Origin of the sequence: Salmonella sp. NW645, assembly GCF_051703725.1 — a bacterium.
Lineage (GTDB): Bacteria > Pseudomonadota > Gammaproteobacteria > Enterobacterales > Enterobacteriaceae > Salmonella > Salmonella enterica.
The window spans coordinates 402738-460408 of record NZ_JAMMKR010000002.1 but is presented as its reverse complement, the minus strand read 5'-3'; the positions used below and the strand labels follow the sequence as shown (position 1 = coordinate 460408).

General features: G+C 51.8%; 53 protein-coding genes and 1 other annotated feature (1 of these 54 only partly in view). Of the genes, 21 read left to right on the top strand and 32 right to left on the bottom strand.

Features of this window, described 5'->3' with window-relative positions; genetic code table 11:
- From bcfG to NA389_RS06000, 10 genes are all read right to left on the bottom strand, one after another.
- Nucleotides 1-706 carry the 5' portion of a fimbrial chaperone BcfG gene (bcfG, locus tag NA389_RS06045; RefSeq protein ID WP_001135025.1) on the bottom strand. 26 nt of this gene lie to the left of the window's left edge, so 706 of the gene's 732 nt are visible here — the first part of the coding sequence; the start codon lies at nt 704-706; the stop codon falls past the left edge of the window.
- Complete coding sequence (locus tag NA389_RS06040) at nt 672-1190, bottom strand: fimbrial protein BcfF (protein WP_001243228.1); 519 nt, start codon at nt 1188-1190, stop codon at nt 672-674. The genes bcfG and NA389_RS06040 overlap by 35 nt, the downstream gene beginning before the upstream one ends.
- Nucleotides 1191-1205: 15 nt before the next feature.
- A complete protein-coding gene (locus NA389_RS06035) occupies nt 1206-1751 on the bottom strand; it encodes a fimbrial protein BcfE (RefSeq protein WP_001082038.1) in 546 nt (181 codons plus the stop codon).
- Nucleotides 1752-2759, bottom strand: a complete 1008-nt coding sequence (locus tag NA389_RS06030) for a fimbrial protein BcfD (protein ID WP_000701256.1) — start codon at nt 2757-2759, stop codon at nt 1752-1754.
- Nucleotides 2760-5381: a fimbrial usher BcfC gene (gene bcfC / locus NA389_RS06025; RefSeq protein WP_001245845.1), complete on the bottom strand. Its 2622-nt coding sequence runs from the start codon at nt 5379-5381 to the stop codon at nt 2760-2762.
- 4 nt (nt 5382-5385) lie between these two features.
- The gene (gene bcfB / locus NA389_RS06020) at nt 5386-6072 is read right to left on the bottom strand and encodes a fimbrial biogenesis chaperone BcfB (protein WP_000742553.1); all 687 of its coding nucleotides are present in this window, start codon (nt 6070-6072) and stop codon (nt 5386-5388) included.
- A gap of 100 nt (nt 6073-6172) precedes the next feature.
- A complete protein-coding gene (locus NA389_RS06015) occupies nt 6173-6715 on the bottom strand; it encodes a fimbrial protein BcfA (RefSeq protein WP_000743356.1) in 543 nt (180 codons plus the stop codon).
- A 429-nt stretch (nt 6716-7144) separates the two neighbouring features.
- Complete coding sequence (locus NA389_RS06010) at nt 7145-7849, bottom strand: winged helix-turn-helix transcriptional regulator (protein ID WP_000738619.1); 705 nt, start codon at nt 7847-7849, stop codon at nt 7145-7147.
- A 280-nt stretch (nt 7850-8129) separates the two neighbouring features.
- Nucleotides 8130-11126, bottom strand: coding sequence for a hypothetical protein (locus tag NA389_RS06005; protein ID WP_000155807.1), 2997 nt, complete (start codon nt 11124-11126; stop codon nt 8130-8132).
- Nucleotides 11127-11218: 92 nt separating this feature from the next.
- Entirely contained in the window at nt 11219-13318 is a 2100-nt protein-coding gene (locus NA389_RS06000) for a glycosyl hydrolase family 18 protein (protein WP_000235807.1), read from the bottom strand.
- A 380-nt stretch (nt 13319-13698) separates the two neighbouring features.
- Here NA389_RS06000 and NA389_RS05995 point away from each other — a divergent pair, with 380 nt between their 5' ends.
- Complete coding sequence (locus NA389_RS05995) at nt 13699-14142, top strand: winged helix-turn-helix domain-containing protein (protein WP_000860681.1); 444 nt, start codon at nt 13699-13701, stop codon at nt 14140-14142.
- A gap of 16 nt (nt 14143-14158) precedes the next feature.
- Nucleotides 14159-14692, top strand: coding sequence for a glycoside hydrolase family 108 protein (locus NA389_RS05990; RefSeq protein WP_001068135.1), 534 nt, complete (start codon nt 14159-14161; stop codon nt 14690-14692).
- A gap of 60 nt (nt 14693-14752) precedes the next feature.
- Here the strand turns inward: NA389_RS05990 and NA389_RS05985 are convergent, their stop codons facing one another.
- The 4 genes from NA389_RS05985 to dnaK all read right to left on the bottom strand — a co-directional run bounded on the left by NA389_RS05985 (nt 14753) and on the right by dnaK (nt 19593).
- Nucleotides 14753-15097 (bottom strand): phage holin family protein, encoded by a 345-nt coding sequence (locus NA389_RS05985; RefSeq protein ID WP_000026891.1) that lies wholly within the window; start codon nt 15095-15097, stop codon nt 14753-14755.
- Between the two features lie 126 nt (nt 15098-15223).
- The gene (locus tag NA389_RS05980; RefSeq protein WP_000534916.1) at nt 15224-16171 is read right to left on the bottom strand and encodes a LysR family transcriptional regulator; all 948 of its coding nucleotides are present in this window, start codon (nt 16169-16171) and stop codon (nt 15224-15226) included.
- Between the two features lie 280 nt (nt 16172-16451).
- Nucleotides 16452-17591 carry a molecular chaperone DnaJ gene (dnaJ, locus tag NA389_RS05975; protein ID WP_001119013.1) on the bottom strand — a complete coding sequence of 380 codons (1140 nt, stop codon included), beginning with the start codon at nt 17589-17591 and terminating at the stop codon, nt 16452-16454.
- Between the two features lie 85 nt (nt 17592-17676).
- Complete coding sequence (gene dnaK, locus NA389_RS05970; protein WP_000516126.1) at nt 17677-19593, bottom strand: molecular chaperone DnaK; 1917 nt, start codon at nt 19591-19593, stop codon at nt 17677-17679.
- Between the two features lie 348 nt (nt 19594-19941).
- Between dnaK and NA389_RS05965 the strand changes: the two genes are divergently transcribed.
- From NA389_RS05965 to satP, 3 genes are all read left to right on the top strand, one after another.
- Entirely contained in the window at nt 19942-20346 is a 405-nt protein-coding gene (locus NA389_RS05965) for a DUF2541 family protein (RefSeq protein WP_001258082.1), read from the top strand.
- A 35-nt stretch (nt 20347-20381) separates the two neighbouring features.
- Nucleotides 20382-21095: an acidic protein MsyB gene (msyB, locus tag NA389_RS05960; protein ID WP_001103472.1), complete on the top strand. Its 714-nt coding sequence runs from the start codon at nt 20382-20384 to the stop codon at nt 21093-21095.
- Between the two features lie 149 nt (nt 21096-21244).
- Nucleotides 21245-21811, top strand: coding sequence for an acetate uptake transporter (gene satP, locus NA389_RS05955; protein ID WP_000528525.1), 567 nt, complete (start codon nt 21245-21247; stop codon nt 21809-21811).
- A 56-nt stretch (nt 21812-21867) separates the two neighbouring features.
- Here the strand turns inward: satP and mog are convergent, their stop codons facing one another.
- Together mog and tal are read right to left on the bottom strand one after the other, a co-directional pair.
- Nucleotides 21868-22458 carry a molybdopterin adenylyltransferase gene (gene mog / locus NA389_RS05950; RefSeq protein WP_000380373.1) on the bottom strand — a complete coding sequence of 197 codons (591 nt, stop codon included), beginning with the start codon at nt 22456-22458 and terminating at the stop codon, nt 21868-21870.
- A gap of 259 nt (nt 22459-22717) precedes the next feature.
- The gene (gene tal / locus NA389_RS05945; RefSeq protein WP_000130179.1) at nt 22718-23671 is read right to left on the bottom strand and encodes a transaldolase; all 954 of its coding nucleotides are present in this window, start codon (nt 23669-23671) and stop codon (nt 22718-22720) included.
- Between the two features lie 268 nt (nt 23672-23939).
- Between tal and NA389_RS05940 the strand changes: the two genes are divergently transcribed.
- Both NA389_RS05940 and yaaA read left to right on the top strand, forming a co-directional pair.
- Nucleotides 23940-25370: an alanine/glycine:cation symporter family protein gene (locus tag NA389_RS05940; RefSeq protein WP_001113801.1), complete on the top strand. Its 1431-nt coding sequence runs from the start codon at nt 23940-23942 to the stop codon at nt 25368-25370.
- Nucleotides 25371-25448: 78 nt separating this feature from the next.
- Nucleotides 25449-26222 (top strand): peroxide stress protein YaaA, encoded by a 774-nt coding sequence (gene yaaA / locus NA389_RS05935; RefSeq protein WP_000906175.1) that lies wholly within the window; start codon nt 25449-25451, stop codon nt 26220-26222.
- A gap of 93 nt (nt 26223-26315) precedes the next feature.
- Here yaaA and thrC read toward each other — a convergent pair whose 3' ends face one another.
- The 6 genes from thrC to yjjY all read right to left on the bottom strand — a co-directional run bounded on the left by thrC (nt 26316) and on the right by yjjY (nt 32586).
- Nucleotides 26316-27602 carry a threonine synthase gene (gene thrC, locus NA389_RS05930; protein ID WP_000781100.1) on the bottom strand — a complete coding sequence of 429 codons (1287 nt, stop codon included), beginning with the start codon at nt 27600-27602 and terminating at the stop codon, nt 26316-26318.
- A 3-nt stretch (nt 27603-27605) separates the two neighbouring features.
- Nucleotides 27606-28535, bottom strand: a complete 930-nt coding sequence (gene thrB / locus NA389_RS05925) for a homoserine kinase (protein ID WP_000241685.1) — start codon at nt 28533-28535, stop codon at nt 27606-27608.
- Nucleotide 28536: 1 nt separating this feature from the next.
- Complete coding sequence (thrA, locus tag NA389_RS05920; RefSeq protein WP_001264680.1) at nt 28537-30999, bottom strand: bifunctional aspartate kinase/homoserine dehydrogenase I; 2463 nt, start codon at nt 30997-30999, stop codon at nt 28537-28539.
- A gap of 25 nt (nt 31000-31024) precedes the next feature.
- Nucleotides 31025-31145: a sequence feature (Thr leader region), on the bottom strand.
- Nucleotides 31081-31146 carry a thr operon leader peptide gene (thrL, locus tag NA389_RS05915; RefSeq protein WP_001575544.1) on the bottom strand — a complete coding sequence of 22 codons (66 nt, stop codon included), beginning with the start codon at nt 31144-31146 and terminating at the stop codon, nt 31081-31083. It overlaps the preceding feature by 65 nt.
- 213 nt (nt 31147-31359) lie before the next feature.
- Nucleotides 31360-32046, bottom strand: coding sequence for a tRNA/rRNA methyltransferase (locus NA389_RS05910; protein ID WP_001266769.1), 687 nt, complete (start codon nt 32044-32046; stop codon nt 31360-31362).
- A gap of 399 nt (nt 32047-32445) precedes the next feature.
- Complete coding sequence (gene yjjY, locus NA389_RS05905; protein ID WP_001541509.1) at nt 32446-32586, bottom strand: protein YjjY; 141 nt, start codon at nt 32584-32586, stop codon at nt 32446-32448.
- A 95-nt stretch (nt 32587-32681) separates the two neighbouring features.
- Between yjjY and arcA the strand changes: the two genes are divergently transcribed.
- From arcA to sthE, 8 genes are all read left to right on the top strand, one after another.
- Nucleotides 32682-33398, top strand: coding sequence for a two-component system response regulator ArcA (gene arcA / locus NA389_RS05900; RefSeq protein ID WP_001194359.1), 717 nt, complete (start codon nt 32682-32684; stop codon nt 33396-33398).
- 266 nt (nt 33399-33664) lie between these two features.
- On the top strand, nt 33665-33979 hold the full coding sequence (locus NA389_RS05895) for a hypothetical protein (protein ID WP_000749517.1): 315 nt from the start codon (nt 33665-33667) through the stop codon (nt 33977-33979).
- Nucleotides 33980-34363: 384 nt separating this feature from the next.
- Complete coding sequence (locus tag NA389_RS05890; protein ID WP_000811635.1) at nt 34364-35035, top strand: winged helix-turn-helix transcriptional regulator; 672 nt, start codon at nt 34364-34366, stop codon at nt 35033-35035.
- A 338-nt stretch (nt 35036-35373) separates the two neighbouring features.
- Nucleotides 35374-35919: a fimbrial protein gene (locus NA389_RS05885; RefSeq protein WP_000482239.1), complete on the top strand. Its 546-nt coding sequence runs from the start codon at nt 35374-35376 to the stop codon at nt 35917-35919.
- Nucleotides 35920-35989: 70 nt separating this feature from the next.
- Nucleotides 35990-36673 (top strand): fimbrial biogenesis chaperone SthA, encoded by a 684-nt coding sequence (gene sthA, locus NA389_RS05880; RefSeq protein ID WP_000680526.1) that lies wholly within the window; start codon nt 35990-35992, stop codon nt 36671-36673.
- A gap of 45 nt (nt 36674-36718) precedes the next feature.
- Nucleotides 36719-39256 carry a fimbrial outer membrane usher protein gene (locus NA389_RS05875; protein WP_001160701.1) on the top strand — a complete coding sequence of 846 codons (2538 nt, stop codon included), beginning with the start codon at nt 36719-36721 and terminating at the stop codon, nt 39254-39256.
- A gap of 17 nt (nt 39257-39273) precedes the next feature.
- Nucleotides 39274-39831, top strand: a complete 558-nt coding sequence (locus NA389_RS05870; protein ID WP_001056984.1) for a fimbrial protein — start codon at nt 39274-39276, stop codon at nt 39829-39831.
- Nucleotides 39832-39871: 40 nt separating this feature from the next.
- Nucleotides 39872-40957, top strand: a complete 1086-nt coding sequence (sthE, locus tag NA389_RS05865; RefSeq protein ID WP_024155221.1) for a fimbrial major subunit SthE — start codon at nt 39872-39874, stop codon at nt 40955-40957.
- Nucleotides 40958-41014: 57 nt separating this feature from the next.
- Here sthE and creD read toward each other — a convergent pair whose 3' ends face one another.
- The 4 genes from creD to creA are packed head-to-tail and all read right to left on the bottom strand — an operon-like array spanning nt 41015 to nt 45021.
- Complete coding sequence (gene creD, locus NA389_RS05860; protein ID WP_024155220.1) at nt 41015-42364, bottom strand: cell envelope integrity protein CreD; 1350 nt, start codon at nt 42362-42364, stop codon at nt 41015-41017.
- A 57-nt stretch (nt 42365-42421) separates the two neighbouring features.
- Entirely contained in the window at nt 42422-43846 is a 1425-nt protein-coding gene (creC, locus tag NA389_RS05855) for a two-component system sensor histidine kinase CreC (RefSeq protein ID WP_001219543.1), read from the bottom strand.
- Nucleotides 43846-44535: a two-component system response regulator CreB gene (gene creB / locus NA389_RS05850; protein ID WP_001187046.1), complete on the bottom strand. Its 690-nt coding sequence runs from the start codon at nt 44533-44535 to the stop codon at nt 43846-43848. The genes creC and creB overlap by 1 nt, the downstream gene beginning before the upstream one ends.
- 12 nt (nt 44536-44547) lie before the next feature.
- Nucleotides 44548-45021: a protein CreA gene (gene creA / locus NA389_RS05845; RefSeq protein WP_000875813.1), complete on the bottom strand. Its 474-nt coding sequence runs from the start codon at nt 45019-45021 to the stop codon at nt 44548-44550.
- A gap of 211 nt (nt 45022-45232) precedes the next feature.
- Here creA and robA point away from each other — a divergent pair, with 211 nt between their 5' ends.
- Complete coding sequence (robA, locus tag NA389_RS05840; RefSeq protein ID WP_000371685.1) at nt 45233-46102, top strand: MDR efflux pump AcrAB transcriptional activator RobA; 870 nt, start codon at nt 45233-45235, stop codon at nt 46100-46102.
- Here the strand turns inward: robA and gpmB are convergent.
- On the bottom strand, nt 46099-46746 hold the full coding sequence (gpmB, locus tag NA389_RS05835) for a 2,3-diphosphoglycerate-dependent phosphoglycerate mutase GpmB (RefSeq protein WP_000942358.1): 648 nt from the start codon (nt 46744-46746) through the stop codon (nt 46099-46101). The two genes, robA and gpmB, sit on opposite strands and share 4 nt — an antisense overlap.
- Nucleotides 46747-46794: 48 nt before the next feature.
- Between gpmB and yjjX the strand changes: the two genes are divergently transcribed.
- Nucleotides 46795-47310: an inosine/xanthosine triphosphatase gene (yjjX, locus tag NA389_RS05830; RefSeq protein WP_000554307.1), complete on the top strand. Its 516-nt coding sequence runs from the start codon at nt 46795-46797 to the stop codon at nt 47308-47310.
- Between the two features lie 101 nt (nt 47311-47411).
- On the opposite strand, the gene trpR is transcribed toward yjjX, so the two are convergent.
- Nucleotides 47412-47738 (bottom strand): trp operon repressor, encoded by a 327-nt coding sequence (trpR, locus tag NA389_RS05825; RefSeq protein ID WP_000192003.1) that lies wholly within the window; start codon nt 47736-47738, stop codon nt 47412-47414.
- Between the two features lie 57 nt (nt 47739-47795).
- Nucleotides 47796-49766: a murein transglycosylase gene (gene sltY, locus NA389_RS05820; RefSeq protein WP_372883349.1), complete on the bottom strand. Its 1971-nt coding sequence runs from the start codon at nt 49764-49766 to the stop codon at nt 47796-47798.
- 175 nt (nt 49767-49941) lie between these two features.
- On the opposite strand from sltY, the gene ettA reads away from it, so the two are divergent.
- Nucleotides 49942-51609, top strand: a complete 1668-nt coding sequence (ettA, locus tag NA389_RS05815) for an energy-dependent translational throttle protein EttA (protein WP_000046773.1) — start codon at nt 49942-49944, stop codon at nt 51607-51609.
- A 117-nt stretch (nt 51610-51726) separates the two neighbouring features.
- Here ettA and nadR read toward each other — a convergent pair whose 3' ends face one another.
- From nadR to serB, 3 genes are all read right to left on the bottom strand, one after another.
- Nucleotides 51727-52959, bottom strand: coding sequence for a multifunctional transcriptional regulator/nicotinamide-nucleotide adenylyltransferase/ribosylnicotinamide kinase NadR (nadR, locus tag NA389_RS05810; RefSeq protein WP_000093829.1), 1233 nt, complete (start codon nt 52957-52959; stop codon nt 51727-51729).
- 150 nt (nt 52960-53109) lie between these two features.
- The gene (gene radA, locus NA389_RS05805; protein ID WP_001029710.1) at nt 53110-54492 is read right to left on the bottom strand and encodes a DNA repair protein RadA; all 1383 of its coding nucleotides are present in this window, start codon (nt 54490-54492) and stop codon (nt 53110-53112) included.
- Between the two features lie 83 nt (nt 54493-54575).
- Nucleotides 54576-55544 (bottom strand): phosphoserine phosphatase, encoded by a 969-nt coding sequence (serB, locus tag NA389_RS05800; protein WP_001132983.1) that lies wholly within the window; start codon nt 55542-55544, stop codon nt 54576-54578.
- A 116-nt stretch (nt 55545-55660) separates the two neighbouring features.
- Here serB and NA389_RS05795 point away from each other — a divergent pair, with 116 nt between their 5' ends.
- The 3 genes from NA389_RS05795 to NA389_RS05785 are packed head-to-tail and all read left to right on the top strand — an operon-like array spanning nt 55661 to nt 57650.
- On the top strand, nt 55661-56305 hold the full coding sequence (locus NA389_RS05795) for a YtjB family periplasmic protein (RefSeq protein ID WP_000090067.1): 645 nt from the start codon (nt 55661-55663) through the stop codon (nt 56303-56305).
- Between the two features lie 33 nt (nt 56306-56338).
- Nucleotides 56339-57355: a lipoate--protein ligase LplA gene (gene lplA, locus NA389_RS05790; protein ID WP_000209778.1), complete on the top strand. Its 1017-nt coding sequence runs from the start codon at nt 56339-56341 to the stop codon at nt 57353-57355.
- Nucleotides 57356-57386: 31 nt separating this feature from the next.
- A complete protein-coding gene (locus NA389_RS05785; protein WP_000018735.1) occupies nt 57387-57650 on the top strand; it encodes a helix-turn-helix domain-containing protein in 264 nt (87 codons plus the stop codon).
- Nucleotides 57651-57671 lie beyond the last annotated feature (21 nt).

The following is a 57671-nucleotide window of genomic DNA, read 5'->3' as shown; positions in this document are numbered from 1 at the left end:
TTTGCGCTGGCATTACCCGCCCATAGTCATTAATACTTTGCCAGCGCACAGTGCAGCGAACCGTGTGCCGGCACCAGTCCGTTTGACGCGTTGCAAAGGGAGCCACGACCCCGGCGTTGTCCTGGGCGCGCTTGTTAGCGCGTAATAAAAAGAGCGTAACGTAATAGGGTGTCGGATTGCGTACCGTCGCGCCATCAGGGGTAAGCGACCAGCTCAGATGCCGGTAGGCCTGCTGCGGATTGCCGGCGAGTCCCTCAGGGCGATAGAGCAATTTTAAAGCCGAACGAAACGCCATTTGTACACGGTTCGCTTCCGGTTTACCGGAGGGAATAGCGGCGATACTCAAGGTAAACAGACTTTCCCTGTCGGCGGGTAGCGGTTCGCCGGTATAAACCACCCGCAGCGTGTTTTCCTGGCGCGCTGAAAGCATAAATAATGGCGGCGTGACCACGAAGGGCGTGATATTCCCTTCGTTTTTGGTTCCGGGCCAGCGGCCGCCAGGTAAAATATGCGTATCAATTAACCAGGACGCTTCTGAATGGTTACTTACCGGTACGCTTAATGCCGGGGCGTCCGCATGATAGATAAAGCGAGTACCGCCAATCACCACGCCAGCCTGCGCCCATGATATGGGAAGCAAGCACCAATATATTGCGCAGCGTAAAAAGAACTTATTCATAGGCAAGAATGAAGGTTGCGGAGGCATTGGCATCCCCGGGCGTTACCGTGCCGCCATCGGCAAGATAACGCGCGTAAAATTGCAGATGCGCCGACGCCTGGCCCGGACTGAGCGTCACTACATCACTCTCCTGCCCCAGTGGGATTAAGGTTTTATTTTGATCATAAAGCGCAATCCCAATGCCTGAAGCGTCGCTTTCCCCTGCGGTAAGCGCCAATAAATCCGTATTACGGCTGTCCCCCGCACCGCTAAAACTGACCGTTACGCCGCTGGCAGTGCTGCCGCAGTTTTGTAAATCGATAGCAAAAGGTTGCCATGCGGAACCGTCGCCTGCGCGATAAAACTGCCGTTGAGAAACCGCGCCCATCGCCACGTTAATATTTTCCGAGTCTGGAGAGAGCGAACACGTATTGTCCGTGATGGTTCCGGAGACATAGACCCGGCCATCATGCGCCTGGACGCCGGATGCCGCCAGCAGCATCCCGATGCCGTACAGGATATCGTTACGCATAATTACGATGGCTCCTCATTCATACTGCATATCGAAATACATGACCGCCGTCGCGTTCCCGGACGTGACCGTAGGCCGGGTCGATTTATAGCGAATATAAAAAGACAGCGTGTTGCGTCCGGCTTTCAACGGATAGACCACCGAGTCGGCATTATTGATACTGATGGTATCCTGATCATCATTCAGAATTTCCACCCCTACCCCGCTTGCTAACATGTTTCCGCTTCCCATTCCGGTATCGGTTATCGCCAGTAGCGCGGGATTGTCCGGATCGGGTTCGCCGGTAAACCAGATCTTCGCCCCGGCAATTCCTCGGGAACAATTTTTGAGGTTGATATTAAAGGGCTTAAATTTTGTCGTTGTTCCTGTCGAAGGAAAATCGCCGACCGCAAACTGCCCTAAATCAATACTTTGACTGAGGCTGGAAATATCTATGTCGCAGGTTTGCGCCACAATAGTGCCGGTAAATTCGAGGTTATAAGCGAGGTCGTCAGCGCTGGCATTGATTTGTGGACACAGCATCAGTCCCATGGCAAAAAGAGCGCAGTGTGATCTGTTCATTTAGTCAAAGTCCACTCGCAGGCTGGCCAGCGCGGTAAACGCCCCTTCCGCTGGCGTTTCGCCTGTTGTACTCACCGGGTAGGCTTGCAATGTGATGTTAGCGCGTCCGGCGCTATCGGTGATAAAAGGCGCGACGCTCTGTGCATCATTGGGGATAAGCGCGTTTCCTTCATCGGTTTCGACCACTACGCCGACATCCGCATTATCCGAAGCGATAGCCTGGGGAACGTGGCTATCCGGCGTAGCGATAAGGCGCATTGTTAAATTGACCTGCGAATCCAGGCCGCTGCACTTTACCGGTACGCTAAATTTTTTCGCTCGTACCCCCTCCGGCTTTTGGCCTGCATGGTTGAAATTGCCACTGTACAATGCGCCGAAATTCACCAGAATCGTTTGTCCGGCGTTGATTTCGCAGCTTTGCGGTACGGTCACCGTTCCACTATAAAGAATGCTGTACACGACATCTGTCAGCGGATCGCCTGCGGCGGTCATGACATAAACATTGAACATAGTCTTAGGACTAATATTCACCGTGCCGACGAACGGTTTAACAATTTTGAGCTGAAACTCCAGATTTGAGTCACGAACGTAAAACGGTTGACCCGCTTTCACATTTTCATCATATCCCATCAGGACATTGTTCATTGGCGGATAGATATCGCCCGCCGAAGAATCCTCAATTCGCATTCCGCCTTCAAGATAGTCCGGGTCCAGCTTTAAATATTTCCAGTTACCGCTCGTTTCTACGATCGGATATGGCGACACATAGGAGCGATAAGTCTGGCTATTGGTCGCCGCGCCGGCGGGACACACCGCCTGTACATTAACTTCCTGGCTTTTTTCCAGTTGAACCGTCTTTCCCACCTGGTTTTGTTCTGCCGTCAGAGTGGTCGTTAAATCGTAATTAATACTGGAAGGTACACCGTTAACGTTTTTACACACGTCTGCGAATGCGTACTGCGATACGACACTTCCCACCAGCAGAGCAAATAAAAGAGGTATTTTCATTTAATGACACTCCGCATGTTGTCGACTCAGAATCTGACGGGAGGAAGAGAGATGATAGGACGCGACACACTGTTGATCCGGCAGGTTCCCCCAGCGAACGTGCAGAATGCCTTGCGCTGACAACCCGGAAAGATAGACTTCCCCGGCCTCGTCAACAATCGCCTCCGCATGACGATCATTCACCGTCACCGTTGCGCCAAAGGGTACAGGCTTACCGTTATGATTCAGCGTTACCAGGGCACGCGCGCCGACTCGCGCTTTAAAGCGGGCCAGAACCAGCGCGCCTTCGGTCGGCACAACGCGAGTCACCGCGTCATCAATATCGACATCATCAGCCATCGCGTTAACGTCCAGCGCCATACGGTTTTGGCGATATGTTGTCGCATACGGCACCACCGCATAGCCACGCGCGTCCGTATGAATACCCGGCTGGTCGACAACGCCGACGTTGGCTGCGCCCGGCGCGGCAATCAAAATATTGGTGTTGCCCAGCGGCTGGCTTAGCGTCACTCCATGCGCGTGCGCCACCAGGCCGCCGCTCAGGCCATAATTCACCTGCTGGTAATCGCCGTTATCGCTAACGTTATAGCCAATGTTGGCGTTGCCTTTCGCCCCATCGTATTCCAGGCTGGCGGAGCCGCTTTCGCCAATACCGTGATTCTGATAACCTTGCTGTATGTTGTAACTAAGATTATTTTCGTCCAGCAGTGTGCCGCTAAGGCCCGCATTCTGCGTAACGTTATGCTGTTTATCCGTACTGGTGCTAAAGGTAGCGTAAACATTGTGATGGCGCGTAACCTCATCATCGTGTTGCAGCCATTGACTTAGCGGCACCGAGATATTCAGCGCGAAAATTTGATCGCGCTCCGCATCGCCTGCGGATTTGTTATTGTTATAAGAAACACTCCATGCAATACCCGCCAGCGTATCGCTGTATCCCACCTGCAACAAAGAATCCTTTTCATCAGTGTGCCAGTAACTTTGCTGACTGCCGGTAATAAAAAGCGATCCCAACCCGCCTAGCTGTTGATTGATATCGAGTTGTACTTTCCCCCTCCTGGTACAATAGAGATTGTAATAATCCGCCCATTCCGGCCTGCTTTTATCGCTGTCAGTCCGACTGTCATCGTCATAGCCGCTCATCCGTTTCCACGTGGTATCATCCAGCGTATAAAAGCCCGAGGTTGAATAGCGATAGCCCATAAGCTGTAAATTGGTTCCTGACTGTGCAAGCGATTTGGCATACAGGAAACGCAGCGATTGCCCCTGGTAGGTGTTATTATCCGCCAGCGTACTGGTAGCCTGGGTGACATCCAGCGACACCGCGCCCCAGTCGCCCAGATTTGCGCCGCTGCCGATCGCCAGCGCGTGATAATGACTGGAAAGTTGTGTTCCGCCATACAGCGTAAAACCATGCGGTAACCCCCATATCAAGGTCGCCTGACTGAATTTCACCTTCTCTTTTTGACTACTATCGCTGCGATACTCCGCCACCGTCGCCGCATACTTCAGCCGCCCTTCTCGTTGTAGAATCGGCACGGCGGAATAGGGCACGTTATAGCGATTAATAGAACCGTCGGACTCTTTGACTTCCACAGTCAAATCGCCGTTGGCGGCGGTAGGATAGAGATCATTAATAGTAAATGCCCCGGGCGGCACATAGCGCTGATTGATGATGTAGCCGTTTTGCCGAATGGTCACTTGCGCGTTGCTTCTGGCAATGCCGTGAATGGTCGGCGCGAAGCCCTTCATGCTGTCTGGCAACATATTGTCGTCAGACGCCAGTTGTAGCCCGCGAAAAGGAAGGCTGTCGAATAATGCGGAGGGGGTATAACTATCGCCTGCCGTCAGTTCTCCCTGCAAAAAGACCACATCACGTTCCAGATAGGTACTGATGTGCTGCCAGTCGCTGTCGCTATTCTGATCGCCGCTATTCGCGTTCCATGTGGAGTAGTCGCGTAACCGCCAGGCCCCCAGATTAAGGCCGCTATTCAATCCAAGAAAATAGCTGTTCTCCGCACTGCCGCCTGGGCTCCGATCCTGACTATTCGCGCCGGTAAAGGTGTAATTCAATAGCAACGCGTTAATACCTTCATCCCAGTATTGCGGTGGGATATAGCCTCTGGCGCTGGCAACCATCGCCGCCTGCGGGATGCTAATGTCGAGACGTTGCTGCGCAAAATCAAAGCGGGTCCGGGCGGCCGGTATCGCACTGGCGAGATCCGGGCAACTTCCCGCCGCCGCCTTCGCCAACAGTGGAAACGCCCCGGTGTTTACCCCCATATTTTTAAGCATTTCAGGCGTCAGGCAGGCGCGTAATCCGCTGTCATCGGTGGGCGCGCTTTTTCCCGTCGTCTTCACCGCCTGGAAGGCAATGTCTCTGGTCGCGAGAAACGTATTGTTCAGGTAAACGTCAACGCGATACATTCCCGCCGCCTGGGCATTACGGGAAAAGGTCGATAAGTCGGCCACCGCAGACGGGTCGTCAGACAGAAATGCCGGGTTGAAATAGTTTTCCGCCCACCCCGGCGCAGGCGCCAGTGCGATAGCCAACGCCAGCGGGGTTAATACGGGTTTAGCTACGCTGGAGTAATATCGCGTCATGAAAAGCTGATTACGCATAACATCATGAAGCTGGACAAACGCGTGCTGGCGTCGTTGCGCCAAAATCGTTTACCGTGCGCAAAGATACCTGGCCGGGCGTCGCCGGGAGAGTGATCGCGCCTTTCGGCGGTACCATAGTATTCGGCAGTTTTTTCCCCGCGCTGTACAGTTCAACCATCGAAACGTAGTACGGCGAAGGGTTAGTAATCGTTAGCTGGCCGCGCTCGTTACGGCAGCGAAGCGTCGACGGGGCATGAGCTGGCACCTCCGCCAGATTTTTCGGGCGGATAAATAGCTTAATCACGCTTTGCGTCGCAATTTGCAGGGAGTTGCCGGTCAATTTATTTTTATCGACAGAGGGTATCGCTTTACTGTTTAAATAAAATACGCTTTCGCGATCGGTCGGTAATGACGGCCCGACATACATAATACGTAATATATTTTCTTTTTTAGGCTGGATCACAAAGAGAGGCGGCGTGATGATAAAATCCGTCGAGCGTGAACCATCGGCATTGGCGACCCATGACTGAATTAAAAAAACATTGCTGGCAGAAGAATTAATAATCGGCAAGGAGGTTTGCTTACTTCCCTGCGGATAAATCACTCTGGTCGCGCCCAGCGCAATGCCTCCCGCCTGCGCGGCAAACGACAGGCCGGCCGCCGACAGCAGTAGCAATAATCGAAGGAAAATCGGTACGTTTTTTTTCATCTGCGTAATATCCTGATGCCGTCGGTTTGTTACGCGCAGTGACGCGCGTAACGCCCCTTTCTCGCCTCCCAACAGACGAGAAAAAAATCCCGATAAGGAATCAGGAATAAACCATGCTAAATGTCGCCGTCGCACTAACATTACCGGCAGTCGCCGTACCGGTAGCGATATAATCCACGCTAAGCGGAATAACGTTTTCGCCATCGTTCAAGGTAACAGTACTGGACGATTCACCGATATTCAGCGCCTGGCCATCTGGTCCATAAAGTTGTAATGCCACATTCGTCGCCGAACCTGCCCCAGCGGTATTCGCCAGTGAACCCGGCTGGTTTGCGTCCTGCTGGCCATTAAAAATCACCGCCGCATTCTGGCTGGTCTGAGTATCGCAGTCTTCCAGTTTAATGGTGAAATCTTCTTTTTGATTCGCCACCATACCGGCCTCGGTTAATTTACTGGCGCGAACCTGGCCTAATGTCACGGTCTGATCGACAGAGTCAGCGGAAACAGAACAGGCGGCGTCAACGACCTGTCCGACAAAATTTACCGTACCGCCAGTGACGGTTGTAGTATCCGCTTGCGCGGTGGACAACATTCCGCCAAAGGCAATCGCAGAGACCATTAATGCTAGTACAGGCTTTTTCATTCAAGCTCCTTTTAAATATAAAAATGAGGGTAATCAGATTTTTTAACGAAACGGCTGCTGATATTTCTTCACAGCAATATCACGACTTTTTCTTATGCGAAAAAAAGCGTCTTCTTGTTCTGATATAAATGTCAGAAGCAATAAAACAGCCACTCAACGTCGTGAGTTAATCTTTACGTTATAATGAGATAACGATGTTATTAATTATTAGCAAGCCAACGGCAAGTTGCAATCATCGACATTTGGTTTTAAAGGACTAGATGTAACACGTTGTTTTATATTGACTTTACACCAGCCGTTCGGCCCATCTCCTTTAGCCATATTGACTTTTTAAAAATAGCCTTCATAACAACCTTCAGTAAAACATTCTATTAACGATAACAGGCAAATTCAGTCGAGATATGTAAATATATCGTTGCATATAGTACATTAATACGCCACTGGCAGTTTTCCGAGCGCCGTCAGCCGCCCATTATCAATATGGATATACCCGCCTTTTTTTAGTTCAGACAGAATCTTCATGGTCCGACTGCGCGATATCCCGGTACGCCGTTGAATAAAATTCAACACGATAATGCTTTCCCGGTAGGCCTGTGGATAAGCCCAGATTTCAGTCAGCAGCGCCCGAACTTTCAGATAAGAATCGACGCCGACTAATTCACGATCGCGCGCGCTCATCACCATCAGACGGTAAGCCAGACAACGGGCCACGTCGTGCCACAAATCGCATTCATCGGCGATTTTTATAAAATCCGGCAGGCGAACAAATCTACCGGTACAAACCGTTTCTGCGAGCAAAAAGTGTTCCGGTCGCGCGGGGACATTATAGGTAGCGCCATAGCTGTCAACCATACCCACGACCGATGGCGCAAACGATGAAGATATATGGAGTCGTTTGTCATTATGACAGAAAGAAACAACGCCAGACTCCAGTAATACAATGTAGTGTTCATCATTTGCCTGTAAATAAAACTCATCGCCGATACCCAGCGTAAACGGTTGACCAAATGGCAACAATGCCGAAAATAAGGCATCAATCGCCGCGTGAGGTTTAGCCTGCTGAGAAAAAAGAAAAGAGTGTAATGAATTCTCATTATTATCTTTAGCAAAAGCGTCGTTCATCATTTTTTTCATTAACGGTTGTCTACTCAATGTAGCGTCACAGTATAACCTCTCAAAAAACGCTTAAATTAATAATAAATAACATCGCTATGCAGTATTTCTGTATTCACAACGCACTAATACGCAATATTTTTAAGATTAAGACAATTCTTAATACAAAATGATTACAGAAAATTAATAACGAATTACGCATAAAGAATGAGAGGTCAGGGGGCGCAGGAAAAGAGATTCTAAAGAACGCGCCTTCGAATCTCAAACTAATAGTCCAGATTAATGCAAATAAGCAGTGATATTATCTGAAATAGCGTGGAGCAGCATAATACTCTACCATTTTATCCGCCAGCCAGCCGCCGTCTTCACCGTTAGAATGGATTGTCGTAATACTGATAGTAGAACCACCGCCCCATAAGATCGAAAAGACGTTAAAGTCCGGTAGGTTCAGCGCCTGCATCTGGCTCCAGTCATACCCTTTATCTTTACGTAAAAAGTCGCCGACGGTCGGGACGCCGTAAGTCGCGCTATTTAAGGCCGTATTGAGTAGCTGCAAAGAGAGCGTGTCAGGATCGCTGCCAATGCGGGCGTCACCCATAAAAAAGGTTCCGCCGGATGCAAAGTGCGCAGCGCTGATTTTACTGACGCCCTCTTCTACTGTAGGCATATGGCCGCCTGGGATTTGCCACAGCATGGCGGGCGTCAGCAGCGCTTTCGTCACCTGTTTGACCATCGCCAGGTAATTAAGCCAGCATGTCGCATTCCAGCCATAGTGGGCAAGCGCATCAGGACTGAAACAGTCACGCTCAAATTTATCAAACGCAATAAAGTCCGGCGCATATTCTCCGCTATAAACGCCCAGTTCATGAATAAATTCGGCGATCGCCAGCCCTTCAGCTACCGGATCAGCTGTATCGCGCAGCACCCAGTCCGCCGTTCCTGTCGCCCAGACATTCGTCTGCCAGCCAAAAGCCACGTCCGGGGCAAACTGACGAACAAGATAGTTCACCGCCTGAATATAGCCGTAGAGATCGTCGCTAAACGTCGGCAACGAAGGCGCGATAAAGCCAGCCATCGCCGGTAATGCTTGTATCGCCGCCGCCAGTTGGGCATTCACCGGCACACTGTTTTTTTGCCGTACTACGGTATAGCCATACGGTCCTTGCTGTAGCGCCCCCAGAAAATCCGGGTTAAGCACAAAGGTAGCCGGGACAGGATGCGTCTCATCTTTGTATGACTGCGCCGCCAGACACTGGGTAATAAAGTTACCAAAATGGTTACGTAGCTTTTGCGCATCCTGTAAATCCGCCAGGGCGCTACCGCCGCTGGCATTCGCGGTATAAATGACCATTACCGGCATGACGCTACGCCCGGCTTCTTTTTCTATCTGGCGCACCAGCGCAACGGTTTTATGGATCGGTAACGTCGCGTAATCCAGAAAACCATCCCCGTTCACGTCAACCTCCGCGGCCGGAACCGGATCGCCGCCGCCGTCAAAACCATCGTATTTAAACAACGCGCTAAACGGTATATCGCGATAAAGAGAAACCGTCTCTGGCGCGTTAACCGTCACGCCGCCATGAGCAAGGTAATCAGGCCAACCTTTTACCTGTAGCGTCACGCCGGGCAGAAACTCCAGCGCCACATGGTTGACCTTTTGCAACAACCGTAGCGACCCGGCCTGTTCACAACGCCACGGCACGCTGTCGATGAAAATATCGTCCGTCTGAACATCATACAGCCCGGGCGCAAAGCGTAATGCCAACGTCTGCCGATCGCTACCGCTCTCCAGCATTAATGAGTATTGATATTTACCGCTACTGAACAGATAACGCTGCGGCGCGACGCCATCAGGCAGGCCCAGTAGAGTGGCATCCACCGTCACGAAACTCGCCGTGTCGATCGCAGCCTGCTGGTAAGCGACAGCAACCTCGGCAACCTGCGCCGCGGCAGGGATAAAACCCGTAAGCTGTATGGGGGCCGATATAAAGCGGTTATTAATCATCGCAGGCTGTAGATTGACCGTATAATGATGCCCCGCCAGTAGCCGGGTGATTAACTGAGGTTGGTTGGCGATAAGCGTGACGGTACGCTCATCCGCTTGCGTAGCATCGGCGATCTCAACGGTCAATTTCGCATTACCAAGCGCAGGTGCGTCAATCATCAGACGCACGCTGGCATAACGGACAATCGGCAGACAGGATACCTGGACCTGCGCGGCGGCATCGCCGGTTTGCAGCGTAACGGTAAAAGAGGACTCGACTGGCGCGATTTGCATCTCATCATTCGCCAGTACCGGTACGGTAAGCCGATACGTTCCTGCGCTAAGATCGCCTATTGTCAGCACCTCTCCCCACTCACCGACAAAGCGCCGGGTTTCGCCGGCAGGAAACAGCAGCTCAATCGCCGGTTTAAGCGCCACGGTCTGCGTCATGGCAGGAAAATGAACGCAAATTTTACCCTGACGGGCAGGGGCATGGGCCAACGTCGCGCTCAAATCGCTGATGGCAACTGGCATCTGCGTGGCGGCCAGATAGCACTGTAATTCGGCGGTATCCCCCGCCGCCAGCATCAGCGCGCCGTCATGATTAATGGTGATGGTATTCTTCTCGATGGGCCATCCCCCATCGCTGGCCAGCGTCACGGCCTGATTCCCCAGCATTGTTCCCTGAAACGGACTGTAGGGGTCGGGGTGCGCGCTGGCCGTAAAATTCAGTTGAAGCTGATTGAGATCTACCGCCTGGGCGTAGAGGTTGGTCAGCGTAAAGGTGACGCGTTGATACCAACTCGCGGTATTCAACTCGCTAACGTTAAGCGTAAGGCCGCGTTCCTGAAGGTTGTTATCCTTTTCCGGCGCATCGGGTTCGGCGGGGTGTTCATCTGCGGCGGGTATCGCTGGCGTCTCCTCATCGGATAAGGTTTCAGACTCTGTGTCTTCGGATGACGATGACGCCAGCATCAAGGTGATGGTGGACATTTTTACCGGCACCTGTGTCGCCGCGAGGCTGAAAGAGAGCGTCCCGCGTTCGCCCGGCTGAAGAAGTAATGCATCGCTGTTATTAATGATGATGTTGTTAGTTTCCAGCGTGCCATACGAACTCTCATTCAGCGTAAGCGGCAGGTTCCCTTTGAGCGTACCGCCGCTATTTCCCCATGGAACGATGTGCCCGGAGGCCGTGAACGATATTGCGGCATGGTTCATATCGACCGCATTACCGCTCTCATTAATAAAGGTTAAGGTGATTTTTTGATACCAGCTGTTGACGTCAAATGCGCTGGCATGGATGGAAATGGTCATGGTCTACTCTTCCTCTGTCCCTGGTGGAGAAAAGCCCCGGAAAACCGGGGCTTAAATCATGAAGCCCAATACAGCGTGCTTAATGCCGTGTATTAGTAAGCGCCAAGATCGGTCCATGCACCGCCGACACCGCAGTTCAGGTCAGGCTGGTTGCCCATAGACCACCATTTCACCTGATAGTTATGGCCTTTCCAGCTAACGATTTCGAAAGAACCCCAGTTTGCGCCATAAACGGTCAAAGCATCCCACTGTGCGTAAGGTGACGTTTTGTCATCTGCTGGCGTATCATCCTCAGCTGGCGTGGTATCTTCTTCCTCGTCCGGTACAGGAACGATAATCTCTTCTTCCTCTTCCGGTTCCGGTTGAACCTGAGATAGCGCAGGCACAGCCGTCAGAACAAAGCGCTGTTGAGAGGACGGTTCGTTGTAGCAGTCGCGTACAAACAGGGTGAACTGAAAGGCTGTTTTTTCGCTAACTTCCGGTACCACAACCTCAATGATTTCTGCCGTTTTGTCTGCCACAGCGATTTGAGAAGGCACGCCCCAGCTAAAGGACAACTCATCACTATCTTCATCAGAAGAACCTGCGCCAGACAGCTGTACCGTAGATCCGCCTACGACCAGCAGTTCAATCGCCGCTTTCGGCGCGTGGTTGACTTTCTGCGCGTCGTCGCTATCGCCCTGTTCTTCACCATTTTCTACATTGATACCTTCGAAGTAGAACGGTTCCATATCGATAACTTCAGATTCGATTTCATAACCCAGACCTTCACGCACGGCGTTAACCAGCACGCCGTTGTCCTGATCGATAGTCCAGGTAAACACGCCGCCCAGGCCCAGTTTCGCTGCATATTCGCCTTTTGCTTTGACAGTACGCGGCGTATCCAGGGATAAAAACAGTTTGGATTCCGGGCTATACAGGTAGTCAGCGTCAGCGACCTGGTCGGTGTAAACGTTGAAACCGTTACGACCTTTCTGGTTTTCCAGATCCAGGTAGCTATAAATGACGTCATACCATTCGCTGGTGCCGGATTCGAAAGAACCTGTAGTGTCACCTGTTCCCGGGTTATAAGAACCTTTCAGCGGCGACAGGGATTCAATTTCTGCCTGACGAGCGTTACGGGTATAGCCAGCATAACCGATGTTGATACGGTCAGCGGAGAAACCTTCCGCCAGCAGGTGATCAACGATGGTTTCGACAGCCCAGCCGCCCTCTTCCAGCGCTTTGCGGTTGGTATGGTGGCCCAGCGTTTCCGCCCACGGCGTACCGAAGAAATCATAGGTCATCAGGTTGATGCCATACAGGCCGGCAGCCAGCAGATCTTTTACTTTAGCGTGATCAAAAATCGTGGTCACCGCGGAAGCAGCGATAGATATCTTCACATTGCTCAGACCAGCGGAATCCAGCTGTTTGCGCAGTTCGGCAATCAGCAGCGCGTAGTTAGCGCCATCTTCCGGACCAAACGGGTTGCCCGCCCCTTCATCGTTCGGGTATTCCCAGTCAATATCCACTTCGCTGAACATCGGGAACTGTTTGAACAGTTTCACCACGCCTTTGGCGAAGATTTTACGAGAAGAGTCAGAAGCGGCGGTTTCGTGGAACCCGTTACTCATGCTCCAGCCGCCGATACTCATGGAGAGCGCCAGCGTGTGACCTGCGGCTTTCGCTTTTGCCTGCATATCACGCAGTGCGCCCAGCATACCTTTGGCGTTAGCCTGGGTCACGGTTTTCGGATCAACATCCCAGCCGCTGGTTTCAAAACCCAGGTTGATATAAGACTGGAAATCACCCCACGGATCGAGGAAAGTCGGCTCATATTTCACTTTGCCGCACTGTGCTGCCGCTTCTGCTACGACATCGCGGTTTTCTTTATCAATTTTTCTGAAACCGGTGATGCCAACAAAGCCGAAAATCAGTTTGTCATAAGCCGTCGGTGAAACGTTGGTTAAATCATAACCACGGCCCGGTTGGGACATATTGCCTTGCAGACGGCTGTCATACTGTGACCAGTCGGTGTAATAACCGAATACCTTCGGTTTAGTCGTGGAATTTTTATATTTATTGTATACCGGTTTCGCAACACGAGCGGAAGTATAGCTTATTTTATCATCGCTTGTTGCAGGGTCAAAACCATTCGCTGCATGAGTAGTTTCAGTAATTGTATCGCCTTGAATCAGTTTGCTTGTAGCCATTTTCAAATTTCCTTTTACGTTTCAAAATTGTCGCAGCTCGTTCTGCGGGGTCCATAATCGTTACAGGCATAAAAAATAGCTAATCACAAAACATCATCTTTTTAGATGATATAAAAATCATAAAAATGAGGTTAACAACACCGTCTGTCGAAGAGAAAACAACACCTCTCAGCGCCCGCTTAGTCCGTTATGGTGAGAACATAGTAAATATCATTTATCATGTAATTAAATATCATTTAATTACAATGAAATAATGTGATTACACTCGCTATAGACAATGACAATACAATAAAACCAGTGACATTTATTGGATTAAGACATTTCTCATACAATATAGTCACCACAGACAACCAGGATGTACATTTCTAAAGGAAGACGTTATGAAAACTTATATCATTAATAGCAACTGCATTTACAATGAAGGTAAATATGAACTGAGGACGGTCTCAAATTCACAGGTTATTAAAATGACTGCGATGAGAGCCAAATGTCTCAGTTTCATCATCGAGAATGCTCATCTGGAGATTATCGAGCGACAAAAAATAACCACCGCGTTATGGGGAAGTCGAAGCCACTATGTTAATGATGCAAATCTAACGCAGATTCTCTATTTAATCAGACGTGACCTTAAAGCGCTTGGTATTAACGATCTTTTTATTACCATTCCAAGACAAGGCCTCAAAGTTAATAGTGATATCGCCATTATCGCGACGGATAGCGAAACAAAGGGAAGAAAAAAACAGATTGTACGGCAAACCATCGCTGCCCTGACGACCGTATTTTCAGTAACGTTAGGTTCTCTCATGTATCTGCATATTCACTAAGCGAAGGAAAGGGAAGATGAATCCAATTATAGATGGAATTATTGCGCTTGAAGGCGGTTACGTATTTAACCCTAAAGATAAAGGCGGCGCCACCCATTGGGGCATTACCGAAGCCACGGCGCGAGCGCATGGCTATGCTGGCGATATGCGGGATCTGACCCGCGCTGAAGCCTACGCGATTCTCGAAGAGGATTACTGGATAAAACCAGGCTTTGATGTCATCTCGACGCTATCGTGGCCAGTCTCCTTCGAGCTGTGCGATGCGGCAGTCAACATAGGCGCTTACCACCCCAGCGCGTGGCTGCAACGCTGGTTGAACGTCTTTAATCACCAAGGTAAACGCTACCCGGATGTTCATGTGGATGGCAATATTGGTCCGCGGACGCTTGCCGCTCTCGAACATTATTTGGCCTGGCGAGGCCAGGAAGGGGAAGCCGTTTTGGTGAAAGCTCTCAATTGCAGTCAGGGCACGTACTACTTAAACGTTGCTGAGAAAAACCACAATAACGAACAATTTATTTATGGCTGGATCAAGAATAGAGTGACCTAGACCAGGCTGAAAAAAGACGCGTAAAAGGCTCACGGATGAGCCTGATACCGTGAATGATAATTAATCTGAATTATTTCCTTCGATAATTTTTTTAATCCGCCGCCCAAGAATTTTTAAGATCGGACTCGCGAAAACACCGCCTAAGCCTGCCGCCAACAGAACAATGTTGAAACTGCATTCTTTTTCGATCGCAATCGCGCTTAACAAGAAACTGGTGAAGCAGGAAATCACGATCTGCGTTAAGCAATATTTTATACTTTCATGAGAACTATTATATTCTGTCTTATCTTTGCGTAAAAGATAGCTGACAAAGCCTCCCCACGTGCCAATCGAAATAATAGTGAGTAAGATCTCTAGCTCCAATAGCACAACTTCCGTTGTCGACACATGGTTGGGAATAGACATTTTAACACTCCGAAATCATTATAAATGAATAATTAACACAAGGAGTGTAAGCGCCCTGTCAGACGGGTGAAAATCAAAGCACATCATTTAAAACCATATTAAATCAAAGCGTAAAAATGAGGTGTATTAGCGACGGAAGGAGGAAAGCGTTTGTAACATACTTACCATCTCATTAATCGTCGATATATTTCTACTATTTTTATTCCAGGATGCATAGACCTGAACTGACTTCAAAGCCAGTTCGGGCGGAGGCTGAATAAATTTAATGTCATATTTACGATGGTTTTTATAAAAAAGCGCTAATTTCAAAGGCATCAATGCAATCAATGAGGTTCGTTCGATCATGCTCATCAAACCGTTAAGCGAATCACTGCGATAGCCGACAATACGCCTGCCAGTATAGTAAAGCTCATCCTTAAATAACTCGCTATCATGATATATCACTGAAGCCCCCATCCCCGGCTGATATAACGCATGACGCGAAGAATAAAAATGATGTAGCGATAGCTGTGAGAGGGTACTCAGCATGTGTTTACTGCTACAGATACAAACAAATGATTTAAAACTATCAATAATTTGATTCTCTATGCCGGACTCCAGCAAAGGTTCGGCACCAATCAACAGATCGCCTTGCGCAGTAAACAGAAGTTCGCTGATACGCTCCCGATTCATATTTCTGACAGAGAAATGATTTATCAAAATACGGTCAAAAATATCGCTGTTATAGAGCTGAGAAAGATAATAGCTTTCAACAATATCACTGCCTAATAACGTTATCTGGAACGCTTCATCTTTTTTGCTATTACAGAGAAATGTGTCATCCACCAGTTTCATCACCTGACTGAAATTTTGGTGAATGTCGACAGCCTTAGCTGTGGGGATGAGCCCGCCTTTCCCTCTGCTAAACAGTTCTTCCGGGTAATAACTCTGCAGGCGCTTTAACGCCATAGAGACGGCAGCCGGTGTAATGCCTAGCTTTTTTGCCGCCATAGCCGCATTTCCTGACAAAATAACAGCGTCAAGAATTTTGATTAAATTATAATCAAAGCTCTTGTTGGCACCTTTCGATCCCATTCGCTGTCTGCCTCCGGAAACTAAAAAAAGCAATATAGATAATACTCAAGATAAATCAATTCACAGCATCTAAAAAAGCAATTGTTAATGTCATCACATCACGTTTTTTTAAAGAATAAGCGTATACAAAACTGCTGATTAACATCAATTTGTTTATCAGTAAAAACAAAATATCAACAAATGAGAGGATACGATGCGTTTAACAGAAGCCTGGGCGCGTACAGGCAGAAAAAAGCCCGGATAAACACCCGGGCTGAAGAAAAATACAACGGGAAAAAGATTAGCGAGTCAAATCGTCAAAGAATTTTTTCACGCCGTCAAAGAAGCTTTTTGAACGCGGGCTGTTTTTCTCTCCCGTCGGGCCGCCAAAACTTTCCTGAAGATCTTTTAGCAATTGCTTCTGTTTTTCGCTCAGACCGACCGGCGTTTCAACCACCACACGGCACAGCAAATCGCCCTGCGCGCCACCGCGTACGGACTTCACGCCTTTGCCGCGCATACGGAACAACTTGCCCGTTTGTGTTTCGCTCGGTACTTTCAGCATCACGCGACCATCTAACGTCGGCACTTCAATTTCACCGCCCAGCGCCGCCATCGCAAAGTTGATCGGCACTTCGCAATAAAGATTATTGCCTTCACGCTCGAAAATAGGGTGTTGTTTCACCTGGACCTGAACGTACAAGTCGCCTGCCGGTGCGCCATGCTCGCCCGCTTCGCCCTCGCCTGCCAGACGAATACGATCGCCGGTATCCACGCCCGCCGGGATTTTAACGGACAGAGTTTTACTCTTTTCAACACGCCCATGACCGTGGCATTTATGGCACGGATCTTTGATCAGCGTACCGCGTCCCTGACAGTGTGGGCAGGTCTGCTGTACAGCAAAGAATCCCTGGCGCATCTGTACCTGACCAGAACCATGACAGGTCGGACAGGTTTGCGGTTGCGTGCCAGCTTTCGCGCCGCTGCCGTGGCAAACGTCGCACTCCTCCAGCGTCGGAATACGGATCTCTTTGGTCACGCCACGCACCGCTTCTTCCAGGGTGAGATCCATGTTATAACGCAAATCAGCCCCACGCGCCGCACGTTGGCGACCACGCCCGCCGCCAAAGATATCGCCAAAAACGTCACCAAAAATATCACTGAAATCAGCGCCGCCATTAAAGCCGCCGCTAAATCCGCCGCCCATACCGCCTTGTTCAAACGCGGCGTGACCATACTGATCGTAGGCTGCGCGTTTTTGCGCATCGGTCAGCACTTCATAGGCTTCTTTAATCTCTTTAAATTTAGCTTCGGCCTCTTTATCACCCTGATTGCGGTCCGGATGATATTTCATGGCCAGGCGCTTATACGCCTTTTTGATTTCACGCTCTTCCGCTGTTTTGGAAACGCCTAAAATCTCGTAGTAATCTCTTTTCGCCATCTCTTTTTATCTGCCCTTAACATGCATACACGGGCGGAGAGGAAACCTCTTCGCCCGTGCCAGTAATTACCCGTTCAAAGGGCGATTATTTTTTATCTTTTACTTCTTCAAACTCAGCGTCGACAACGTCGTCATCTTTCGCGTTGTTTGCAGAAGCGTCAGCGGAGCCAGCCTGCTGCTGCGCATGTTGCTGCTGAGCGATTTCCATCAGTTTCTGGGAAACCTGCGCCAGTTCCTGCATTTTCGCTTCGATAGCGGCTTTATCTTCGCCTTTCAGGGCAGTTTCCAGCGCGCTCAGGGCAGACTCGATAGCGGTTTTGTCATCAGCCGGCAGTTTATCGCCTGCTTCTTCAACCTGCTTACGGGTGCTGTGCAGCAGATGGTCGCCCTGGTTACGGGTCTGAACCAGCTCTTCGAACTTACGGTCGGATTCAGCGTTCGCTTCTGCATCGCGAACCATTTTCTGAATTTCTTCCTCGTTCAGACCAGAAGATGCCTTGATGGTGATCTTCTGCTCTTTACCGCTATTTTTGTCTTTCGCGGAAACGTGCAGGATACCGTCAGCATCGATATCGAAGGTAACTTCGATCTGCGGCATACCGCGCGGCGCCGGGTTGATACCATCCAGGTTGAACTGACCCAGAGATTTGTTATCAGACGCACGTTTACGCTCACCCTGCAGCACATGGATGGTTACCGCAGACTGGTTGTCTTCCGCAGTAGAGAACACCTGGCTGTGCTTGGTCGGGATGGTGGTGTTTTTGGTGATAAGCGGAGTCATCACGCCACCCATCGTTTCGATACCCAGAGACAGCGGGGTAACGTCCAGCAGCAGTACGTCTTTCACGTCGCCGGTCAGAACGCCGCCCTGAACCGCTGCGCCGATAGCCACAGCTTCGTCCGGGTTAACGTCTTTACGCGGCTCTTTACCAAAGAACTCAGCCACTTTTTTCTGCACCATTGGCATACGGGTCTGACCGCCGACGAGGATCACGTCGTTGATATCAGACACGGACAGGCCAGCGTCCTGCAGTGCGACTTTCAGCGGCTCGATAGAACGGTTCACCAGATCTTCAACCAGGCTTTCCAGTTTCGCACGAGTCACTTTGATGTTCATGTGTTTCGGACCGGTGGCATCTGCGGTAATGTACGGCAGGTTCACGTCGGTCTGCTGCGCAGAAGACAGCTCGATTTTGGCTTTTTCTGCGGCTTCTTTCAGGCGCTGCATTGCCAGCGGATCGTTACGCAGGTCAATGCCCTGATCTTTCTTAAACTCGTCAACGAGGTAGTTGATCAGGCGGGTATCGAAGTCTTCACCACCCAGGTGGGTATCACCGTTGGTTGCCAGAACTTCAAAGGTTTTTTCGCCATCAACTTCGTCGATTTCGATAATAGAGATATCGAAAGTACCACCACCGAGGTCGTAAACCGCGATAGTACGGTTGCCGACTTCTTTATCCAGACCGTAAGCCAGCGCTGCGGCAGTCGGTTCGTTGATGATACGTTTGACTTCCAGACCTGCGATACGGCCGGCGTCTTTGGTAGCCTGACGCTGAGCATCGTTAAAGTAAGCCGGTACGGTGATAACCGCTTCAGTTACCGGTTCGCCCAGATAATCTTCAGCCGTTTTCTTCATTTTCTTCAGCACTTCGGCAGAAATCTGCGGCGGCGCCATTTTCTGACCTTTCACATCAAGCCATGCGTCGCCGTTGTCGGCGCCGATGATTTTGTACGGCATGATAGAAACGTCACGTTGAACTTCTTCGTCCTGGAAGCGGCGGCCAATCAGGCGTTTAATCGCAAACAGGGTGTTTTGCGGGTTTGTCACTGCCTGACGTTTAGCCGGCTGACCAACCAGAGTTTCACCATCCTGGGTATAAGCAATGATAGAAGGCGTAGTGCGATCGCCCTCGGCGTTCTCCAGCACGCGTGCCTGCGTTCCATCCATAATCGCTACACAAGAGTTGGTAGTACCCAGGTCGATACCAATAATTTTACCCATCTAAACGTCTCCACTAAAAATTCGGTCATCATGTGGTTGTGAATCTGTAATAAGGGCGAAACGTGCGGTTTCAACTACCCTGAATCGTTTTTTTTCAGACTCACCACTGCGGTTGACTACAAGATGGGGTCGTAACCCACGTCATCAAGGGGGAGATGAAAAAATTTTTTAGTGACGAGAGGGCGCGATGGAAAACCAGACAGATAAATATTCATGAAATAAATTAAACAACGAATACCATTCACGGAAAAATTGTAATAAAAAGAAAAGATTACAAAACTGAATCGTTGCCATGAGCAGAGTATGATAGACGGTAATTGCTTATTGAACCCGTCAAAGAGAAATTCCATGCGATCTGTGTTAACGATTTCCGCCGGCCTGCTTTTCGGCCTGGCGTTAAGTAGCGTCGCGCACGCGAACGACCATAAAATACTGGGTGTTATTGCCATGCCCAGAAATGAAACGAACGATCTCGCGCTGAAAATTCCCGTCTGCCGCATCGTGAAGCGCATTCAACTCACGGCGGATCACGGCGACATCGAACTTAGCGGCGCATCCGTCTATTTTAAAACTGCGCGTAGCGCCAGCCAAAACCTGAACGTCCCTTCCTCAATCAAAGAGGGCCAGACGACAGGCTGGATCAATATTAATAGCGATAACGACAACAAACGCTGCGTATCAAAGATTACCTTCTCAGGTCATACGGTAAATTCTTCCGATATGGCGAGACTTAAAGTCATTGGCGACGATTAATCGCTGTTATTTCTATTCCAAAAGCCAGACTGAAAATGAACGTCACCTATTTACACGACGAGGATTTAGACTTTCTTCAGCATTGTAGCGAAGAACAACTCGCCGATTTCGCCCGTTTGCTGACGCATAACGAAAAGGGCAAAGCTCGCTTGTCGAGCGTCCTTAGTCATAACGAGCTGTTCAAAGCGATGGAAGGTCACCCGGAGCAACACCGCCGTAACTGGCAGCTCATTGCCGGCGAGTTTCAGCATTACGGCGGCGACAGTATCGCCAACAAATTGCGCGGACACGGAAAACAGTACCGCGCGATTCTGCTGGATGTCGCAAAGCGGCTAAAACTCAAAGCAGATAAAAGCATGTCGACGTTTGAAATAGAACAGCAACTGCTGGAGCATTTTTTACGTCATACCTGGCAGAAGATGGACGCGGCGCATAAGCAGGAATTTCTGCAAGCCGTAGACGCCAAAGTTTCTGAACTGGAAGAACTGCTGCCGCTGCTCATGAAAGATCGCCGTCTGGCAAAAGGGGTCTCCCACCTGCTTTCCACCCAGCTTACCCGCATTTTGCGTACCCATGCCGCAATGAGCATCCTGGGTCACGGATTACTGCGCGGCGCAGGTCTTGGCGGCCCGGTCGGCGCGGCGTTAAACGGCGTCAAAGCGATGAGCGGCAGCGCGTATCGCGTGACTATTCCGGCGGTGTTGCAAATAGCCTGCCTGCGACGAATGATGGCAGCCGTTCAGGCGTGAATGCCCTCACAGGGGGAAATATTTTCTTTTCCCCCTTATTAGATCATAGACAGTCCTCTTCCCCCTGATTATTATGCCGCGCCCCGAATACGGAACTCGTTATTCTGGGAAACTATTTCACCATTCAATTATGATGATTTTGAGGAATTATGGGCAACACTAAGTTGGCTAATCCGGCACCGCTGGGCCTGATGGGCTTCGGCATGACCACCATTCTGCTTAACCTGCACAATGCCGGTTTTTTCGCCCTGGACGGTATTATTCTGGCGATGGGGATTTTCTACGGCGGTATCGCGCAAATTTTTGCCGGTCTGCTGGAGTACAAAAAAGGCAATACCTTTGGTTTAACGGCCTTTACCTCTTACGGTTCGTTCTGGCTGACGCTGGTCGCTATCCTGCTGATGCCGAAAATGGGCCTGACGGATGCGCCTGACGCTCAGCTACTCGGCGCTTATTTAGGTCTGTGGGGCGTGTTCACGCTGTTTATGTTCTTTGGTACGCTGAAAGCCGCCCGCGCGCTGCAATTTGTTTTCCTGAGCCTGACCGTACTGTTCGCTCTGCTGGCGGTCGGCAATATCACCGGTAACGAAGCCATTATCCATATCGCAGGCTGGGTTGGTCTGGTTTGCGGCGCCAGCGCTATTTATCTGGCGATGGGTGAAGTACTAAACGAGCAATTTGGCCGCACTATTCTGCCAATCGGCGAAGCGCACTAAATCTCTTTTATTCCTCCCGCACCGGGAGGAATAACCCTACTATCAGTATCTTCCGGTCAGGATGACATATTCTCACGTCTGGCGCTCTTCGGACGGAAAGCCGCAACCACTTCCGGCGCGGTTTCGACATACGGCCCGTCAAGCAGCTGTATGCAATACGGCACGCTCGCAAAAATGCCCGGCACGCTAACGCTGCCATCGTCCGCTTTTACGCCTTCCAGCGTTTCTTTGATCGATTTTGGCTGTCCAGGCAGATTAAGAATTAACGCCTGTTTACGGATAACACCCACCTGGCGGGAAAGAATGGCGGTCGGCACAAAGCGCAGGCTGATCTGGCGCATCTGTTCGCCAAAACCTGGCATTTCACGGTCGGCGATGGCAAGGGTCGCGTCCGGCGTGACGTCGCGACGCGCCGGACCGGTACCGCCAGTGGTCAGCACCAGATGACAGCTCATCTCATCAACCAGTTCACACAACGTTTGCTCGATAATTTCCTGTTCATCAGGAATTAAGCGCCGCTGGACCTCGAAAGGCGTGGTCAGCGCAGAAGCGAGCCACTCCTCAAGCGCAGGAATGCCTTTATCCTGGTAAACGCCGCTTGAAGCGCGGTCGGAGATAGAAACTAAGCCAATACGTAAGGTATCCATAATTATTCCGTTAAAACAGTCGCGTTATGCAGAATCATACACGCGAATGGACAGCAATACTAAATCCCGGAACAGGTAAACCATTGGGTTAGCGGACAGCAGATTATTGCGCGGGCCATGCTGGAAAATTTTATTCCGATGGCCGATATCACCGAAATGACCGGCGTTAGCACAGAAGAGCGCCCGTCACTGCAGCATTAATAAAAAAATAGCCCGCTCTCAGCCGGAAAGCGGGCTATTGTCATGCAATCTGTCAGGATTACAGCAGATCGCCGATCATTTTTTCCAGTTTTTCCTGGTCTACCGCAAACTTACGGATACCATCCGCCAGTTTGTCAACCGCCATCGGATCCTGGTGATGCTGCCACAGGAACTCGGCTTCGGTAATGCGTTCCGGACGCGCTTTGACTTCGCCGGAGAAAGAGAGCTTACGCTCAATCGCCCCTTCGCTTTCCGCCAGTTCTTTCAGCAACGCCGGCGCGATAGTCAGACGGTCGCAGCCCGCCAGCTCCAGAATTTCGCCTACGTTACGGAAGCTTGCGCCCATAACGACGGTTTCGTAACCATGCTGTTTGTAGTACTCGTAGATTTCCGTTACGGAAACCACGCCCGGATCTTCAGCTGGCGCATAGTCTTTCTTGTCGGTATTGGCTTTATACCAGTCAAGAATACGACCTACGAACGGCGAGATCAGGTAGACGCCCGCTTCGGCGCACGCACGCGCCTGCGCGAAGGAGAACAGCAGCGTCAGGTTACAGTTGATGCCTTCTTTTTCCAGCTGTTCGGCTGCGCGAATGCCCTGCCAGGTGGACGCCAGCTTGATCAGGATACGATCGTTGCTGATACCCGCATCATTGTAGAGTTTAATGATACGTTTTGCTTTGGCGATAGACGCTTCAGTGTCATAAGACAGACGCGCGTCAACTTCGGTAGAAATACGCCCCGGCACCAGCTTCAGGATTTCCAGGCCAATATTCACCGCCAGCTTATCGGTCGCGTCAACAACCTGCTGCGCGCGGTTGCTGCTCTGCTGTTTCGCCCAGGCGACAGCATCGTCAATCAGCTTACGATATTCCGGGATTTGCGCTGCGTTAAGAATGAGAGAAGGGTTAGTTGTAGCATCCTGCGGCTGGTACAGCTTCATTGCCGCGATATCTCCGGTATCAGCCACTACGGTGGTGAACTGACGAAGGGAGGTCAATTTGTCCGTCATGATAGAGTTTCTCTTTAAACAGCTTGTTAGGGGATGTAACCGGTCTACCCTGATGATAACACGACGCACTCACAGCGCAACCGCCTACATGCACCTGGCTGCCCTTGTGCACTGTTTGCGTATCTGCCGACGGTTGATGCGCAATTAAAGGATACCGCCGTATTTATGGTAAACTGCCGTTAATATTAGTCTGACAAGGTCATCTACATCATGGGTCACGCTTATACAGGATTATCAAAGCGTGCCGGCATCAACAAGAGGGACGTTAATGCCTGAGTTTTTCAGTTTTATTAACGAAATACTCTGGGGCTCGGTAATGATTTACCTGCTGCTCGGCGCAGGATGTTGGTTTACCTGGCGTACCGGATTCATTCAGTTTCGTTATATTCGCCAATTTGGCCGCAGTCTGAAAGGCAGCCTTAGCCCGCAGCCAGGCGGCCTGACGTCATTTCAGGCGCTGTGTACCAGCCTCGCGGCGCGGATTGGCAGCGGTAATCTGGCCGGCGTGGCGCTGGCTATCGCCGCAGGCGGTCCCGGCGCGGTATTCTGGATGTGGGTCTCGGCCATCATTGGCATGGCGACCTCCTTCGCCGAGTGTTCACTTGCCCAGCTTTATAAAGAACGTGACCCGACAGGCCAGTTCCGCGGCGGCCCGGCGTGGTATATGGCGCGCGGGCTGGGAATGCGCTGGATGGGCGTGGTTTTCGCCCTCTTTCTGCTCGTCGCCTACGGGTTGATTTTTAATAGCGTGCAGGCGAATGCCGTCTCACGCGCGCTCCATTTCGCCTTCAACATTCCGCCACTTATCTCCGGCATTGCTCTGGCGTTCTGTGCCCTATTAATTATCATTCGCGGCATAAAAGGCGTCGCCCGCCTGATGCAATGGCTGATTCCACTCATCGCGTTATTGTGGGTCGCCGGCAGCGTATTCATTTGCTTCTGGCATATTGAGCAAATGCCTGGCGTTATCGCCTCGATAGTCAAAAGCGCATTTGGCTGGCAGGAAGCCGCGGCAGGCGCAGCCGGATATACGCTCACTCAGGCTATTACCAGCGGTTTTCAGCGTGGGATGTTCTCTAATGAAGCGGGTATGGGGTCAACGCCTAATGCGGCCGCAGCGGCAACGTCGTATCCCCCTCACCCTGTCGCGCAGGGGATTGTGCAAATGATTGGCGTATTCAGCGACACCATTATCATCTGTACCGCCAGCGCGATGATTATCCTGCTGGCGGGGAATCACGCGTCCCACTCGTCAACAGAAGGCATTCAGCTTCTCCAACATGCAATGGTTTCGTTGACCGGTGAATGGGGCGCCAGTTTTGTCGCGCTTATCGTCATTCTGTTCGCGTTCAGTTCTATCGTCGCCAACTATATTTACGCTGAAAACAATCTGTTTTTTCTGCGGTTACATAACGCAAAGGCCATCTGGCTATTACGCCTTGCGACGCTTGGCATGGTTATCGCCGGTACGCTTATCAGTTTTCCGCTGATATGGCAGCTCGCTGACATGATCATGGCCTGTATGGCCATTACCAATCTGACGGCGATTTTGTTGCTCTCACCGGTGGTGTATACCCTCGCCAGCGATTATCTGCGACAACGGAAACTGGGCGTAAGACCGCAGTTCGATCCGCGGCGCTTCCCGGATATCGAACCACAACTGGCGCCAGACACCTGGGATGCGGCATCGCGCGATTAAGCCGACAATCGCAACCATCGGTCAACTCTGCGGCGTTTTTTTGCTAAAGTCGCAGAAAATTCCCTGCAAGGACTGGATATGCTGATTCTGATTTCACCTGCAAAAACGCTTGATTATCAAAGCCCGCTGGCCACGACCCGCTATACCCAGCCGGAGCTGTTGGATCACAGCCAGCAGCTTATTCAACAGGCCCGCCAGCTTTCGGCGCCGCAAATTTCCAGGCTGATGGGAATTAGCGACAAACTGGCGGATCTCAACGCCACGCGTTTTCATGACTGGCAGCCTCATTTTACGCCGGATAATGCACGCCAGGCGATTCTGGCGTTCAAAGGCGATGTTTATACCGGCCTACAGGCGGAAACGTTCAACGACGCGGATTTTGATTTTGCTCAACAACATCTGCGTATGCTCTCTGGCTTGTATGGCGTATTGCGCCCGCTGGATTTAATGCAGCCTTATCGTCTGGAGATGGGGATTCGCCTGGAGAATCCGCGCGGCAAAGATCTTTATCAATTCTGGGGCGATATCATTACCGATAAGCTCAACGAAGCGCTTGAGGCGCAGGGCGATCGGGTGGTGGTGAATCTGGCCTCCGAGGAATACTTTAAATCGGTGAAGCCGAAGAAACTGAATGCCGAACTGATTAAGCCCGTGTTCCTTGATGAGAAAAACGGCAAGTTTAAGGTGGTAAGCTTCTACGCCAAAAAAGCGCGCGGACTGATGAGTCGTTTTATTATTGAAAACCGCTTAACGAAGCCGGAACAGCTTACCGCGTTTGACCGTGAAGGGTATTTCTTTGATGAAGAAACCTCCACACAAGACGAGCTGGTCTTTAAACGCTACGAGCAGTAACGGCATCGCCGGATGACGGTTACGCCTTATCCGGCCTACAAATCGACACCACCCCATAGGCCCGGTAAGCGACAGCGCCACCGGGCGCAATGGTTACTGGCGGGTCATCATCAGCTTACGCAGGGCGGCAAAATCCGCAGGCAGATGATGTGAAAGCAGCGGCAGGTCGGCGCGTTCGGCGAGCGCTTCAGGCAAGGCCAGCGTTTCTCCCAGAATGGACTCCACGCTTTCTTTAAACTTCGCCGGATGCGCCGTTCCGAGAAACAAGCCATACTCGCCAGGGTTTAACTGGTCGCGTAATGCCCGATACGCTACCGCCGCATGAGGTTCCGAGATATAACCTTTCGCTTTCAGCTCGCGCATCGTCTGCTGTGTCGTAGTATCATCTACCGCCGCATAGCCCAGCTCAGTCAGACGCCAGATTTTACGGCGGAACAGCTCCTCCACGCGCGGCCAGTTATTCGGCTGGCTGACATCCATCGCATTCGACAGGGTCGCCTGCGTCGCTTTCGGTGCCCACTTCCCGTCATGCAGAAAACGCGGCACCGTGTCGTTGACGTTGGTAGCGGCGATAAAGCGTTTCACCGGTAGGCCTAACGACTTCGCCAGCAGTCCTGCCGTCAAATCGCCAAAGTTGCCGCTGGGTACGGAGATCACCAGTTGGTTACGCGCCTCCTGCGGCAGTTGCGCCACGGCTTCAAAGTAGTAGCAAATTTGCGCCAACAGGCGGCTGATATTAATTGAATTAGCCGAATTCAGCCCCAGCGCCATTTTCAGTTCTTCGTCATCAAATGCCTGTTTCACCAGCGCCTGGCAAGCGTCGAAATCGCCGTCGATCGCCACGGTTTCAATGTTGCCGCCCAGCGTACAGAACAGTTTTTCCTGCAACGGACTGATTTTACCGCGCGGGTAGAGAATGACGACCCGCACATTTTCCAGGCCATAGAACGCGTGAGCCACCGCCGCGCCGGTATCGCCTGACGTTGCGGTCAGAATCGTCACCGGTTTGTCGCCGCTGATATGCGTCAGCATTTGCGCCATAAAACGCCCGCCGAAGTCTTTAAAGGCCAGCGTCGGACCATGGAACAGCTCCAGGCAGCCGACATCGCTTTCTACCTGCGCTACCGGCGCCGGGAACGCAAACGCCGCGCGGACGCGCTCTTCCAGAATTTGCTGCGGTATTTCATCGCCAATAAATGCCGAGAGGATCTTTGCGCTACGGCTGACAAAGTCCTGGTTGAGCATCTCATCAATTTCCGTCAGGCTAAACTCCGGCAGATCGTGCGGAAAAAAAAGTCCCTGCTGTTTGCCCAGTCCTTGCGTGACGGCCTGCGCAAAGCTGACCTGCTCATTATGGTCTTTCAGATTATAGAGTTTCATTGATTATCCCACTACTCGTGCGCCCGCCGTATCCAGCCGGCAAATATGAACGAAGCCTTCCTGATTTTGCAGATAATGTTTGCTCAGCCAGTCCGCGACGCGCTGCGCCGTCTCCGGTTTATCGCATAGCGCAAACAGCGTCGGCCCCGACCCGGAAATCCCGCTCGCCAGCGCGCCGATCTCCGATACCGCCTGCCGCGCCTGGCTAAAGCCCGGCAGTAAACGCGCGCGGTATGGTTCGGCAATAACATCTTTCATCAGCGCGGCGGCAAGCTGCGGCTGCCGCGAGTAACAGGCGTGAATAAAACCGGCCAGATGCCGTCCATGCGCAATGCAATCCTGACGGCGATACTGCGCAGGCAAAATGGCCCGTGCTTCTGCGGTGGAAACTTTAATACCCGGATAAGCCAGTACCCATAGCCACTCATCAAAGCCCGGCACCTGCTGACTAATAATGCCGTTTTCTTCAATCATCAGCTGCATACCGCCAAGAAAGCACGGCGCGACGTTATCGTAATGGATGCTGCCGGAGATACGGCCTTCCAGCTCGCCCATCAGCGCCAACAGACGCGTGTCGTTTAACGGTTTGCCGCAGTGCTCATTCATCGCGACCAGCGCAGCAACGACGGAACAGGCGCTGGACCCTAACCCGGAACCAATCGGCATATTTTTTTCCAGCGTCATCGCCACCGGGATGGTTTTCCCCAATGCCTGGCAAAAACGTTCCCAGCACTGATAAACAATATTTTCACGCGGCTCCGGCGGCAGTTTATCGGCAAATCGCCCCAGGTTATGCAGACGGAAATGGTCCGCTGCTTCAACGGATACCACATCGCCCAGCAACGTGCCGTCAACGGGTGTGACGGCCGCGCCCAACACGTCGAAACCGACGCTCATGTTCGCGCTGGAAGCCGGGGCATACACTTTCACCATGTTAAACTCCTAACTTCCATGAGAGGGTCCGTAACAGATCGGCAAACACGCCCGCCGCCGTCACATCATTGCCTGCGCCGTAGCCGCGCAGCACCAACGGCAAGGGCTGATAATAGTGGCTGTAGAACGCCAGTGCGTTTTCACCGTTTTTCACTTTGAAGAGCGGATCGTTACCATCAACTTCGGCAATCTTCACGCGGCACACGCCATCCTCTTCGATATTGCCCACATAGCGCAATACCTTACCTTCATCACGAGCTTTTGCCACACGGGCGGCAAACGCATCGTCAAGCTGCGGCAGATGCGCCATAAAGGTGGTCACATCGCCGGAGGCGTCAAACCCGTCCGGCAACACCGGTTCAATCACAATATCGGAAAGCTCTAGCTCGCGGCCCGTCTCGCGGGCGAGGATCAACAGTTTCCGCGCCACATCCATACCGGAAAGATCGTCGCGCGGATCGGGTTCGGTATAGCCCATCTCGCGCGCCAGCGCGGTCGCCTGTGAGAGACTCATCCCCTCTTCCAGTTTACCGAAAATAAAAGAGAGCGACCCGGAAAGAATGCCGGAAAATTTTTGCAGTTCATCACCCGCATTCAGCAGATTTTGCAGGTTTTCGATTACCGGCAAACCGGCGCCGACGTTGGTGTCATACAAGAATTTGCGCCGTGATTGCGCGGCGGCGAAACGTAGCTGATGGTAGTAGTCCATCGACGAGGTGTTCGCTTTCTTGTTTGGCGTCACCACATGGAATCCTTCACGCAGGAAGTCGGCATACTGGTCGGCCACCGCCTGACTGGAGGTACAATCAACAATCACCGGATTGAGTAGATGATATTCTTTCACCAGGCGAATTAAGCGTCCCAGATTGAACGGCGCGTTCGCTTGCGCCAGTTCCGCCTGCCAGTTGTCCAGATTCAGGCCATGCACATTGGTTAGCAACGCCTTTGAGTTTGCCACGCCGCACACGCGTAGATCGATGTGCTTGTTCTTCAGCCAGGTTTGCTGACGTTTAAGCTGTTCCAGTAGCGCGCCGCCGACGCCGCCGACGCCAATGACAAACACTTCAATCACCTGATCGGTATTGAACAGCATCTGGTGCGTTACCCGCACGCCGGTGGTGGCATCGTCGTTATTCACCACCACAGAAATGGAACGCTCAGAAGATCCCTGAGCGATCGCCACGATATTGATATTAGCCCGCGCCAGCGCGGCGAAGAATTTCGCTGAAATGCCGCGTAGCGTGCGCATACCGTCGCCGACAACAGAGATAATCGCCAACCGCTCAGTAACCGCCAGCGGCTCCAGCAGCCCCTCTTTCAGCTCCAGATAGAACTCATCCTGCATCGCACGGCGGGCACGCGCGCAATCACTCTGCGGCACACAGAAGCTGATGCTGTACTCAGAGGAGGACTGGGTAATGAGCACCACCGAGATCCCGGCGCGAGACATGGCGGCGAAAACACGCGCCGCCATCCCAATCATCCCTTTCATTCCCGGGCCGGAGACGCTAAACATCGCCATGTTGTTAAGGTTAGAGATCCCTTTAACCGGCAGATTATCATCGTCGCTGGACGCGCCGATCAGCGTTCCTGGCGCCTGCGGATTGCCGGTATTTTTAATCAGACAGGGGATCTGGAACTGGGCGATAGGCGTAATGGTGCGAGGGTGAAGGACTTTGGCGCCGAAGTAAGAGAGTTCCATCGCTTCCTGGTAGGACATCGATTTCAGCAGCCTGGCGTCCGGCACCTGACGCGGGTCACAGGTATACACGCCATCGACGTCAGTCCAGATTTCACAGCAGTCAGCGCGTAAACAGGCGGCCAGCACGGCGGCGGAATAGTCGGAACCATTACGGCCCAGCACCACCAGTTCACCCTTTTCATTACCGGCGGTAAAGCCCGCCATCAGGATCATGTGATCAGCTGGGATCTGGCTGGCGGCGATACGGCGAGTCGATTCCGCGATATCGACGGTAGATTCAAGGTAATGGCCCACCGCCAGCAATTTTTCTACCGGATCGATCACCGTGACGCGATGTCCACGCGCCTCCAGGAGTCCCGCCATAATCGCGATCGACATTTTTTCGCCACGGCAAATCAGCGCGGCGTTGATGCTATCCGGGCACTGACCCAGCAGGCTGATACCATGCAGAACATGTTTGATCTGAGCGAATTCTTGTTCGACAACCATTTTCAACCGTGCAAGCGGGAATCCCGGCTGCGCGCTGGCAAGTCCTGCGAGCAGGTCAGAAAAAATACGTTCGGCATCGCTAATATTCGGCAAAGCATCCTGACCGCCGATAGTTTTTTCAATCATCGCCACCAGATGGTTGGTAATTTTCGCGGGGGCGGAAAGTACGGTCGCTACCTGCCCTTGCCTGGCATTGCTTTCCAGAATATCGGCAACACGCAGAAAACGTTCTGCATTTGCCACTGATGTACCGCCGAACTTCAACACTCGCATGGTTGTTACCTCGTGATCTCTGGTCGAAAAAAAAGCCCGCACTGTTCAGGTGCGGGCTTTTTTCTGTGTTTCCTGTACGCGTCAGCCCGCACCGTTACCTGTGGTAATGGTGATGGTGGTAATGGTGGTGGTGCTGATGCGGTTCATGGATGTTGTGTACTCTGTCATTTTTATTTGTCTGTCTTGTATTCCTATATTGGTTAAAGTATCTGCCCGCCTAAGTCAATAAATTTTTAAATTGATCACATTCCGAAACTTGTTCATGTGCTGCTGGCGATATATTTATTTTCAACCAATTCCCCCTGTTATGATCTCTTGCAACCAGACGTAATCTCTTATTATTTTAAAAATTACAGCACGTTATTTTGTTAGTTTTTTTTCAATATCATGAACCAAACGGTGCAACATTACCGTATCTCGCTGTCCCAGCAGGCCGATTCGCTGTTGTAGCCAGTCGGTTAATTTGTGGTCATCGGCCGCCTCCAGAGTCGTTAACAGACGTAAAAGGCGCGCGCGTAACGCCTGTAACTGCGATTCATCAGCAATATCAACGGATTCAGTGGTCTGTTGCATTAAACCTGCTAATTGATAGCAATACACCATGACTGCCTGACCCAGATTGAGCGAAGGGTAATCCGCCGCCATCGGCACGCCGGTCAATACATCCGCCAGCGCCAGCTCGTCATTGGTCAAACCGGAATCCTCACGGCCAAAAACCAGCGCGGCATGACGCATCCAGCGTGATTTTTCCTGTAATAAGGGAACCAGTTCAGCGGGCGAAGCGTAGTAATGAAATTTTGCCCGGCTGCGGGCTGTCGTCGCGACGGTAAAATCCACATCGTGGAGCGCGTCGGCAAGGGTGTGGAAAACCTCAATATTATCAATAATATCTCCAGATCCATGTGCGACCCAACGGGTAGCGGGCTCCAGGTGCGCCTGGCTGTCGACAATACGCAGGTCAGTAAATCCCATGGTCTTCATAGCCCGGGCGGCTGCGCCGATATTTTCCGCTCTGGCGGGAGCGACAAGAACGATTGTTACACGCATTTCATTACTCTTTTTGACTAATTTACAGGAAATTAGCTGGCGTTTGTAAGCATATTACGCTTCGCAAATTTACAAAATTTTAACGGATATCACTGAAAAAGCATTTTTGATTTCGTAAAAGACGCTACACTATTGCGTATCTGTACTATTGCTGTTTATGTTAACAGAACATCGTTATCCTGCTGTTTATTTAGGATAATTTAATTTAAAATAGATCCTGCTCTTTGGATTCATCGCATTTATTAGTTGGCTTACGTAACTAGTTGGAATATTGCAAATTTGTGATGAAAGCTAGCATTTAGCTACGATGATTTCATCAAACTGTTAACGTGCTACAATTGAACTTGATATATGTCAACGAAGCGTAGTTTTATTAGGTGTCCGGTACGTCTTAGCCTGTTATGTTGCTGTTAAAATGGTTAGGATGACAGCCGTTTTTGACACTGTCGGGTCCAGAGGGAAAGTACCCACGACCAAGCTAATGATGTTGTTGACGTTGATGGAAAGTGCATCAAGAACGCAATTACGTACTTTAGTCATGTTACGCCGATCATGTTAATTTGCGACATGCATCAGGCAGGTCAGGGACTTTTGTACTTCCTGTTTCGATTTAGTTGGCAATTTAGGTAGCAAACATGCAGACCCCGCACATTCTTATCGTTGAAGACGAGTTGGTAACACGCAACACGTTGAAAAGTATTTTCGAAGCGGAAGGCTATGATGTATTCGAAGCGACAGATGGCGCGGAAATGCATCAGATCCTCTCTGAATATGACATCAACCTGGTGATCATGGATATCAATCTGCCAGGGAAAAACGGTCTCCTGTTAGCGCGTGAACTGCGTGAACAGGCTAACGTTGCGCTGATGTTCCTGACGGGCCGCGATAACGAAGTCGACAAAATTCTCGGCCTCGAAATCGGCGCGGATGATTACATCACCAAACCGTTTAACCCACGCGAATTGACCATCCGTGCCCGCAACCTGCTGTCCCGTACCATGAACCTGGGTACCGTCAGCGAAGAGCGTCGTAGCGTTGAAAGCTACAAGTTCAACGGTTGGGAACTGGATATCAACAGTCGTTCACTGATCGGCCCGGACGGCGAGCAGTATAAACTACCGCGCAGCGAGTTCCGCGCGATGCTTCACTTCTGCGAAAACCCTGGCAAAATTCAGTCGCGCGCAGAGCTGTTGAAGAAAATGACCGGGCGCGAGCTGAAGCCGCATGACCGTACTGTTGACGTTACCATTCGTCGTATTCGTAAGCATTTCGAATCCACGCCGGATACGCCGGAAATCATCGCCACCATTCACGGCGAAGGTTATCGCTTCTGCGGCGACCTGCAGGATTAATTCGGCCCAGGTGCCAAACTGTAAAAACAGCCGGTAAGTTATTCTTACTGGCTGTTTCTTATGCTCCCCTTCCGCTAAGCGGCCCCGCTTTCCCTCCTGACCTGCCGTTATGACGTACTCTTTTACATAAAAATTGTCATGTAGCGCTGTTTATCTCAGCTTGCGAAAGTTAAGGTAGTTTGTGTATTAACATTAAAGAGTAATACACGGGATTTGTTGGTCCCCAAAAAATAAGGGGATGCTCACAGGACGTGAGGTTTCAAAGGATGAAAAAATCACCATTATGCTGCTACCTGTTTTGTGCAGCGATGTCAGCTTCATCAGCCGCGCTGGCTGCTACCGCGCCGGTCTCCGCAGGCGTTATTCATTTCAAAGGCCAGATTGTCGAATATGGTTGTAACCTTGCGCCTCACGATCGCAATATCGAGGTATCATGTTCGCGGAATAATATCCCCCATTTGCAGACAGTCGCCACACCGTCTGGAAACGCTATTTCGTTGATGAATGGAATCGCCACGGTATGGCACGTGTCGTTAAAAGATCATCCGGAGATTCAAAGTTTGATCGTCCAGTACCGCTAACCGCTTATGGCTCCCGCCGGGAGGAGTTCCGGCAGGCGGCGATTTCGCTCAGTAAAACGCCGCCCGCCTGCATTTTGTACTTTTCTCTCATTCGTATCCTACAACAGCGATGAACATCGCTTCGCTATCCTGTACGCTCTACGCGCTCGTTAAGCACGGTACCTATGATAGCTGTCATAAAATGATTGCAAATAAAATCATCACATTTACTATGGTTAACCTTACAAACAGCGTTGTCGCTCATGCATTGATAAGGTGAATACATTGACTTAAATATTCTTGTTGGCTATTTTAATTTACTTAATTATAATTTTAAGTGAATATTAAATTTATGTTTACCTTTTAATAGTCAACCACTTTATCAGCCATAATAATGGGGAAGATATGAAGCAGTTAAACGGCGGGAATGTGTATCGTCCCACAGGGAAAGAAAAAAACCTGCAAGCCATTTTAAATATTCATCGGCACGTTATTCAAAACATCTCTCCTGTCACTATTACGGCCGGTAAAACACTGGATATCAAGATTGATAATCAATCCCACATCCTGTTAATCACTAAAGGCGCTATTAAAGTATGTCGGCGTATCGACAGCATTGTAATGGGCTGCGGTGTCTCACCAATGATTTTAGGCCTTGTAGATGCCTATGCTGACTTATACCAGTTAGAAGAGAATTCAGACGTCTTTTTTATCGCCGAAACCACCTGTGAATATTATCCTGTCCCAGTAAAAGATTTTGTGGAAATAGCCGATGAAAAGCATCTCTGGCGTGACATTTCGAACATCCTGATGTACCGCATTGCTTTCATGACTAACCGTGACAGAAACCTTATCGGGCAGGACGCCTATAGCCAGATAAAAGCGCTGTTACTTGAACTGTGGTCGTATCCTGAAAGCTCACGATTTGAGATCAACGCACAGAACTTCATACAGCAGAGAACCGGGCTTTCACGCAGCCGTATCATGCAGGTACTTTCAGAACTAAAAGCGGGGGACTATATAAAAATACTGCATGGAAGACTGTTAGAGCTTCGAAACCTGCCGGTTTCATTTTAAACGGACAAGCGTCGTATATTCTTAAAAATAAAGCAATATAGAGTTAAATAAACCCTCCAGGAAATAATAACTATTATCAAAAAAGAGATCTTGCTCTATAAATCCAGTCATCAACCGTACTTCTTTAGTGGTATTTTATTAAACTTTGTTACCGGGTCCGAAACTGGACTGCCGTTCAATATTGCATCAGAATTTTTATTGAGTTCATAGTTGATATACGTAGAATAGCCGCCTGCTTATCTACAGAACAGAAAGAAGCGCATACAGAGTAAAATATAATATTTTATTTTATATAGCTATCTTTATTTTTCAGCGAATAGAATCAGGCAACAATTAATATGTTTAATAAGAAAATTATCATCCTGGCAATGTTAACTGCCGTAGCATCCACACCGGTATTTGCTCAGAACACGATTACGTTCAATGGCAAAATTTACGATCAGGCGTGTACGGTTCAGGTTAATGGCTCCACGGATACCACCATTGATTTAGGTAATTACAGCAAAGAACGCATCGCGGAAAAAGGCGCCACAACCGATTACGTGCCGTTTACCGTAAGCCTGGTTAGCTGCCCGGAAGCAGGGACTGGCGTACCAACCCAGGCCATGTTCCGCTTCCACGGCGCAACAGATGATTCTAACCCAACGTACTTCAAAAACGCGGACGAAGGATCGGAAACGGGCGCCGCGGGTGTCGGTATTTCTATTCAGAACGCTTCACATAGCGATGTGACAGATAACACGGATGATGCCGCAGTAAACCTGCCAACCGACGGCTCGACAGCAGACTTTACCTATTACGCCGCCATGGCAAACGATGGTTCCGCAACCGTAACCGGTGGAGATGTTAGCACTCAGGTTACGTATACCGTTTCGTATCAGTAAGGCATTCTCATCCTGATATGGACAGGCAGGATGCCAGTCCATAGCGTAAAACATCTTTACAGAGTAAAAAATGAAACACATAAAGAAATCCGTGTTGGTCGTATTACTGACAAGCCATGTTGCCCATGCCAGCATTGTTGTTGGCGGAACCCGACTGGTTTTCGACGGCAATAATGATGAGTCGTCAATCAATGTAGAGAATAAAGACAGCAAAGCGAATCTTGTTCAGTCATGGTTATCGGTTGCCGATCCCCAGGTCACAAATAAGCAGGCGTTTATTATCACCCCGCCTCTTTTTCGCCTTGATGCCGGGCAAAAGAACAGCATTCGAGTTATTCGCTCTGGCGCCCCTCTACCTACAGATCGAGAATCTATGTACTGGCTCAATATTAAGGGTATTCCTTCTATTGATGATAATGCCTCCGCGAACCGCGTGGAAATCTCCATTAATACCCAAATAAAGCTTATATATCGGCCGCCAGCATTAACAAAATCGACGCCTGATAGCCAGAGCCAACAATTAAAATGGCAGACGGCAGGTGATGTTATTACCGTAAATAACCCCACGCCCTATTATATGAACTTTGCCAGTGTGACGCTTAACAGCCATGAAGTGAAATCAGCGACCTTCGTTCCACCAAAATCATCAGCGTCATTTAAATTGAGTTCTACTGCCGCCCCTCATGGCACGGTAACGTGGCGATTAATCAGCGATTATGGGATGAGTTTAGAGCCGCATTCCGGTTCATTCTAGCCATTAACGACTTCACTTTACTTTTACCCTTTCAGGACTTTTACTGTGCAATTCTCCAGAGTAGAGCCCCGTTCTCAATTAGCGTTATCGTTTCTCTTTATATGCTGTTCCATAAAACCAGCGTTAGCGCATGATCATTTTAATCCATTATCGTTGGAAAATGATGAACCGGGCGTGGAGAATGTCGATCTATCTGTTTTCGAAAAGGGGGGGCAGGCAGAAGGCACCTATAATGTTGATATTTATATTAATAACACCAGTATTGAAACAAAAAATATTGCCTTTAAAAATAAAAAATCAGCAGATAATAAGCTCTCCCTACAGCCGTGTCTTAGCGTTGAACAACTCAAGCAGTGGGGCGTAAAAACAGAAAACTTCCCCGAGCTTAAAAATGCCCCAAACGGGTGTACCGATCTTAGTCTGCTGGCTGGCGCTGTAGCAAAGTTTAATGTCATCGGTAACCGGCTGGATTTAGCGATCCCTCAAATCGCGTTGATCGCCGCCCCGCGAGAATTCGTCCCTACCAGCGAATGGGATGAAGGCATTAATGCTTTTTTGCTGAACTACAGTTTTACCGGATCGCAGGATCACGATATTGATGAAAACCGGACGGAAAATAGCGAATACGCTAACCTGCGCCCAGGTATTAACATTGGCGCATGGCGTTTTCGTAACTACTCAACCTGGAATCATGATAGCGATGGGCAAAATAGCTGGGATTCTGCCTACACCTATGTTTCTCGCGATATCGAATTTTTAAAAGGACAGCTGATCGCCGGGGAAAATAACACGCCCGCGGACGTCTTTGACAGTATTTCATTTAAGGGCGTACAGATCTCTTCTGATGACGATATGTTGCCGGACAGTATGAAAGGGTTCGCCCCGGTCATTCGCGGGGTGGCCAAAAGCAGCGCGCAGGTAACCGTTGAACAAAACGGTTATACCATCTACAAAACTAACGTTCCGGCGGGTCCATTCGCCATCAATGATCTTTATCCAACCGGCGGTTCGGGCGACCTGTACGTCACCATCAAAGAATCCGATGGTTCTGAGCAGCATTTCATTGTGCCCTACGCCAGCGTTCCGGTATTACAGCGTGAAGGCCACCTGAAATACGACCTGACGGTAGGCCGCACGCGTTCATCAGATACGCATTCCGCGCAACAGAATTTCGCAGAACTGACGGCCTTATACGGATTAGCAGGCGGCATAACCGCCTATGGCGGAATAGAGAGTACGCTGAGCAATGATGTTTATCATGCGGCGCTCATCGGGACAGGTTTAAACCTTGGCGATCTGGGCGCATTGTCTTTAGACGTCACCAACTCATGGTCAAAAATTAAAGCAGGCGATGTGGTTAGCGATACGCTTACCGGACAATCCTGGCGTATTCGTTACAGCAAAGATATTCAGTCAACAGGCACCAACTTCACTGTCGCCGGCTACCGTTATTCGACCAAAGATTACTATGCTCTTGAGGATGTACTGGATACCTATAGCGATAATAGTCACTATGATCATGTACGTAATCGCACCGACCTGTCGTTGTCGCAAGACATTATCTACGGTTCCATTTCACTCACTTTATATAATGAAGATTACTGGAATGACACTCATACCACATCATTAGGTATTGGCTATAACAACACATGGCATAACGTAAGCTATGGCATTAACTATTCTTATACGCTGAACGCCGATAATTCTCAGGATGAAGACGACGATACGGAAGACAGTAATGACCAGCAAATTTCAATCAATATTAGTATTCCGTTAGAGGCTTTTATGCCGTCAACGTATGTCACCTACAATATGAACTCCGCGAAAGACGGCGATACCACGCATACTGTCGGTTTAAACGGCACAGCGCTGGCACAGAAAAATCTCTCATGGAGCGTTCAGGAAGGTTATTCCTCTCAAGAGAAAGCCACCAGCGGTAATGTGAGCGCAACCTATAACGGGACGTATGCGGATATTAACGGCGGGTATAGCTACGATAATCATATGCGTCGCCTGAATTATGGCGTTCAGGGCGGCGTACTGTTACATCGAAATGGCCTGACACTATCCCAGCCAATGGACGACACCATCATATTGGTTAAAGCCCCTGGCGCAGCGGGTGTCCCCGTGAATAACGAAACGGGCGTGGACACCGATTTTCGGGGCTATGCCGTCGTACCTTATGCTTCGCCTTACCATCGTAATGAAGTGTCTTTAGATACGACAGGCATTAGAAAAAATATTGAGCTCATTGATACCAGTAAAACGCTGGTGCCTACCCGTGGCGCGGTGGTCAGGGCCGAATATAAAACCAATATTGGTTACAAGGCATTGATGGTATTAACCCGCATAAACAATCTGCCTGTTCCTTTTGGCGCGACCGTCTCGTCTTTAACAAAACCAGACAATCACAGCAGTTTTGTTGGTGATGCGGGGCAAGCCTGGTTAACCGGACTGGAAAAACAAGGGCGGTTATTAGTGAAGTGGGGACCAACAGCAGCAGACCGGTGTCAGGTCTCTTACCGTATACCGAGCTCCCCCTCCGCTTCTGGCGTAGAAATCTTACACGAGCAATGCCAGTGATTCTGGTGGGATAAAAGATGAATATGAACAGATTTGCTGCATTAGCCGCCCTGTTAACGTTCACGGGTCTGGCATTATGGTCGCCCTCGATCAGCGCGGCATACAATACCGCAGATGCCGTAGACATTAACGTTACGGGATTAATTTATGCCGATCCGTGTACCGTGACGGTCCCCGACACGCTCTCTCTTGGACAATATGCCCGGGCGGATATCGCCGTGGCCGGTGGCAATACCGCCACCATTCCTTTCACCATAAAAATGACGAATTGCCCGGCAACGACCACAAAAGCCGCGATTTCATTTAACGGCGTACCTTATCCCGATCCAAATTATGCTTCTGCGATTTATGCAAACAGCGCGGCCAATCCGGCGCAGGATTTAGGATTACAGCTTTTTAACCTGGACGGTAAAAGTCTGGTCAATCTGGCCAACAACGTCACTTACACGGTGGATATCAACAGTAATACCCATGAAGCCAATTTGCCTGTCGCCGCAAGGATGTATACCCCGTATGGAAAAGTCACGGCAGGGGATTTCACGTCCGTTGTGACGATCACTATCGCATGGCAATAACATCTTTCTATTTCACCTGGTATAAAAGCAGGAATTTTTCATGAGAAGGTTATATCTGGCGCTTATTCTGCTGTTCGCGTATTCCGGTCATGGTTACGCCTCCTGTAAACGTTCCGGAAATGAAGGCGCGATCACTATCACCCCGCCGTCGCAGCTTGTGGTGGATAGCCACGCCTATACCGCAGGCGAAGTGTTGTGGCAATCGGGCTGGGTTTCCACCTCCGAAGTCACAATGGATGGCTGTAGTCGCGATTATAAGGTCGGTTTTTTATATGAACCCGGTAGCGCGCAGTCAAATACATCGGCGACAATCAATGCGAATGACGGGAACAACACGCCGGTATTTAGCACCGGTATTTCCGGCGTGGGCATTGCGATTAAAACCCAAACGAATGCTGGCCCTTACGATAATGTCATGCCAATCGATAATACCTACCATAATGGCGATGGCAATAAAACACACCATGCGATGGCTCCCGCCTACAATGTTGAACTGGTCGCCTTAGGCGGTCCGATCACCTCCGGTACCGCGACATTCCAAAGTCCACTGGCGCGCGTATCTTTTCGCGATAGCGCAACAGAAGACTCCGGCGGCGATATCCTGACCCATCTGTATTTGGGGAATACGCAATTGATTATGAAAGCGATGGGATGTCGGGTAGAAACACCTGCCATCACCGTGGATTTAGGCAGCGTCAATTTAGGCAGTTTCGCTAACAGTCAAACCGCGGGCACAGGCGAGCAGGATATCTTATTGACCTGCGAACAAGGCACCGCCATTTCCGCATCGTTAAGCGCCCAACCGGCCAGCGGAAACAATCCTGATAATTCAGTCATCCAGTTGAGCAATGCAAGCGCGCCAACCAGCGCAACCGGCGTTGGCGTACAGTTGGGTATTCAGGCGCCGGACGCCGGTTTCTTTACCGACAGTTTGCCAATCAATCAAAAAATTGATCTCTTTACTCACACGATTACTACCAATGCCGATGGCAGCCAGACGGTTAACGGCGGAACCATGAATATGTCCACCACCCTGAAAATTAGCGCGCACTACTATAAAACCGCCGCCACGGTAACGGCCGGGCAAGCGAATGCCACGGCAACATTAAACCTGACCTATAACTAACGGCATCACAGTTTCTGGCGCTGCGCGGGAAAACGTTAACGCGCGCGCCCGTTAGATTTATTTCCACAAACGTAATTCGTCATCTTTTACTGGCGGTAATGACTTACGTTGCTGACAAGAGAGCGAATACCAGTCCAGATGGCGCGTCAGGAACATCACGCCGCCAAGCGCCAGTAGCAGAACGCCGGTACCCAGAAGCAACGAGCTATCTTCCGAACGCAGCAATCCCCACATCACGCCATCCAGCGCCAATAACGCTAGCGTAAACAGTACGCTATTGCGCCATCCTTTCAGCACCGCCTGCAAATAAACGCTATTCATCAACGCGCCCACCAGGCTTGCGGCGATCCAGGCTGGCGTGAAACCGATATGTTCCGACAGTGCCAGCAACAGCAGGTAGAACATCACCAGCGATAACCCCACCAGCAGATACTGCATCGGGTGTAACCGCTGTCCCGTCAGGGTTTCGAAGACAAAGAAAGCCATAAACGTTAGCGCAATCAACAAAATGGCATATTTCGTCGCTCTGTCCGTCAGTTGATACTGATCGGCTGGCGTCGATACAGCGACGCTAAACGCCGGTAAGTTGTCCCAATCCACCTTTTGCACATCAGCAAACCGTTCGCCGAGATTCGTGGCAAACCGGCTGGTTTGCCACTGGGCCTGAAATCCTGAACCGCTGATTTCGCGTTTACCGGGAAGAAAATCCCCCACAAAATTTGGGTGCGGCCAGTTGCTGGTCAGGGTCATTTCACTGCTACGCCCGACGGGAACCAGTGAAAAGCTGCCGGTTCCGCTTAAATTTAGCGACATCGCCAACGTCAGGTTGCGCGTCGCCCACTGACTGTCCGGCAGCGGGATATGAATGCCCTCTCTACTTTCCGGTAAGCCGGTCCCCGGTTCTACAGTGAGCGTTTCACCATTCACCTGCGGCGCTTTTACTGCGCTGATACCGCGCGCATCGCCGACGCCTACGACGATAAAGGGCTTTCCAAGGGTAATGTTCGGTCTGTTCAGCTCATGCAGACGGGCCACATCAAACTCTGCCTTTATCGCCATATCGGTATGCCACACCTGCCCCTGATAAATACCTATTTTTCGCGCTTCAACGTTTTGATTGCCTTCAACCAATAGCGACTCTGGCAGCCAAAAATAGAGATAGCTGCGCTTATACTGGACCTCTTTCTCTTCTTCCAGCACGGTATAGAGCTCTGTCACCGGAACCGCCACCAGCGGGCCGACAACCTTTTGTGGGCCGCTGGTACTCTGACGAATAGCAGCTTCCACATGGCTTCGATAATCAGCACGCTCCACGATGGTGTGCCGTACCATCATCAGGGGAATTAACAGCAGGATCATGGTGCCGCCTAACGTAATCATTTTCCACAACAGGGGGGATTTCAACATAGCGTTCTCCTTTGCAATGCCAGCAGTGTAAGAACGCGATGTGGGGAGAATTTGAAGTTATGTGAAGTGACGGTGAAGTGTCAACGAGGCCAGCACGCCGCCTTCGGGACGATTGCACAACGTCACCTCACCGTTGAGGAGTCGCGCCGCCTCGCTGACAAACGCCAGCCCAAGCCCGCTGCTTTTACGCCCGTTTTCGCGGGGCAACGAATAGAACCGGTCGAAAATGCGCGGCAGCGCAAAATCAGGAATACCACAGCCGGAATCCGTCACCTGCAGGATCGCTTTCTCCCCCATCGGCTGAGCGCTTAATGTGATAACGCCATTTTCAGGCGTAAAGTCGATGGCATTGTCCAACACATTGCCCAGCGCCTGCGCCAGAAGCTCCGAGTCGGCGACGACAACCAGCGAGGAAGGCCGTAGAGTAAGGGTGATATTTTTTGCCGCCAACTGAATACTGCGCGCCTCGCTAAGCTGCGTAAATAGCTCATCAACAGCAACCGGCGCGAGAGGGATATCCTGTCGGTTTTCCAGCCGCGCCTGGCGCAGCAGGGTCTCTACCAGCGCCTGCATTCGCATATTTTGCGCCAGTATATTCTCTGTAAAGCGGGTAACCACTTCCGCAGGCGGTCCTTCATGCAGAATCTCCGCCGCGCCGCGTATCGCCGCCAGCGGACTTTTCAGCTCATGAGTCAACGCATACACGTACTGCTCAATGTCATTCTTGCCTTCCAGCTTAATGCGCATACTCTCCAGCGCCTGCGCCAGTTTACGCAGCTCGCTGCTGCCTAATGCAGGTAACGCAAGCGGGCGGTTTTCGGTGACAGAATCCGCATAGCGCGTCAACCGGGCGATGGAGCGGTTAATCCACCAGACCATCCCCGCGCCAATTGCCAGCGCAATTCCCAGTAAAACGGCGCTGGCCCACAGAATGCGCCGTTCGCTGCGCTTAATCACCGGCGCCATTGCCGCATTCGGTTTACCGACAGACAGGACGCCGATAATCCGTCCATCGCTGATTATCGGCGCGGCTACGTACATCACGGTGCTATTGGGATCGGCAGCATCTTTTGCCGTGCTGCGGGCGCCATACTGTCCGCGCAGCGTAAGCCAGACGTCATTCCAGCGAGAATAATCCTGCCCCACCGCTTTGTTTTCCGAATCAAACAACACCTTCCCCTGCGCATCCGTCATGTAGACATGGTATTCATTACGCACTTTGACGATCCCGCTGATATTGGCGCGAAACGGGCGATGTTGCAGTTGGGCGAATGCCTTCGCCAACTGGCCGTGAGTCGGGTTGCCGGAAAGGAGATCGTCGCGGGCCAGCGCCGCCAGCAGCGTTGCGGTGTCAATCAGCGTCCCTTCCGTCGCGCGGCGGACGCCCGGCTTTATCTCCTGAACGAAGATAGACAGCACAAACACGGCGGCGACGGCGACAATAAGAAAGTAGCCCAGTAGCAAACGCATTCCGATGCGCATCAGACGCTCCTCAGGCTGTATCCCATCCCACGATGCGTGTTAATTGGCGAGAGATCCGGGTTGATCGCGCGTAGCTTAGCTCGCAGGGTTTTGATGTGTGTATCGACCGTCCGATCGAAGGTCTCCTGGGCATCAGACCAAACAATATCCATCAATTGCTGGCGCGAGTACACGCGCTCCGGCGACAGCAGCAGGGTTTTAAGGAGCAGAAACTCATAACGCGTCAGCGAGAGCGGCGTACCAAACCAGGCGATCTGCGCCGCCGGTTCATTGAGTTCAAAATGTCCGGTACGCACCACCGGCGACGGCGCAGCAAACTTTTTCACCCGGCGCAGCAGCGTGCGCACGCGGGCGCTCACTTCGCGCGGCGAGAACGGCTTGGCGACATAATCATCTGCGCCGATCTCCAGACCAAGCAATCGATCCACTTCATCGCTACGGGCAGTCAGGAAAAGAATCGGCAGCGCAGGATGGCGTTCCAGCAACTGCCGACACAGCTCAAAGCCGCTGATATCCGGTAGTCCCACATCGAGAATCACCGCATCCGGCCGTTGCTGACGCGCTTTTTCCAGCGCGGGCAGCCCGCGAGCGAATAGCTCAACGGTAAACCCTTCCAGTTGCAGGGTGTAGATGAGCGTATCGGCGATTCCCTGTTCATCCTCGACTAACCAGACCTGCGGTTGCTGCATACGCTTTCCCTGTTATTGTCGCCACGGCATGACCGGCACCGCGCTGATGGCGTTCTTCGGCGACCCGTCGACTACTTTGTCGGAGTAGGCCAGATACGCCAGCGTGTTGCGTTTCTCATCATAGAAACGCACGACCTGCAATGACTTAAATATCAATGAGGTGCGTTTTTTGAAAACCACCTCTCCCTGCGCCTTGCCGTTCTTAATTCTGTCGCTCAGTTCAATAGGCCCGACCTGCTGACAAGAAATAGCGGCGTCAGACGTATCTTCCGCCAGCCCCAATCCGCCTTTTATGCCGCCCGTTTTCGCCCGGCTAACATAGCACGTCACGTTTTTGACATCAGGATCATCAAAAGCTTCCACCACGATTTTATGGTCAGGACCGAACATTTTAAATACCGTATCGACTGAACCAATTTGTTCCGCGCGGGCGCTCTGCCCCAGCAGCAACAAAATTGAGAAAAGTACTAAGCTCTTGTATTTCATATTGTTACCATTCATAAAAGTTACATTGCGTAATTATTAGACATTCTAAAATAAAATGGTTATAGATCACAGGATTAGAATAATTACCTGTCACGTTGCCTAAAAAAAGCATTTAAGCTCAAAAAAAACACTGAATGCTAAAAGAACAAAAAATGCTATTATCCTCTTACCTGATATCGGGTGCTCGTTGTTGAAAGGATGGGGATATTTTATGGATCAGGCTGGCATAATTCGCGACCTGTTAATCTGGCTGGAAGGTCATCTGGATCAGCCGCTGTCACTTGACAATGTGGCGGCAAAAGCAGGCTATTCCAAGTGGCACCTGCAGAGAATGTTTAAGGACGTGACGGGCCACGCCATTGGCGCTTACATCCGCGCCCGTCGTTTATCGAAATCAGCAGTGGCGCTGCGTTTGACCGCGCGTCCAATTCTGGATATTGCTCTTCAGTACCGCTTCGATTCTCAGCAAACCTTTACGCGCGCCTTTAAGAAACAGTTTTCCCAGACGCCAGCGCTGTATCGTCGCTCCTCGGAATGGAGCGCCTTTGGCATTCGTCCGCCATTACGGCTGGGCGAGTTTACCGTGCCGGAACATCAGTTCGTTACGCTGGAAGATACGCCGCTCCTTGGCGTCACGCAGAGCTATTCCTGCTCGCTGGAACAGATTTCCGACTTCCGCCACGAAATGCGCGTGCAATTCTGGCATGATTTCCTCGGTCATTCGCCAACTATTCCGCCAGTGCTTTATGGGCTTAATGAAACGCGCCCCAGCATGGAGAAAGACGATGAGCAGGAAGTATTCTATACCACCGCACTGCCGCAAGAGCAGGCCGATGGCTATGTTCAGTCGGCGCATCCTGTGCTGTTGCAGGGCGGTGAATACGTCATGTTCACCTATGAAGGGTTAGGAACCGGCGTGCAGGATTTTATCCTGACCGTTTACGGCACCTGTATGCCAATGCTGAATCTGACCCGTCGTAAAGGACAGGATATAGAGCGATACTACCCGTCAGAAGATACCAAAACCGGCGATCGCCCTATCAACCTGCGCTGCGAATTTCTGATCCCGATTCGCCGTTAACGCTGTAGCTCATCCAATGCAGGGGCGTCCAGATGCGAAACGTCCCCTGCGGTTTCTACCACCCACCCAGACGCCAGCCACTGACTTTCCTGGTAATCGATGCGAGAAATAGAGCAGTTGCGCAAACGTAACCGGCGTTCCGCCCAGGCGGGTAGTCCCAGTATAGTACTGACCAGACAGCCCAACGCGATACCGTGACTGACCAATAAAGGTCGGCTGCCCTGCGGTAGCTCCAGACAGGACGCCAGCGCGGCATGAACGCGATCGCTCAACTCCTGCATCGATTCCCCGCCGGGAATGCGGCCATCCTGCGTGCCGTTGACTAACTGACGACGCCAGCCCTCTTCTTCTTCCGTCAGCGAATCGATTTGGCGCTTTTCCAGCACGCCCATATCCAGCTCGCGCAGGCGGGAGTCAAAGGCGATATCACACCCGCACGCCTGGGCGATAATCTCCGCCGTGCGTTTTGTGCGGCCTAAATCGCTGCTGATGATATGGGTGATGCCGAGGCTGCGGGCGCGTTCTCCTACCTGCATGGCCTGCTGCTCGCCTTTTGCCGTCAGGGGACTGTCCGATTGGCCCTGAATACGTCGCTCGGCGTTCCACTGCGTTTCACCGTGGCGAACAAGGTATACCTGTAACATGTTTTTTTTCCGTTATACTGCGATAAATTTTTAAAACTGAGCTTAATTATGCACCAGGTTATCTCTGCGACCACCAATCCTGCCAAAATTCAGGCAATTCTACAGGCATTTGAAGAGATTTTCGGCGAAGGATCGTGCCATATTACGCCCGTCGCCGTCGAGAGCGGCGTACCGGAGCAGCCCTTCGGAAGCGAGGAAACGCGTGCTGGCGCACGAAATCGCGTGGATAATGCGCGACGCCTGCATCCAGAAGCTGATTTCTGGGTAGCCATTGAAGCCGGAATTGACGATGACGCCACCTTCAGTTGGGTGGTGATTGATAACGGCGTTCAGCGCGGTGAAGCGCGATCGGCCACGCTGCCGTTGCCCGCCGTCATTCTCGACAGAGTCCGCCAGGGGGAAGCGCTTGGCCCGGTGATGTCGCAGTACACAGGTATTGACGAGATTGGTCGCAAAGAGGGCGCCATTGGCGTATTTACCGCCGGAAAATTAACGCGCTCCAGCGTTTACTACCAGGCGGTGATCCTGGCGTTAAGCCCGTTTCATAACGCGGTGTATCGATAATTATTTGCGCTATGTTGTAGGCCTGATAAGCACAGCGCCATCAGGCATTTCGCGGCGATGTTGCCGGATGGCCGCTTCGCCTTATCCGGCCTACGAGCAAATCAGGCGTTTTTCAGCAGTACATTCTCAAGCCAATGACGCAGTTCAACCGGCGCGGATTTCAGGCTGTTTGACCCGCGCGTGATGGTGGCGATGCCCGCCCCCAGCTCGGTTTTCAACTCGCGCTGGCTCATTTCGCCACGCAGCAACTCCTCAATAATGCGCACACGCGTTCCCAGCGCTTCACGCTCGTCCGGCGTAAGCATCAGTTGTAATAAAGGCAGATGCAGATCCTCTGCATATGCCTGACGGAGTAACTCCACAAAACGAAGCCACTCCTGATTACGTTGTTCGGCGATAGCCGATGAATAAGGGGAATGCTGGGTCATGTTATACCGCCGTTTGTACTGTTACACGAGTACAAATGATAACATAACCCGTCTGCATTAATACCGTCGCTGCCACTCAGAGTCGCTCATTAAGGCCTCTTTCTGCCCCATAAAGTGGCGATAGTAAGCGTCATAGGCCAGAACGTTTTTCACGTAGCCGCGCGTTTCCGAAAAGGGAATGCTTTCGACAAACGCTACGGCATCGATACGCCCGGCGCTATTGCCAAGCCAGGTGCGCACGCGCCCCGGCCCGGCGTTATACGCCGCCGAGGCGAAAATGCGGTTATTGCCAAACTGCTGATAAACATACTGCAAATAGCTGGTGCCAATGTTGATGTTGGTCTCCGGCTCCAGCAGTTGGCCGGGGCCGCGGTAGTCCGGAATCGAAAACATTTTCACCGTATGGGTGGCCGTGCCCGGCATAATCTGCATTAAGCCGCTGGCCCCTACCGGCGATTTTACTTTCGGGTTCCAGGCGCTCTCCTGGCGGGCAATCGCCATGGCATAGCTTTGTGAGATATCTTTTCCGCGGGTATAGCGGGTAAAAAGATCGTTATACGCCATCGGGAAACGCTCCTCCAGATGATCCCACAGTTTTCCGGCGATCGTCGCCTGTACGCTCAGATCCCACCAGTGCTGGTTAAACGCATAGCGCGCCAGCTGCGCCTGTTCAGATTTACTACGGCTTTTTACCAGATTCGCCCATTCGCTGCGCGCCGTGTTATCCAGGTTCCAGTACATCAGCTCCCGTACACGCGCCATCTCCGGCCCCTGCGTCAACGCGCTGTTTACGTTGGCGGGCGCTTTATCGATTTTAAGCGTGTACTCTTCGCCTAAACGCTGCGCCGCGACCATCGGATAAAAACCGCGCTTCTGCATTAAAGCATGAAGGATCTCTTTCGCTTCGGCGTCACGACCGCGCTCCAGCAATAAATCCGCCTGCCAGTAACGCCACTCGTCTTTCTCTTTCGCCTCCATCGGCAGGCGGGCAAGCCAGGTATTGAGACCGCGACGATCGCCCATCCCCAGCGCCATACGCACGCGCCGCTCGATAAGCGACGTCGATTGCGAGCGCATAATCGCGTCATCGCGCCATTTCGCCTGCGCATCGGTCACATCGTTGCCCATCAGTCGCCAGGCAACGATATCGCGCAGCGCCTGCGTTTGTTCCTCATTAAGTTTCTGCGCCTGTACCAGCGAGGGGATCATCAGACGCGCATTTTCCGCGTCCTGGCGGGCGACGCTGGCAAACGCGACTTCCGCCATCTGGCGGGTAAAATCGGTGGCGCCGGTGGTGCGTGCGAAGGTCAACACGTTATTAGGGTCATTAGCGAGGGTAATGATCGCTGAGGCGATCGTTTGATATTCCGCCGGCATCTGTCCGGCCAGCACCGTAACCAAACCCGTATTCCCGGCTTTCATCGCCAGCCGAATACGTTCCAGGTACGCCAGCGGGTCTTGCTTGCCGGAGGCCCGCCAGACGCTGAACAGTTTATCGCAGGCATTCGGCTGACTTTTGCCGGTCAGCCAAAGGTCTTTCGCGCCCTGCCAGGCCGCTTCCGTTTGCCCGGTACTCCATTTCGCGTAGTAATAGTTACATTGCGCTTCCGTGGTGCCGGGTTTCTCCGGGCTAAACGCCAGCAAGCCGCGCCAGTCTTCACGACGCGCCAGCTCATTGACGAAGCGCGATTGCAGCGTACGCGCAGGCGGAAGCGTAGGATTGGCGCGCACAAACTGCGTGACGGCAATCGCCGGTTGGTTCATCAAATCGTCGGTGATCTTACGGTATTCCAGATACGGGTAGAGCGGATAATCTTTCAGACCCGGCATCATCTGCTCTACCACATCCATCTGGCGGTTGTCCCAGGCCTGTTTAATCTGCGCATAGCGGTTACGCTGCTCTTCCAGTGAGTCGGCCCGCGCGAGGTGACAAAAGGTCAGCAGGCATACGCTGGCGGCGGCGAGACGCCAGACAAATGGTTTGGCTCTATCCACAAGCTCTTCCTCAATTGTTATCCAATGCAGCATCATGCCGCGTAATGAATTTATGCTAACCAGTCATAGCCATTTGCGCCACGTTACGGACACTTTTTTACTTTTATTGCGAGTGCGATCTGCTGGCTGGGCTTAGGCAGGGAAAAAGGCTACACTTCGCCTTTGACATCTATTCACCATCACGATAAACATAGAGGCGAAGTCCAACGTGGCTCAATTCGTTTATACCATGCATCGTGTCGGCAAAGTGGTTCCGCCGAAACGTCATATTCTGAAAAACATCTCGCTGAGCTTCTTCCCTGGCGCCAAAATCGGCGTGCTGGGCCTTAACGGCGCCGGTAAGTCTACCCTGCTGCGCATCATGGCGGGTCTCGATAAAGATATCGAGGGCGAAGCGCGCCCGCAGCCCGGCATTAAGATTGGCTACCTGCCGCAGGAACCTCAGCTAAACCCGGAACACACGGTACGCGAGTCGATTGAAGAGGCCGTTTCGGAAGTGGTTAACGCCCTCAAACGTCTGGATGAAGTGTACGCGCTGTACGCCGATCCGGATGCCGACTTCGACAAGCTGGCCGCAGAGCAAGGCCGGCTTGAAGAGATTATCCAGGCGCACGACGGTCATAACCTGAACGTGCAGCTTGAGCGCGCAGCTGACGCCCTGCGTCTGCCGGACTGGGATGCCAAAGTCGAAAAACTGTCCGGCGGCGAGCGCCGTCGCGTGGCGCTGTGCCGTCTGTTGCTGGAAAAGCCGGATATGCTGCTGCTCGACGAACCCACCAACCACCTGGATGCCGAATCTGTTGCATGGCTGGAACGTTTCCTGCACGACTTCGAAGGCACGGTCGTGGCGATTACCCACGACCGTTACTTCCTCGATAACGTCGCCGGTTGGATTCTGGAACTTGACCGCGGCGAAGGTATTCCGTGGGAAGGCAACTACTCCTCCTGGCTGGAGCAGAAAGATCAGCGTCTGGCGCAGGAAGCGTCTCAGGAAGCAGCTCGCCGTAAATCCATTGAGAAAGAGCTGGAGTGGGTGCGTCAGGGCGCGAAAGGCCGTCAGTCGAAAGGTAAGGCGCGTCTGGCTCGCTTTGAAGAACTGAACAGCGTTGAGTATCAGAAACGTAACGAAACCAACGAACTGTTTATTCCACCAGGACCGCGTCTGGGCGACAAAGTCATTGAAGTCAGCAACCTGCGTAAATCCTACGGCGACCGCGTACTGATCGATGACCTGAGCTTCTCGGTGCCGAAAGGCGCTATCGTCGGGATCATCGGGCCAAACGGCGCGGGTAAATCGACCCTGTTCCGCATGATGTCCGGTCAGGAGCAGCCTGATAGCGGCACCATTACGCTGGGTGAAACCGTCAAGCTGGCCTCGGTCGATCAGTTCCGCGACGCGATGGACAACAGCAAAACCGTCTGGGAAGAAGTGTCCGGCGGGCTGGATATCATGAAGATCGGCAACACTGAAATGCCAAGCCGCGCCTATGTAGGCCGCTTCAACTTCAAAGGCGTCGATCAGGGCAAACGCGTTGGCGAACTGTCCGGCGGTGAGCGCGGTCGTTTGCACCTGGCGAAGCTGCTGCAGGTGGGCGGCAACGTCCTGCTGCTCGACGAACCGACGAACGACCTGGATATCGAAACCCTGCGCGCGCTGGAAAACGCCCTGCTGGAGTTCCCTGGCTGCGCGATGGTTATCTCGCACGACCGTTGGTTCCTTGACCGTATCGCCACCCACATTCTGGATTATCAGGATGAAGGTAAGGTGGAATTCTTCGAAGGTAACTTTACCGAATACGAAGAGTACAAGAAACGCACGCTGGGCGCCGAGGCGCTGGAGCCGAAGCGTATCAAGTACAAGCGTATTGCCAAATAAATGTCTGAATGCCGGGTGGCGCTTGCGCTTACCCGGCCTACAAACCCAGCGATTCCAGTACGTTGTGAAACTGTAGGCCTGATAAGACGCGGTAAGCGTCGCATCAGGCATTGGTTCTTATCCCTGCTCGCCCATCATCTCTTTCACCAGTTCCACACAGCGCAAAAAGCGGCCATCGTAATCAGCCTCTTTAACGTGAACGAACTCAATGTTGTTCTCTTTCAGCATCTCGACCAGCAGGTTCTGGAACGCTTTGCGATCCACTGAACTGCCCAGACTTCGCAGTCCGTCAGCTACCCACGGCGTATTATTCTCCAGCAAAATCACCAGGTCGAAGCGATACTCGTCGATCAGCGCCTGGACAAAGGGATGCTCGCGCCCTTCGTATTTTTTGCAAAATGCCTGGGTGGTGACGAAATCGGTATCGATAAACGCCACTTTATTCGCATATTTCACTGCAAAATCAATATATTGTGCATGACCCAGCGCGATTTTATCGTAATCGGAATACTGTAACGCCATCTCATCGCCGCCCAGATGCGAAAAGACATAGTCGCGGCCATATTCCCAGGCGCTGGTGGTATTAAAAATATTGGCGAGCTTATTGACCAGCGTAGACTTGCCGCTTGATTCCCCGCCCAGTATAGCGACGGTACGCACGAAAAACGGCTTCACTTCGGTAGGAATATATTCCCAGTAACGAAACGGATTTTCGCGGATTTGCGCCCCGCTGATATTCATAAACGTGCGTTCAGGATCGACCAGCACCGTCTCAATCCCTAAATGCTCAAGATACTGCGGCGCATCAGCCTCTTCGGAAGTGTAGATCCAGCTCGGCTGTATTCCCTTCTCTGCCATAAACGCTTTAATGCCGTTGCTCCAGACGTCCCAGCCATGCGGATAAGGCTCCATCCCCTCTTCATTAAAGGCGTGGATGCGAATATTTTTTTGGTATTTGAAGGTTTGCAATAACCAGCGCAGGCGATCCGACACGGTGGGCTGCTGCGACATGGCGCTATCCTCAAACAGCCCGCGGTCGCGCGTATCGTCATATCCCATAATGATGTGCAGCTCATCCACCTGGCTACAGGCCCGCTGGATCAAGTAGATGTGTCCGGTATGCAATGGATAAAATTTACCGAACACCACGCCAATGTTTTTCTGTCGGCGGGGAAACTCCAGCCCGAGAAAACGGTGTAGCGCCTCCAGTTTTTGCGCGCTGGGGCTTTTGATTTTGGCGTTAAGTAACTGACTCAGATACCCCTTGGTCATACCGCTGGCGTCAGCCACCTGTTGCAGAGTGCAACCTTGCTGCTTAATCGCGGTTTTGAGATAGTCGAACGATGACACAAGAGCCTCCTGCTGGAAAAATCGCATAACACTGCCTGATGGCGCTTCGCTTATCAGGCCTACAACATCAATCCGTATCAATCCGTAGGCCGGATAAGACGCATTGCATCGCCATCCGGCAAATTATACAACATCGCTGCATACAGCGAATTATAAGTCGTCAAACACGCTTAACGCATCTGCGAGCTTTTTAACACCGAACACCTGCATTCCTTCCGGCGGCTTTTTCGGTACGTTGGCGGCAGGCACAATCGCCCGACGAAAACCGTGTTTCGCCGCCTCGGAAATACGCTCCTGCCCGCTCGGCACCGGACGAATCTCGCCTGCCAGCCCCACTTCGCCAAACACCACCAGATCCTGCGGCAACGGCCTGTCACGCAGGCTGGAGACCATCGCCAGCAGTAAAGCCAGATCCGCGCTGGTTTCGGTGACTTTCACGCCGCCGACCACGTTGACGAAGACGTCCTGATCCGACATTTGCAGACCGCCGTGTCGGTGCAGCACCGCCAGCAGGATTGCCAGACGGTTTTGTTCCAGACCGACCGCCACGCGCCTGGGGTTCGCCATCATCGAGTGATCGACCAGCGCCTGAATCTCCACCAGCAACGGTCGCGTACCTTCCCAGACGACCATCACTGAACTGCCGGAAGTGACCTCATCGCCACGGCTTAAAAAGATGGCGGACGGATTGCTCACTTCGCGCAACCCCTGTTCGGTCATGGCGAAGACGCCCAGCTCATTGACTGCGCCAAAGCGGTTTTTGTGGCTGCGCAGCGTGCGGAAACGAGAATCGGCGTCGCCGTCGAGCAATACTGAGCAATCGATACAGTGTTCCAGCACTTTCGGCCCCGCCAGCGACCCGTCTTTGGTGACGTGGCCGACCATCACGATCGCCACGCCGCGCGTTTTGGCGAAGCGCGTCAGGTAGGCTGCCGTTTCGCGGACCTGAGCGACACTGCCCGGCGACGACTGGATGTCCGCCATATGCATCACCTGTATGGAGTCGATCACCATCAGTTTCGGCTGTTCTTCTTCGGCAATCAGGCAAATTTGTTCGATGCTGGTTTCCGACAGCATATTCAGATTCGCCGTCGGCAGGCCAAGCCGATGCGCGCGCATCGCCACCTGCTGTAGCGACTCTTCGCCGGTGACGTACAGCGTTTTCATCTGCTCGGCAAGCTTGCACAGCGTTTGCAGCAGCAACGTTGATTTGCCCGCGCCGGGGTTACCGCCAATCAAAATGGCGCTGCCGGGTACCACCCCGCCGCCCAGCACGCGGTCAAACTCTTTAAAACCGGTAGAAAAGCGCGGCAGTTCCTCAAGACTGATGTCAGACAGTTTCTGCACTTTTGATACGCCCGCACTGCCGGCGTATCCGCTCAGACGTTCGTTACGCGCCACCGTCGGCGATGCGGCAAGGCGCACCTCGGTAATGGTGTTCCAGGCATGGCAGGCGCTGCATTGCCCCTGCCAGCGCGGGTAATCGGCACCACATTCATTACAAACAAAGGCGCGTTTTGGAGCTTTTGCCACGTTTTACCTCTTTCGTTAACGCTGTTGCCGGATGGCGCTGACGCTTATCCGGCCTACGGTCGCCTTGCCATTGGGCAGGTTAATCATTTCTGGTTCATGCTGCCGGAGAGAATGCAAAACACGCCCATCAGGTCAGCGTGGCGGATCGTAATCTCCGTCTTTTCGTTTACTTTTGGCTTGGCATGGAAGGCAATACCTAACCCTGCCGCTTTGATCATTGGCAGATCGTTAGCGCCGTCGCCAATCGCCACCGTCTGCGCCAGCGGGATATCATGCTCTTGCGCCAGACGAAGCAAGGTATTGGCTTTATACTCAGCATCCACAATATCGCCGATAACGTGACCGGTAAATTTACCGTCCATGATCTCCAGCTCATTGGCGACCGCCGCCGTCAGACGTAGCTGGTCACGCAGATAGTCGGCAAAGAAAGTGAAGCCGCCGGAGGCGATAGCGATTTTCCAGCCAAGCGCTTCCAGTTTTAGCACCAACTGCGTTAATCCTGGCATTAGCGGCAGATTCCCGCGCACCTGACGCAAAATATCGGCATCCGCGCCTTTCAGCGTCGCCACGCGGCTACGCAGGCTGGCGGTAAAATCAAGCTCGCCGCGCATCGCGCGCTCCGTCACTTCAGCCACCTTCTCACCGGTACCGGCCAGCTTAGCGATTTCATCGATACACTCAATCTGGATCGCCGTTGAATCCATATCCATGACCAGCAGCCCCGGCGTGCGCAGATGCGGAATTTTACCCAGCGGCGCGACATCCAGTTGCGCCTCATGCGCCAGCCGCGTCGCACGCGGCGTCAGCGACCCCGCCAGACGAATGACCTGATAATCCTCCACGCACCAGGCGGCGACAATCACCATTGCGGCGCCCAGTTTGGTCTGATATTGAGTTAAACGCTGCTTATCCAGCCCGCGCCCATACAGCAGCCAACCGCTGCGGCCTGCATGGTAATCCAGAGGCATCACCTCGTCGCCGCTTAAAGAAAGAGGCAAACCAGGCCATAAAGAGACATCTTCAGGCAGATCGCACCAGGTAATGTTAGGCATTAAAGCTCCTGTAAATCGTTCAGGCCGGTAACCGCCCCGCGGAAAATAACGCATGAGGCTACCTTGTAACCATCGCTTCTGGCAACATTAAGCCTCAAATTTTCAGCAGGTGGAATATGGCTCGCGCAAAACTGAAATTTCGGCTGCATCGTGCAGTCATTGTATTGTTCTGTCTCACACTGCTCGTCGCGCTCATGCAGGGCGCGTCCTGGTTTAGTCAAAACCACCAGCGACAGCGCAATCCGCAGCTGGAAGAGCTGGCCCGCACGCTGGCGCGCCAGGTGACGCTCAACATCGCCCCGCTGATGCGCAGCGAAACACCGGATGAAAATCGCATCAACGCCGTGCTGCGTCAGCTCACGCAAGAGAGCCGTATTCTGGATGCCGGCGTCTATGATGAACAGGGCGATCTTATTACTCGCGCTGGCGAAAGCGTCAATGTGCGCGACAGGCTGGCGCTGGATGGCAAAAAAGCGGGCAGCTATTTTAACCAACAAATTGTCGAGCCTATCCAGGGGAAAAACGGCCCCTTGGGTTACCTGCGTCTGACGCTGGATACCCACACGCTGGCCACCGAAGCAAAGCAGGTCGATAACACCACCAACATTCTACGCCTGATGCTGCTACTCTCGCTGGCGATAGGCGTGGTGCTGACGCGCACCTTGCTACAAGGTAAACGCACCCGCTGGCAGCAGTCGCCCTTCCTGCTAACGGCCAGCAAGCCTGTTCCGGAAGAGGAAGAGCGTGAGGAAAAAGAGTAAAATGACGGCTTAATAAAGGTAAGGAAAACCACCATGACTACATTACGCCTGCTTATTTCTGACTCTTACGATCCCTGGTTTAACCTGGCGGTCGAGGAGTGCATTTTCCGCCAGATGCCCGCCACCCAGCGCGTGCTGTTCCTGTGGCGTAACGCGGACACGGTCGTTATCGGCCGCGCGCAGAATCCGTGGAAAGAGTGCAATACCCGACGTATGGAAGAAGATAACGTCCGCCTGGCGCGTCGCAGCAGCGGCGGCGGCGCGGTGTTCCACGACCTTGGCAACACCTGCTTTACCTTTATGGCGGGTAAACCGGAGTACGATAAAACCATCTCCACCCATATTGTGCTCGCGGCGCTGAATTCGCTGGGCGTCATGGCCGATGCTTCAGGACGCAACGATCTGGTCGTAAAAACGCCGGACGGCGATCGCAAAGTCTCCGGTTCAGCCTATCGCGAAACCAAAGATCGCGGCTTCCATCACGGCACGCTACTGCTGAATGCAGACCTCAGCCGACTGGCCAATTATCTGAATCCAGACAAGAAAAAGCTCCAGGCAAAGGGGATTACCTCCGTGCGTGGGCGCGTGGCGAACCTGGTTGAACTGCTGCCGGATATTACCCACCAGCAAATTTGCGAAGCCGTAACCGAAGCGTTTTTCCGCCACTACGGTGAGCGCGTCGAAGCTGAAATTATCTCGCCGGATAACGTGCCAGACCTGCCCAACTTCGCCGAAACCTTTGCCCGACAAAGCAGTTGGGAGTGGAATTTCGGCCAGGCGCCGGCGTTCAGCCATCTGCTGGATGAACGTTTTACCTGGGGTGGCGTCGAGCTACATTTCGACGTTGAGAAAGGCGTGATTACCCGCACTCAGGTGTTTACCGATAGCCTGAATCCGGCCCCGCTGGAAGCACTGGCGGGGCGACTGCAAGGGTGTTTATACCGCGCGGATATGCTGCAACAGGAGTGCGAGGCGTTACTGGTTGATTTCCCGGAGCAGGAAAAAGAACTGCGGGAATTATCGGCGTGGATGGCGGGGGCGGTGCGGTAGCTCACCGTTTAAAATACCAAAGGAAGGGAATATGAGCCATCTGGAAAACCAGGAACGGGAGATTATCAATTTAATGTTCAGCCAGCGTATTTCCTGGCTAGCCGCCGTGCGTATCAGGCATAAATTATCGCTTGCTGAAGTAAGTGAAATGTTAGGTATCTCTATTAATTCTCTAAAACGGATCGAAAAGACGGAACGGCTTGACTCAAACATTAAAAACAAAATGGCAGGAATTTATGGTTGTCCGCCAGAGTTGCTGATATGCCCTTACTGGATGAGGGCTGAACATAAATGAATAGATTCGTGAATAGATACT

Excerpts from the sequence above, each read along its gene's own strand:
- NA389_RS06040 (WP_001243228.1), bottom strand. The coding sequence starts at position 1,190 with ATGCGTAACGATATCCTGTACGGCATCGGGATGCTGCTGGCGGCATCC.
- NA389_RS06035 (WP_001082038.1), bottom strand. The coding sequence starts at position 1,751 with ATGAACAGATCACACTGCGCTCTTTTTGCCATGGGACTGATGCTGTGT.
- NA389_RS06030 (WP_000701256.1), bottom strand. The coding sequence starts at position 2,759 with ATGAAAATACCTCTTTTATTTGCTCTGCTGGTGGGAAGTGTCGTATCG.
- bcfC (WP_001245845.1), bottom strand. The coding sequence starts at position 5,381 with ATGCGTAATCAGCTTTTCATGACGCGATATTACTCCAGCGTAGCTAAA.
- bcfB (WP_000742553.1), bottom strand. The coding sequence starts at position 6,072 with ATGAAAAAAAACGTACCGATTTTCCTTCGATTATTGCTACTGCTGTCG.
- NA389_RS06015 (WP_000743356.1), bottom strand. The coding sequence starts at position 6,715 with ATGAAAAAGCCTGTACTAGCATTAATGGTCTCTGCGATTGCCTTTGGC.
- NA389_RS06010 (WP_000738619.1), bottom strand. The coding sequence starts at position 7,849 with ATGAAAAAAATGATGAACGACGCTTTTGCTAAAGATAATAATGAGAAT.
- NA389_RS06005 (WP_000155807.1), bottom strand. The coding sequence starts at position 11,126 with ATGACCATTTCCATCCATGCCAGCGCATTTGACGTCAACAGCTGGTAT.
- NA389_RS06000 (WP_000235807.1), bottom strand. The coding sequence starts at position 13,318 with ATGGCTACAAGCAAACTGATTCAAGGCGATACAATTACTGAAACTACT.
- NA389_RS05995 (WP_000860681.1), top strand. The coding sequence starts at position 13,699 with ATGAAAACTTATATCATTAATAGCAACTGCATTTACAATGAAGGTAAA.
- NA389_RS05990 (WP_001068135.1), top strand. The coding sequence starts at position 14,159 with ATGAATCCAATTATAGATGGAATTATTGCGCTTGAAGGCGGTTACGTA.
- NA389_RS05985 (WP_000026891.1), bottom strand. The coding sequence starts at position 15,097 with ATGTCTATTCCCAACCATGTGTCGACAACGGAAGTTGTGCTATTGGAG.
- NA389_RS05980 (WP_000534916.1), bottom strand. The coding sequence starts at position 16,171 with ATGGGATCGAAAGGTGCCAACAAGAGCTTTGATTATAATTTAATCAAA.
- dnaJ (WP_001119013.1), bottom strand. The coding sequence starts at position 17,591 with ATGGCGAAAAGAGATTACTACGAGATTTTAGGCGTTTCCAAAACAGCG.
- dnaK (WP_000516126.1), bottom strand. The coding sequence starts at position 19,593 with ATGGGTAAAATTATTGGTATCGACCTGGGTACTACCAACTCTTGTGTA.
- NA389_RS05965 (WP_001258082.1), top strand. The coding sequence starts at position 19,942 with ATGCGATCTGTGTTAACGATTTCCGCCGGCCTGCTTTTCGGCCTGGCG.
- msyB (WP_001103472.1), top strand. The coding sequence starts at position 20,382 with ATGAACGTCACCTATTTACACGACGAGGATTTAGACTTTCTTCAGCAT.
- satP (WP_000528525.1), top strand. The coding sequence starts at position 21,245 with ATGGGCAACACTAAGTTGGCTAATCCGGCACCGCTGGGCCTGATGGGC.
- mog (WP_000380373.1), bottom strand. The coding sequence starts at position 22,458 with ATGGATACCTTACGTATTGGCTTAGTTTCTATCTCCGACCGCGCTTCA.
- tal (WP_000130179.1), bottom strand. The coding sequence starts at position 23,671 with ATGACGGACAAATTGACCTCCCTTCGTCAGTTCACCACCGTAGTGGCT.
- NA389_RS05940 (WP_001113801.1), top strand. The coding sequence starts at position 23,940 with ATGCCTGAGTTTTTCAGTTTTATTAACGAAATACTCTGGGGCTCGGTA.
- yaaA (WP_000906175.1), top strand. The coding sequence starts at position 25,449 with ATGCTGATTCTGATTTCACCTGCAAAAACGCTTGATTATCAAAGCCCG.
- thrC (WP_000781100.1), bottom strand. The coding sequence starts at position 27,602 with ATGAAACTCTATAATCTGAAAGACCATAATGAGCAGGTCAGCTTTGCG.
- thrB (WP_000241685.1), bottom strand. The coding sequence starts at position 28,535 with ATGGTGAAAGTGTATGCCCCGGCTTCCAGCGCGAACATGAGCGTCGGT.
- thrA (WP_001264680.1), bottom strand. The coding sequence starts at position 30,999 with ATGCGAGTGTTGAAGTTCGGCGGTACATCAGTGGCAAATGCAGAACGT.
- NA389_RS05910 (WP_001266769.1), bottom strand. The coding sequence starts at position 32,046 with ATGCGTGTAACAATCGTTCTTGTCGCTCCCGCCAGAGCGGAAAATATC.
- yjjY (WP_001541509.1), bottom strand. The coding sequence starts at position 32,586 with ATGACTAAAGTACGTAATTGCGTTCTTGATGCACTTTCCATCAACGTC.
- arcA (WP_001194359.1), top strand. The coding sequence starts at position 32,682 with ATGCAGACCCCGCACATTCTTATCGTTGAAGACGAGTTGGTAACACGC.
- NA389_RS05895 (WP_000749517.1), top strand. The coding sequence starts at position 33,665 with ATGAAAAAATCACCATTATGCTGCTACCTGTTTTGTGCAGCGATGTCA.
- NA389_RS05890 (WP_000811635.1), top strand. The coding sequence starts at position 34,364 with ATGAAGCAGTTAAACGGCGGGAATGTGTATCGTCCCACAGGGAAAGAA.
- NA389_RS05885 (WP_000482239.1), top strand. The coding sequence starts at position 35,374 with ATGTTTAATAAGAAAATTATCATCCTGGCAATGTTAACTGCCGTAGCA.
- sthA (WP_000680526.1), top strand. The coding sequence starts at position 35,990 with ATGAAACACATAAAGAAATCCGTGTTGGTCGTATTACTGACAAGCCAT.
- NA389_RS05870 (WP_001056984.1), top strand. The coding sequence starts at position 39,274 with ATGAATATGAACAGATTTGCTGCATTAGCCGCCCTGTTAACGTTCACG.
- sthE (WP_024155221.1), top strand. The coding sequence starts at position 39,872 with ATGAGAAGGTTATATCTGGCGCTTATTCTGCTGTTCGCGTATTCCGGT.
- creD (WP_024155220.1), bottom strand. The coding sequence starts at position 42,364 with ATGTTGAAATCCCCCCTGTTGTGGAAAATGATTACGTTAGGCGGCACC.
- creC (WP_001219543.1), bottom strand. The coding sequence starts at position 43,846 with ATGCGCATCGGAATGCGTTTGCTACTGGGCTACTTTCTTATTGTCGCC.
- creB (WP_001187046.1), bottom strand. The coding sequence starts at position 44,535 with ATGCAGCAACCGCAGGTCTGGTTAGTCGAGGATGAACAGGGAATCGCC.
- creA (WP_000875813.1), bottom strand. The coding sequence starts at position 45,021 with ATGAAATACAAGAGCTTAGTACTTTTCTCAATTTTGTTGCTGCTGGGG.
- robA (WP_000371685.1), top strand. The coding sequence starts at position 45,233 with ATGGATCAGGCTGGCATAATTCGCGACCTGTTAATCTGGCTGGAAGGT.
- gpmB (WP_000942358.1), bottom strand. The coding sequence starts at position 46,746 with ATGTTACAGGTATACCTTGTTCGCCACGGTGAAACGCAGTGGAACGCC.
- yjjX (WP_000554307.1), top strand. The coding sequence starts at position 46,795 with ATGCACCAGGTTATCTCTGCGACCACCAATCCTGCCAAAATTCAGGCA.
- trpR (WP_000192003.1), bottom strand. The coding sequence starts at position 47,738 with ATGACCCAGCATTCCCCTTATTCATCGGCTATCGCCGAACAACGTAAT.
- sltY (WP_372883349.1), bottom strand. The coding sequence starts at position 49,766 with ATGCTGCATTGGATAACAATTGAGGAAGAGCTTGTGGATAGAGCCAAA.
- serB (WP_001132983.1), bottom strand. The coding sequence starts at position 55,544 with ATGCCTAACATTACCTGGTGCGATCTGCCTGAAGATGTCTCTTTATGG.
- NA389_RS05795 (WP_000090067.1), top strand. The coding sequence starts at position 55,661 with ATGGCTCGCGCAAAACTGAAATTTCGGCTGCATCGTGCAGTCATTGTA.
- lplA (WP_000209778.1), top strand. The coding sequence starts at position 56,339 with ATGACTACATTACGCCTGCTTATTTCTGACTCTTACGATCCCTGGTTT.
- NA389_RS05785 (WP_000018735.1), top strand. The coding sequence starts at position 57,387 with ATGAGCCATCTGGAAAACCAGGAACGGGAGATTATCAATTTAATGTTC.